Origin of the sequence: Anoxybacillus sp. FSL W8-0382, assembly GCF_038003845.1 — a bacterium.
Classification (GTDB): domain Bacteria; phylum Bacillota; class Bacilli; order Bacillales; family Anoxybacillaceae; genus Anoxybacillus; species Anoxybacillus flavithermus_G.
Genome location: NZ_JBBOPX010000002.1, coordinates 1 through 50707 on the forward strand (window position 1 = coordinate 1; position 50707 = coordinate 50707).

General features: G+C 41.9%; 49 protein-coding genes and 2 pseudogenes. 29 read left to right on the plus strand and 22 right to left on the minus strand.

Annotation, left to right across the window (positions count from 1 at the left end):
- Positions 1 to 220, minus strand: a pseudogene (locus NSS60_RS14670) (HNH endonuclease); the annotation flags it as partial.
- Positions 221 to 413: 193 nt separating this feature from the next.
- Between NSS60_RS14670 and NSS60_RS14675 the strand changes: the two are divergent.
- The 3 genes from NSS60_RS14675 to NSS60_RS14685 are packed head-to-tail and all read left to right on the plus strand — an operon-like array spanning position 414 to position 6056.
- A complete protein-coding gene (locus tag NSS60_RS14675; RefSeq protein WP_340720965.1) occupies positions 414 to 1910 on the plus strand; it encodes a type I restriction-modification system subunit M in 1497 nt (498 codons plus the stop codon).
- Positions 1903 to 3129: a restriction endonuclease subunit S gene (locus NSS60_RS14680; protein WP_340720966.1), complete on the plus strand. Its 1227-nt coding sequence runs from the start codon at positions 1903 to 1905 to the stop codon at positions 3127 to 3129. The genes NSS60_RS14675 and NSS60_RS14680 overlap by 8 nt, the downstream gene beginning before the upstream one ends.
- Positions 3126 to 6056: a type I restriction endonuclease subunit R gene (locus tag NSS60_RS14685; protein WP_340720967.1), complete on the plus strand. Its 2931-nt coding sequence runs from the start codon at positions 3126 to 3128 to the stop codon at positions 6054 to 6056. Before NSS60_RS14680 ends, NSS60_RS14685 begins: the two co-directional genes overlap by 4 nt.
- Positions 6057 to 6080: 24 nt before the next feature.
- Here NSS60_RS14685 and NSS60_RS14690 read toward each other — a convergent pair whose 3' ends face one another.
- Positions 6081 to 6809, minus strand: coding sequence for a M48 family metallopeptidase (locus NSS60_RS14690; RefSeq protein ID WP_340720968.1), 729 nt, complete (start codon positions 6807 to 6809; stop codon positions 6081 to 6083).
- A gap of 153 nt (positions 6810 to 6962) precedes the next feature.
- On the opposite strand from NSS60_RS14690, the pseudogene NSS60_RS14695 reads away from it, so the two are divergent.
- Positions 6963 to 7178 (plus strand): annotated as a pseudogene (locus NSS60_RS14695) (tyrosine-type recombinase/integrase); the annotation flags it as partial.
- Between the two features lie 1022 nt (positions 7179 to 8200).
- On the opposite strand, the gene NSS60_RS14700 reads toward NSS60_RS14695, so the two are convergent.
- From NSS60_RS14700 to NSS60_RS14710, 3 genes are all read right to left on the minus strand, one after another.
- Complete coding sequence (locus tag NSS60_RS14700) at positions 8201 to 8416, minus strand: DUF3006 domain-containing protein (protein ID WP_340720969.1); 216 nt, start codon at positions 8414 to 8416, stop codon at positions 8201 to 8203.
- Between the two features lie 10 nt (positions 8417 to 8426).
- A complete protein-coding gene (locus NSS60_RS14705) occupies positions 8427 to 9272 on the minus strand; it encodes a ComEC/Rec2 family competence protein (RefSeq protein WP_068896062.1) in 846 nt (281 codons plus the stop codon).
- Between the two features lie 1322 nt (positions 9273 to 10594).
- On the minus strand, positions 10595 to 11002 hold the full coding sequence (locus NSS60_RS14710; RefSeq protein ID WP_340720970.1) for a DUF6290 family protein: 408 nt from the start codon (positions 11000 to 11002) through the stop codon (positions 10595 to 10597).
- Positions 11003 to 11298: 296 nt separating this feature from the next.
- On the opposite strand from NSS60_RS14710, the gene NSS60_RS14715 reads away from it, so the two are divergent.
- Complete coding sequence (locus NSS60_RS14715; protein WP_340720988.1) at positions 11299 to 11601, plus strand: hypothetical protein; 303 nt, start codon at positions 11299 to 11301, stop codon at positions 11599 to 11601.
- Positions 11505 to 11828, plus strand: coding sequence for a competence protein ComK (locus NSS60_RS14720; protein ID WP_340720971.1), 324 nt, complete (start codon positions 11505 to 11507; stop codon positions 11826 to 11828). The genes NSS60_RS14715 and NSS60_RS14720 overlap by 97 nt, the downstream gene beginning before the upstream one ends.
- Before the next feature lie 234 nt (positions 11829 to 12062).
- On the opposite strand, the gene NSS60_RS14725 is transcribed toward NSS60_RS14720, so the two are convergent.
- The 7 genes from NSS60_RS14725 to mobQ are packed head-to-tail and all read right to left on the minus strand — an operon-like array spanning position 12063 to position 20714.
- Entirely contained in the window at positions 12063 to 12905 is an 843-nt protein-coding gene (locus NSS60_RS14725) for a hypothetical protein (RefSeq protein WP_233499958.1), read from the minus strand.
- On the minus strand, positions 12898 to 13254 hold the full coding sequence (locus NSS60_RS14730; RefSeq protein WP_340720972.1) for a hypothetical protein: 357 nt from the start codon (positions 13252 to 13254) through the stop codon (positions 12898 to 12900). The genes NSS60_RS14725 and NSS60_RS14730 overlap by 8 nt, the downstream gene beginning before the upstream one ends.
- A gap of 16 nt (positions 13255 to 13270) precedes the next feature.
- Entirely contained in the window at positions 13271 to 14263 is a 993-nt protein-coding gene (locus NSS60_RS14735) for an ArdC family protein (RefSeq protein ID WP_340720973.1), read from the minus strand.
- A complete protein-coding gene (locus tag NSS60_RS14740; protein ID WP_044736727.1) occupies positions 14260 to 14454 on the minus strand; it encodes a hypothetical protein in 195 nt (64 codons plus the stop codon). The genes NSS60_RS14735 and NSS60_RS14740 overlap by 4 nt, the downstream gene beginning before the upstream one ends.
- Positions 14455 to 14486: 32 nt before the next feature.
- Positions 14487 to 16607: a type IA DNA topoisomerase gene (locus tag NSS60_RS14745; RefSeq protein WP_340720974.1), complete on the minus strand. Its 2121-nt coding sequence runs from the start codon at positions 16605 to 16607 to the stop codon at positions 14487 to 14489.
- A 21-nt stretch (positions 16608 to 16628) separates the two neighbouring features.
- Entirely contained in the window at positions 16629 to 18764 is a 2136-nt protein-coding gene (locus tag NSS60_RS14750) for a VirD4-like conjugal transfer protein, CD1115 family (RefSeq protein ID WP_192950995.1), read from the minus strand.
- 18 nt (positions 18765 to 18782) lie between these two features.
- The gene (mobQ, locus tag NSS60_RS14755; RefSeq protein ID WP_340720975.1) at positions 18783 to 20714 is read right to left on the minus strand and encodes a MobQ family relaxase; all 1932 of its coding nucleotides are present in this window, start codon (positions 20712 to 20714) and stop codon (positions 18783 to 18785) included.
- Positions 20715 to 20940: 226 nt separating this feature from the next.
- On the opposite strand from mobQ, the gene NSS60_RS14760 reads away from it, so the two are divergent.
- From NSS60_RS14760 to NSS60_RS14780, 5 genes are all read left to right on the plus strand, one after another.
- Positions 20941 to 21192, plus strand: coding sequence for a hypothetical protein (locus NSS60_RS14760; protein WP_192950997.1), 252 nt, complete (start codon positions 20941 to 20943; stop codon positions 21190 to 21192).
- The gene (locus tag NSS60_RS14765; RefSeq protein ID WP_192950998.1) at positions 21167 to 21421 is read left to right on the plus strand and encodes a hypothetical protein; all 255 of its coding nucleotides are present in this window, start codon (positions 21167 to 21169) and stop codon (positions 21419 to 21421) included. Before NSS60_RS14760 ends, NSS60_RS14765 begins: the two co-directional genes overlap by 26 nt.
- 17 nt (positions 21422 to 21438) lie before the next feature.
- The gene (locus NSS60_RS14770; RefSeq protein WP_192952490.1) at positions 21439 to 22086 is read left to right on the plus strand and encodes a hypothetical protein; all 648 of its coding nucleotides are present in this window, start codon (positions 21439 to 21441) and stop codon (positions 22084 to 22086) included.
- A 457-nt stretch (positions 22087 to 22543) separates the two neighbouring features.
- The gene (locus tag NSS60_RS14775) at positions 22544 to 23695 is read left to right on the plus strand and encodes a ParM/StbA family protein (protein WP_049624667.1); all 1152 of its coding nucleotides are present in this window, start codon (positions 22544 to 22546) and stop codon (positions 23693 to 23695) included.
- A 15-nt stretch (positions 23696 to 23710) separates the two neighbouring features.
- On the plus strand, positions 23711 to 24085 hold the full coding sequence (locus NSS60_RS14780; RefSeq protein WP_230581387.1) for a hypothetical protein: 375 nt from the start codon (positions 23711 to 23713) through the stop codon (positions 24083 to 24085).
- 45 nt (positions 24086 to 24130) lie between these two features.
- Here NSS60_RS14780 and NSS60_RS14785 read toward each other — a convergent pair whose 3' ends face one another.
- The 5 genes from NSS60_RS14785 to NSS60_RS14805 form a co-directional block, all read right to left on the minus strand.
- On the minus strand, positions 24131 to 24538 hold the full coding sequence (locus NSS60_RS14785; protein WP_340720976.1) for a CopG family transcriptional regulator: 408 nt from the start codon (positions 24536 to 24538) through the stop codon (positions 24131 to 24133).
- A 106-nt stretch (positions 24539 to 24644) separates the two neighbouring features.
- Entirely contained in the window at positions 24645 to 25025 is a 381-nt protein-coding gene (locus tag NSS60_RS14790) for a hypothetical protein (protein ID WP_340720977.1), read from the minus strand.
- On the minus strand, positions 24995 to 25372 hold the full coding sequence (locus NSS60_RS14795; protein WP_340720978.1) for a hypothetical protein: 378 nt from the start codon (positions 25370 to 25372) through the stop codon (positions 24995 to 24997). The genes NSS60_RS14790 and NSS60_RS14795 overlap by 31 nt, the downstream gene beginning before the upstream one ends.
- Before the next feature lie 222 nt (positions 25373 to 25594).
- Complete coding sequence (locus NSS60_RS14800; protein ID WP_192951001.1) at positions 25595 to 26509, minus strand: helix-turn-helix domain-containing protein; 915 nt, start codon at positions 26507 to 26509, stop codon at positions 25595 to 25597.
- A 177-nt stretch (positions 26510 to 26686) separates the two neighbouring features.
- The gene (locus tag NSS60_RS14805) at positions 26687 to 27193 is read right to left on the minus strand and encodes a MerR family transcriptional regulator (RefSeq protein ID WP_241736745.1); all 507 of its coding nucleotides are present in this window, start codon (positions 27191 to 27193) and stop codon (positions 26687 to 26689) included.
- A 375-nt stretch (positions 27194 to 27568) separates the two neighbouring features.
- Between NSS60_RS14805 and NSS60_RS14810 the strand changes: the two genes are divergently transcribed.
- The 10 genes from NSS60_RS14810 (at position 27569) to NSS60_RS14855 (ending at position 36572) form a co-directional block, all read left to right on the plus strand.
- Entirely contained in the window at positions 27569 to 28195 is a 627-nt protein-coding gene (locus tag NSS60_RS14810) for a hypothetical protein (RefSeq protein WP_340720979.1), read from the plus strand.
- Between the two features lie 117 nt (positions 28196 to 28312).
- Positions 28313 to 28543: a hypothetical protein gene (locus NSS60_RS14815; protein WP_241736747.1), complete on the plus strand. Its 231-nt coding sequence runs from the start codon at positions 28313 to 28315 to the stop codon at positions 28541 to 28543.
- Positions 28544 to 28555: 12 nt separating this feature from the next.
- Positions 28556 to 29602: a hypothetical protein gene (locus tag NSS60_RS14820; RefSeq protein ID WP_192951002.1), complete on the plus strand. Its 1047-nt coding sequence runs from the start codon at positions 28556 to 28558 to the stop codon at positions 29600 to 29602.
- Between the two features lie 16 nt (positions 29603 to 29618).
- Positions 29619 to 31466: a VirB4 family type IV secretion system protein gene (locus tag NSS60_RS14825; protein WP_340720980.1), complete on the plus strand. Its 1848-nt coding sequence runs from the start codon at positions 29619 to 29621 to the stop codon at positions 31464 to 31466.
- A complete protein-coding gene (locus tag NSS60_RS14830; RefSeq protein ID WP_340720981.1) occupies positions 31463 to 32491 on the plus strand; it encodes a M23 family metallopeptidase in 1029 nt (342 codons plus the stop codon). The genes NSS60_RS14825 and NSS60_RS14830 overlap by 4 nt, the downstream gene beginning before the upstream one ends.
- The gene (locus NSS60_RS14835) at positions 32488 to 33036 is read left to right on the plus strand and encodes a hypothetical protein (protein ID WP_340720982.1); all 549 of its coding nucleotides are present in this window, start codon (positions 32488 to 32490) and stop codon (positions 33034 to 33036) included. The genes NSS60_RS14830 and NSS60_RS14835 overlap by 4 nt, the downstream gene beginning before the upstream one ends.
- Positions 33037 to 33056: 20 nt before the next feature.
- A complete protein-coding gene (locus tag NSS60_RS14840; RefSeq protein ID WP_192951006.1) occupies positions 33057 to 33323 on the plus strand; it encodes a hypothetical protein in 267 nt (88 codons plus the stop codon).
- Entirely contained in the window at positions 33316 to 34359 is a 1044-nt protein-coding gene (locus NSS60_RS14845; protein ID WP_340720983.1) for a conjugal transfer protein TrbL family protein, read from the plus strand. Before NSS60_RS14840 ends, NSS60_RS14845 begins: the two co-directional genes overlap by 8 nt.
- Before the next feature lie 14 nt (positions 34360 to 34373).
- Complete coding sequence (locus NSS60_RS14850; protein ID WP_241736748.1) at positions 34374 to 35048, plus strand: hypothetical protein; 675 nt, start codon at positions 34374 to 34376, stop codon at positions 35046 to 35048.
- A 15-nt stretch (positions 35049 to 35063) separates the two neighbouring features.
- Positions 35064 to 36572 carry a hypothetical protein gene (locus NSS60_RS14855; protein ID WP_192951009.1) on the plus strand — a complete coding sequence of 503 codons (1509 nt, stop codon included), beginning with the start codon at positions 35064 to 35066 and terminating at the stop codon, positions 36570 to 36572.
- Positions 36573 to 36593: 21 nt separating this feature from the next.
- Here the strand turns inward: NSS60_RS14855 and NSS60_RS14860 are convergent, their stop codons facing one another.
- From NSS60_RS14860 to NSS60_RS14870, 3 genes are all read right to left on the minus strand, one after another.
- Positions 36594 to 37097: a hypothetical protein gene (locus NSS60_RS14860; protein WP_241736749.1), complete on the minus strand. Its 504-nt coding sequence runs from the start codon at positions 37095 to 37097 to the stop codon at positions 36594 to 36596.
- Positions 37098 to 37847: 750 nt separating this feature from the next.
- Positions 37848 to 38339: a hypothetical protein gene (locus NSS60_RS14865; protein ID WP_012301104.1), complete on the minus strand. Its 492-nt coding sequence runs from the start codon at positions 38337 to 38339 to the stop codon at positions 37848 to 37850.
- A gap of 191 nt (positions 38340 to 38530) precedes the next feature.
- Positions 38531 to 38971 (minus strand): JAB domain-containing protein, encoded by a 441-nt coding sequence (locus NSS60_RS14870; RefSeq protein ID WP_080985678.1) that lies wholly within the window; start codon positions 38969 to 38971, stop codon positions 38531 to 38533.
- Positions 38972 to 39732: 761 nt separating this feature from the next.
- Here NSS60_RS14870 and NSS60_RS14875 point away from each other — a divergent pair.
- Positions 39733 to 41106: an IS1380 family transposase gene (locus NSS60_RS14875; protein ID WP_340720985.1), complete on the plus strand. Its 1374-nt coding sequence runs from the start codon at positions 39733 to 39735 to the stop codon at positions 41104 to 41106.
- Between the two features lie 416 nt (positions 41107 to 41522).
- Here the strand turns inward: NSS60_RS14875 and NSS60_RS14880 are convergent, their stop codons facing one another.
- Positions 41523 to 41903: a PBECR3 domain-containing polyvalent protein gene (locus NSS60_RS14880; protein WP_192950989.1), complete on the minus strand. Its 381-nt coding sequence runs from the start codon at positions 41901 to 41903 to the stop codon at positions 41523 to 41525.
- Positions 41904 to 41915: 12 nt separating this feature from the next.
- Complete coding sequence (locus NSS60_RS14885) at positions 41916 to 42827, minus strand: hypothetical protein (RefSeq protein ID WP_241736743.1); 912 nt, start codon at positions 42825 to 42827, stop codon at positions 41916 to 41918.
- A gap of 614 nt (positions 42828 to 43441) precedes the next feature.
- Here NSS60_RS14885 and NSS60_RS14890 point away from each other — a divergent pair.
- The 7 genes from NSS60_RS14890 to NSS60_RS14920 all read left to right on the plus strand — a co-directional run bounded on the left by NSS60_RS14890 (position 43442) and on the right by NSS60_RS14920 (position 50576).
- Positions 43442 to 44356, plus strand: a complete 915-nt coding sequence (locus tag NSS60_RS14890) for a tyrosine-type recombinase/integrase (protein ID WP_340720986.1) — start codon at positions 43442 to 43444, stop codon at positions 44354 to 44356.
- A 38-nt stretch (positions 44357 to 44394) separates the two neighbouring features.
- Positions 44395 to 44649 carry a hypothetical protein gene (locus tag NSS60_RS14895; protein ID WP_012301086.1) on the plus strand — a complete coding sequence of 85 codons (255 nt, stop codon included), beginning with the start codon at positions 44395 to 44397 and terminating at the stop codon, positions 44647 to 44649.
- A gap of 183 nt (positions 44650 to 44832) precedes the next feature.
- A complete protein-coding gene (locus tag NSS60_RS14900) occupies positions 44833 to 45369 on the plus strand; it encodes a hypothetical protein (RefSeq protein ID WP_068895934.1) in 537 nt (178 codons plus the stop codon).
- Between the two features lie 19 nt (positions 45370 to 45388).
- A complete protein-coding gene (locus tag NSS60_RS14905; RefSeq protein WP_340720860.1) occupies positions 45389 to 46138 on the plus strand; it encodes a hypothetical protein in 750 nt (249 codons plus the stop codon).
- Positions 46139 to 46194: 56 nt separating this feature from the next.
- A complete protein-coding gene (locus NSS60_RS14910; RefSeq protein WP_340720859.1) occupies positions 46195 to 47154 on the plus strand; it encodes an ImmA/IrrE family metallo-endopeptidase in 960 nt (319 codons plus the stop codon).
- 168 nt (positions 47155 to 47322) lie between these two features.
- A complete protein-coding gene (locus NSS60_RS14915; protein WP_340720987.1) occupies positions 47323 to 48696 on the plus strand; it encodes an IS1380 family transposase in 1374 nt (457 codons plus the stop codon).
- A gap of 530 nt (positions 48697 to 49226) precedes the next feature.
- Positions 49227 to 50576 (plus strand): ISLre2 family transposase, encoded by a 1350-nt coding sequence (locus tag NSS60_RS14920; protein WP_075039588.1) that lies wholly within the window; start codon positions 49227 to 49229, stop codon positions 50574 to 50576.
- Positions 50577 to 50707: the final 131 nt, after the last annotated feature.

A 50707-nucleotide genomic window follows, 5' to 3' on the forward strand; every position in this document is an offset into this window, starting at 1 on the left:
GGAAGTCTAATTTCTGATCTCCTACTCTCCCCATTCCAGTATAATGAAACACATCGCCTTCCCATCGATCTTCGTACAAAGCCTTTGTGTGGTCTGATATCAATACAAGGGAATTCGTTCTTTTCGAACGTCTCATTCCACCTTGAGGTGCACATTGGAAGATGGAAACAATCTCATCATTCCTTAATATTTGCCCTGGAACCAATTCATCGATTGTCATGGCTAATGGTATTCCTCCATTTGTTTTTATTCATCGATTGTATAATTATAATAATCTATTAACTTAAATTTCTAAAGAGTAAAAATCAAAATTTTATTCCAGTTGCACTAGAGTTTCCGAAAAGAAAAGACAAACTCTTGTATCATCTGTAAAATAAAATTAGACCATATTTACTACTCACAGGGGGTACATGATGGAATTGACAACACAAAAACTAACACTGCAACAACTTGAATCTCATTTATGGGAATCAGCGAATATATTGCGTGGCAGTATTGATTCTTCTGACTATAAAAACTATATTTTTGGAATGTTGTTTTTAAAACGATTAAATGATGTGTTTGTCGAAACAGCTGAGCGGATTGAAAGGGAAGAAGGAGAAGATTACGGCTGGTATGACCGCGATGAACACCAATTTTTCGTACCTGAAAAAGCACGTTGGAGTTATATTCAATCCCACTCCCAAGACGTGGGGGCGGTTATTAATAAAGCCTTTGAACTATTGGAAGATGAAAACCCTTCCCTACAAGGGGTATTAGCGAATATTGATTTTAACGATAAAGAAAAATTATCAGATAAAACGATTCTTCAATTAGTACAGCACTTCTCGCAAATTGACTTACGCAATGAAAACTTATCAGAACCTGATATCCTTGGTCGTGCTTACGAGTACCTAATTAAGCAGTTTGCTGACGATGCAGGAAAAAAAGGCGGCGAGTTTTATACGCCAAGCCAAGTCGTTAAATTAATTGTCAAACTGATTAAACCTGAAGAAGGCATGCGTGTATGTGACCCAACAGCAGGGTCTGGTGGGATGCTTATTCAATCCGTTGACTACATAAAAGAAAAAGGCGGTAATCCACGCAACATTACATTGCACGGACAAGAGAAAAACTTAAATACTTGGGCGATTTGTAAAATGAATTTGTTGCTTCACGGTTTGAGTGACCATGAAATTAAAAAAGGCGATACGATTCGCGAACCGAAACTATTAGACGAAAACGGCGAGCTTCTATTATATGATCGTGTCATTGCTAATCCTCCATTTAGCTTAAAAAACTGGGGACGTGAGGAAGCAGAAGCAGACGCATTTAACCGTTTCCGCTTTGGTTTACCGCCAAAAAACGCAGGTGATTTGGCGTTTGTTCAACATATGATCGCAACACTCAACCATCGAGGAATCGCTGGTGTCGTCATGCCGCATGGCGTTTTGTTCCGTGGAGGCGCTGAAGGGAACATTCGCCAAGGTATTCTTGAAGAAGATTTGTTAGAGGCAGTAATCGGTTTACCAGCTAACTTGTTCTATGGAACGGGTATTCCAGCATGTATCCTTATTCTAAATCGCAACAAAGCGCCAGAACGAAAAAAACATGTACTATTTATTGATGCATCGCGCGACTATCAAGAAGGAAAGAACCAAAATGTCCTTCGCGATCAGGACATTGACAAAATTGTATCTGCCTTTGAAAAATGGGAAGACCAGGATAAATATTGTCGCGTCGTCTCCCTTGAAGAAATCAAAGAAAACGACTATAACCTAAACATCGCCCGATACATCGACACTACTGAAGAAGAAGAACAAATCGACATCGCCGAAGCTCTCCGCCAACTCCGCCAATTAGAAAAAGAGCGCGAGGAAATCGAAAAAGTGATGTACGGGTATTTAAAGGAGTTGGGGTATGATGAGTGAGTGGAAAAAAATTAACATGAAAGGTAATATTGATATTCTAACTGGTTATGCTTTTAGTTCAAGTAATTTCAACGATGAAGAAGGTATACCACTTATCAGAATAAGAGATCTTGAAACGCATAATCCTAAAACATTATATAAAGGGAATTATGACGACAAATATATTATTAATAAGGGTGATATTCTAATTGGAATGGACGGCGAATTTAATACAGTTCGTTGGAAAGGTCCAAAATCTTTATTGAATCAAAGAGTTGCTAAAATTAAATCTCTAAATCCACATATTATTAATAATGAATTTATTTTTTATCGTCTTCAAATTGAACTAAAAAAAATAGAGAGTTTAACACCTGCTACCACCGTGAAACACTTATCAAAAAAAGATATAGAAAATTTGACATTAATTTTGCCTCCTGAACAAGAACAACGCAAAATCGCGGCCATTCTCTCCTCCGTCGATGAAGCAATTGAGAAAACCAAAGCGATCATCGAGCAAACGGAGAAAGTGAAAAAGGGGCTTATGCAACAGTTGCTCACAAAAGGAATTGGGCATACGAAGTTTAAAAAGACGGAGATTGGCGAGATTCCGGAAGAGTGGGAAGTTAAAACTTTAGGTGAGTTGCTAAAGTTAAAAGGGGGATTCGCATTCAAAAGTTCAGATTTTGTTGAAAAAGGAGATATTCCAGTTCTTCGCATTTCAAATATTAAGAATAATTATATCGATTTATCAGATGCAGTATATGTTACAAACGAGGTTGCAAATTCCTTAAATGAATATTTGTTAAGGGAAAACGATATTGTTATTGCTATGTCGGGTGCAACAACTGGAAAGATTGGTCGAATTGAGAAAAAAGACATTCCTGTTTTATTGAATCAACGTGTAGGTTTATTTAAGATTTATCAGGAAAGTACATTAAGTAATGATTTTCTATACTACTTTGCGCAGTCAAAACATTTTCAGAGTTCAGTTGGTTTAAATGCTATTGGCGGAGCACAGCCAAATATAAGTGGGAAGCAAATTGAATCCGTTAAAATAGGGTTGCCGTCTTTTGAAGAGCAGCAACAAATCAGTCTAATTCTTTCCAATATTGATAAGAAATTAGCAAATGAAGAACAAAGACTCATCCAATTCCAGGCGATTAAAAAAGGTCTTATGCAAGTCCTTTTAACAGGCAAAGTCCGAGTGAAGGTAGATGAGGACGAGGGGACGTCGTCGTGAGTTACGAGTGGGCAAAGGAACGGCCAGTTGAACATCGATTAATCAAGCAATTAGAAGGACTAGGATATACGTACATTCCAGGACATGAGCTCGATTCAGAGCGCATGTCCTATCGGGATGTCGTGTTGGAGAAACGGTTAAGACAGGCGATCCAGCGCCTGAATCCATGGATCGACGACATCAACCTGCATAAAGTCGTGCGTATGGTGACGCATATCAACGCCGCAAGCATCATGGAGGCTAACGAGAAGTTCTATGACATGGTCGTGAACTATGTGTCCATCCAGCAGGACCTTGGGAAAGGGAAGAAAAGTCAGACGGTCAAGCTGATTGACTTTGATAACCCTGACAACAACGAATTTTTAGTGGTGAACCAATTCAAAGTCAGTGGACCGATGACGACCATCATTCCGGATGTCGTCCTGTTTGTTAACGGTCTGCCTCTTGTCGTCATCGAATGCAAAAGCCCGACCAAGCCGCATCCAATCAACGAGGCGGTCCAGCAGCTACTTCGCTACCAACAAGAAGTGGAGCGTCTCTTCCATTACAACCATGTCGTTGTTGCGACATGCAACGAACAGGCAAAATTCGGATCGATCGGCGCAAGACTGCGACACTTTGGAGAATGGAAAGACCCATATCCGCTTAAACCAAGCGACATCGGCGACAGCCCGACGCGTCAGGACATCTTGGTCGCGGGCATGTTCCCGAAAAAGAATCTGCTGGACATGATCCAAAACTTTGTTGTCTACGAGGCAGAAGGCGGACGCACGATCAAAAAAGTGTGTCGCTACCAGCAATTCCGCGCCGCGAACAAAGCAGTTGAACGGATTTTAACAGGAAAGACGCCGAAGGAACGGGGCGGCGTCGTCTGGGCGACGCAAGGGTCCGGTAAAAGCTTGACGATGCTTTACCTTTCCGTCAAACTGCGGCGCCTCAAGGAACTACGCAACCCGTCCATCGTCATCGTGACAGACCGCACCGATTTGGACGAACAAATCACGAATACGTTCCGTCGTTGCGGATTCCCGAACCCGCGGCGCGCCGAAAGTGTCCGGGATCTGCGTGACTTGCTGCGGACGGCGACAGGCGCGACCATCATGACGACCATTCAAAAGTTCCAGGACCACGTCGACGACGGGGGTGACCTGCTCTTAAATGACGCGGACAACATCTTTGTCCTCGTTGACGAGTCACACCGCACCAATTACGGGGGACTGGCGATGAACATGCGGTCGTCGCTGCCGAACGCGGTATATATCGGGTTCACGGGGACGCCAATTGACAAAGAAGACCGCAGCACCGTCCAAACGTTCGGGACGTACATTGACACGTATACCATCCAGCAGGCTGTCGAGGACGGAGCGACAGTCCCGATCTATTACGAAAGCCGCCTGCCGGAGTTACGGGTCGAGGGCGAGTCGCTGGACGCGATTTTTGACCGCGTCTTTCAAGACTATTCGAAAGAGGACAGGGAACGGATCAAGAAGAAATACGCGACAGAGGAGGCTATTATCGGGGCACCGCAACGCATCCGCCGAATCTGTCTCGACATCATCGAACACTACGAGAAACATATCGCACCAAACGGTTTCAAAGCGCAAATTGTCGCGATCAACCGCGAGACCGCAGTTCTGTATAAAGAAATTCTCGATGAACTCAACGGTCCGGAGTCGGTCGTCATCATTTCCGCTAACAACAATGACAACGACCGATTGAAAAAATACCATCTAACCAAAGAGCAGCAAAAGCACTACATTGAGCGCTTTAAAAAGCCGCTGCATGAGGACAAGCTGGCGTTTATCATCGTGTGCGATATGCTGCTGACCGGGTTTGACGCGCCGATCGAGCAAGTAATGTACCTCGATAAGCCGCTAAAGGAACATAACTTGCTCCAGGCGATCGCAAGAACGAATCGGACCTACGACAAGAAGACATATGGCCTCATCGTCGACTATTACGGCGTGTCCGCGTTCCTTAAGCAAGCATTAGCCATTTTTAACCCGACGGACATCCAGGGAGCGATGACGTCGATCCAGTCAGAGATACCGCGACTGCAGTCGCGACATCGCGCCGCCATGCGCTTTTTTGACGGCGTCAATCGCGACGACATTGAAGCGTGCATGAAAATCCTAGAACCCGAAGACGTGAGACACGCCTTTGACCGAGCGTTTAAACGCTTCTCCGAAAGTATGGACATGATTATGCCGCATCCAGAGGCAAAACCGTATTACGAGGACCTGAAATTTTTAGGGAAAGTGCGCCAGTACGCGCGCAACCGCTTCCGAGACGAGCAGATGGACATCTCTGACTGCGGAGAAAAAGTGAAGCAGCTCATTTACGACCATATTTACACGACGGATATCAAGGCGCTTCACCGTCCTGTCAGCATCCTCGAAAAGAATTTCGACGCCCATGTGAAAAGTTTAACGACGGACGAGGCGAAAGCGTCGGAAATGGAGCACGCGATCCGTCACGAAATCAAAGTGAAAATCGAGCAAAATCCGGTCTATTACACATCGCTGAAGGAACGACTCGAACAGCTCATTCAGGCAAGAAAAGAGAAGCGAATCAATGACGCCCAGCTCGCATTTGAATTGGAAAAATTGATCGAGGAGATGCGTGGCCAGTCCAAAACTATTGAAGAAGAAGGGCTGACGCCGCAATCCTATCCGATTTTTCAATTGCTGCAAAAGGAATGGACCGATCAAGAAGAAGAGAAAGAACGGCTAAAAGAAATCACCCAGATCATTGTGGAACATATCGAAGGCCTCGTCGTCATCGACTGGGTTAACAAAGAAGACGTCAAACGCGAAATGCGTAAAAAAATCAAGCGCCAGCTCCGGACAAGCAAATGCCCGTCCGATAAAATCGAGGCGCTTGCTCAGCAAATCGTTGAACTGGCGGAAATCCATTACAAAAAATAAGGCACCCTTCATGGGTGCTTTTTTCTATATCGTTAGCGTCGGGCCGTTCACACGCAGCCATTCTTTCCGTTTCTCATAATCCGGCAAAATCGAACGTACCAGATTCCAGAAATTTTTCGAATGATCCGCGTAACGCAGATGGGCTAATTCATGCACAATCACATAATCAACAACGCGCATTGGGGCCAGAAAAAGACGCCAATTCAAATAAACCGCTCCCTGTGGTGTGCACGTTCCCCAGCGAAACTTCTGCTCTTTTACCGCAAGCTTCGCCGGCGTTACCCCTAGACGCTGTGCATAACGTTTCACCCGTTCTTCCGCTTTCATCTGCGCCCGCTGGATATACCAAGATTTTAATGCTTCACGAATCATAGGCACATGCTCTATATCATCGGCTGATGTTGGTGTTTCAATATAAAATTTCCCTTGATGAAATAACACTTTTACCTTATCGATATCTTGATTTTGTTTCACCTTAATTCGATAATACCGCCCTAAATACGGTAATTTCTCCCCACTAACAAATTCTAACGGAGCCGGTGGTCGCTTAATCTCATTCAAAGAGTTCCACTTATCTAAAATCCACGTTGCCTTCTTACGCAAAACTCGGTTTATTTCTTCCAGAACTAGATGATCGGGAGCTACCACTGTAACCCCCTCCATCCACTCTACAACAATAGAAATATCTTCTTTCCCTTTCACCTGCTGCAATGTGTACTCAATCGCTGTCGTTCCAAACTGAAAGGTAGGCATAAAACACGTCCCCCAAAATATCAAGTGATACCCCTATTATACAAACCAGTTATCCACTTTTTCACTGGATTTATCCCCCAAAATCCCACTACATAAATACCGATGCGTCCATGTGATCATTTACCTTCGTACATACGCGTGTCTATGTGTTGAAGAAGAATGATTGAAAGCTACATCCTGCCGAATAAAAAGCTCACGCCCCATATGTTCCGGCATACGTTTTGTAAGTGGATGTTAAAAGCGACGAACAACGATATCGAAAAGGTGCGCCGGCTAGCCGGTCATAGCCATATCGCTACCACATCGCGGTACTTAAAGGACAGCTACAGTGATTTGGCGGATGCGGTGGAGGTGTTGCCAAAGTTTTAATATTGTTGTATGTGGAAAAGGGAGAAAAAACAGCAATATATCAGGGTGACATTGTTGGTTTACTGGTTTGACCCCGGTTAACTCCGACGCCACCGAAAAAGCCGGAGGTCGATTTGTCCTGGCTGGCCGTGTCACCGCACACTCTGGGGGTCGTGTGGATGTCCTGTGTTGACTCTGGGATGTCCTCAGGAGGAGGCAGACGCCGCCACGAAGGATACCCATGGTGTCTCGTTCTCCCCCCATCCGGCGTTTCGTGACGTCAATGACATCACGCCCCTAATCCCGACGCTTACCGTCCGGCTCGTTTTGTGGGAACAAGACGGACAGTTGCGTCAAGGGGCGCTGGCATTATCCGATGATTCGGTGCCGTTGCCGCTCGATCGCGTCTCACTGAACCGAGACACATGTCGTCCGTCAAGGGCATCGATGAAGTCTTGTGTGAGCCGCTGTCCATACCGGAAGATTTGCTACTCGGCGGGGATGACAACCCGATTGACCGGCTGAACGCTGAAGAAGGCTTGGTATCCTTCGCCACACCGCTTGTAGCGCACTTCCACTTCCTCGCCCACACAGCCAAGGGGGCATTTCCGCGACATCCTATGTCTCCGACGCGTCCCTTGATTGAGTCTGCCCTGCATCATCCAATCCTACAAAGCCTCCCTTTCCCCAAAAACGTCTGTATGAGCGCATTAGGTCGGTTTTTAGCGGTGTTCTTCTTTTATCCAGTGATCCGGCTTTCAGCCATCGGACGAATGGATACCACGGGCAACAGACGCCCAGCAGTCGCCACGATAGCGGCCACTCGCTTCGTACCTTGATTGAGTCCACGATTGAGTCCACGAAGGTTGATCTTCTCCATCATTACAATGACGAGCCGCCAACCACCCATCATTAGTCGCCACACGCCTCTCACTGAAGGACAGAAGATGACTCTAACAGACAGGGGTTTCCCATGCCAGAGACAAAGAACGCCTCAGCGCTCCCTTGTTTTGGGAAAATCGTTTATATAAAAAAATGAGGTGTTACTCCTCAAACACCTCATTCATCAACTCTTCAATCTCTTTCCACCGCTTCTCTGTTTCTTTTTGATCCACTCGGAACTTTCCGTTCTCTTGTACAATCACATCGCCGGCGCGGGCGTTTTTGGGTAGCTTGCTTTTCTCAATATCGATCATTTTGCCATCCTCCGCCTCACAAACTGCCCATTTACCCTCGAAGCGATCAATGATATATTTCATTTAACCACCTCTAATAAATTGGTTTTACGTTGAAGGTAAGTGTTGTCCCGTTGGTTGTTGCGATAATCGTTCCTTGTTTGTCGGTACGGAATACCTTGACTTTATAAGATTTCAACCGATTTAAAACTTCCGGTGTCGGATGACCATAGGCGTTCTTGCCGACCGAGATTACCGCATACGTTGGTTTTGCAGCTTTTAAAAGCGTTGCGCTGGTCGATGTTTTCGCACCGTGATGACCTACTTTCAACACATCAGCGCGCAAATCCTTTTTCGCTTTAACCATATCCGCTTCTGCTCGAGTCTCGGCGTCGCCTGTAAACAGAAACGACTTTTTGCCGTAGGTTACTTTCAAAACAGCGCTCCAGTCATTTGTATCGCTAGTGCTGTACGATTTTACAGGTCCAACAAACTTCGCAGTCACACCTTTGATTGGCAGAACAACATCTGCTTTAGCAACTTTGATGGTAAGTTTCTTATTTTTCACAGCGACCAAGAAATCTTTATATGCTTGCGTTGTATTACCGACTTTTGGAGCATACACACTTTTCACAGGGAAAGCCTTGAGAACCTCATCAAGACCGCCAATATGGTCGGCGTCTGGATGAGTCGCGATCATGATTTCGATGTCCTTTACCTTCTGCTTTTTAAGATAGGCGACGACATCACTGCCATCTTTATTTCCTCCATCAATGAGAATGTCCTCTCCATTTGGCGCTTTAATGTAAATACTGTCACCTTGCCCAACATTGATGAAGTGTACATACATGTTTTTTGGGGCTGCGTCTGTTACAATTCCCGGTAGTATTGCTATCATAAATACAATTACAGCTACCATCAGCATCTTGATTTTCCTCATTGAAAACTCCCCCTTTTACTTTTCAAGAAGATTATACCATCAATTGAGCTAAGAGGGAGTATAGAAAACAAACAGGAGGCGAAAAAATGTTCGATATTATCGGTAAACTGAAATGTCCCGTGTGTTCAAAAATCGTACATCCCAAAGATAAGGTGTTTCTGGACATAATCAATACAGTCATTCATCAACGATGTTACTATCAATACTACACAACTCGTAAATTTCTTCCCTTCAAAGATCAAGGGACATTCCAAAAAATGCTGCTTAAATACCCATTTTTTCAGGATGGCGACACCTCCAAGGGTATGTAACATTTATCGTCTGACAGTTAATTCACAAGAGACATTATGTCCTTCCTCCGAGTACAATGATATGATGTCTACTGTCCTTCCTTAGGGGGATGTAGAGAAAATTGTGTCAAACAAATCTCCCTTTGGGAGAAGATTGCGGCGACACACTTTCTCTCATAGGGACATGCCAGACAATTCCGAGGCGTCTACTGTCCTTGCAGGGGACAGCAAGTTTCCACGTTGTCTTCGTGGTTCCTCTCTGCCGCGACCCTCTGCGTCCTCATGGGCTCCCTCAAACGAGTATCGGGGGACAGGAGACCCCACCCGCTGTCTCTCAACAAGACACCTGTCGCGCCTCGCTTTGTTGTTGCATAATGGAGAAGCACTCTCAAGGGAAAGTCGTCCTGTCTTGGCGTTGTCTGTTGTCCCTTGTTGCGACAATAAAGGGTGCGGTCTGGCCCGCCCTACAGAAGTTATGTAGGCAGAGGTGGACAGTACGGAGGACAGATGGATCTTCTTCTTTCACTGCTGTGCATTGTACCGCGACATCTATGTCTCTCCCTCGTCGTCTATAGAGTTGTAGTTCACGCTCGGCTTACTTATCCACTATTTCAACAAGTCTACGGTTTATAACTTTTCTTTCTTTTGATTTTGCATTCATAACATTGTGCTAATTAATCACACAATCTTTCCGCAAAATCTTTCTCTAATCCACCTTCAAAATACCGATCAGTCACTGTTTTTGTCATATAAGATGTGTCTTTCAAAACAAGCATAAAATCCCTCTTTTCCCTCCTTTTCAGCTGCTTTATCTCTTCATTTCATCTCTATCAAAGTACAACACCAAGATCCAAAACCCTCGGGACTCCCCCCACCAATCTAATGAGGTATTGGAACAAAACCAATTTGGTTTATTCTTTCTTTATGGTCGCGGGAGCAAGCAGGCTGACGCCCATAATATAAGGGCGACGAACCATTTCACGGGAACGTCAGTTCTTGACCAACCTCTTAAGATTGCAAAAAATAAGAGCGTTAGAAACGCTTCCACTTCAATTCCGATATGAGTTGCCGCACCGCCTCCGACTCCGACATGTTTTTTGTCTGACAGTATTTCTGGAGAAGTTCGTAAAGCTCGTCGTCCAAGCGCACGGTAATGCGATATGACTTGGACTTTTCTTCTTTTGGGCGTCCACGTTGGAGCTTTTTGCATTCGACGCGCAGATCATCATGGACGACAACATCGAGGTATCCGAACCGCTCATAAATGTTTTTATGTTTCTCTACGAATTCTTCCCACATTCGGGGAATTTCTTCAAGAAGCCGGAGGTACTCTTCCTGCAGCCTCTTTGTTTCCTCTGGGGACCGAGGGCGCCGCTTGCCGAATTCCTGAAGGACGAGAACCTGAAAATCGTGCCGCTCATAGCATCTTCCTTCCATCATCGCCATCACCTCTATTTTTTGTCCGACACTATTTGTGTTTATTATACCTCCAGACTTTCACTAATTCAACATTTTTCGTCTGACATAAAATTAAGATACCAGTGCCAATTTTGCCTTTCAAAGCACAAATTAATCGAATCGGCGTTTTTCAGAACAAAAATCGCTGTTTTCGAGCTGAAAGATAATGTTTTGTCATTTTGATTTTTTTGCCAAATAGGGGTATATTGTACTTAAAAATGTGATATTTTCGACAAATTTCACCCCGAGCGTTAAGGGGAAGAAGGGGATGAAAAAAGTTGGACTGGGAAGAGGTAAAGCGGTTCGCCTATGCCGGCCAGGCGTTTATCCCTGTCAACGTGGAAAACAAAGGGGATTCGGTCAAACTTTTTTTCAGGAGCGGGGAAACTAAGCTGCTTGACGTGCAATCGAGTCTGTTTTTGAAGCGGCTTCTGACCTTCTTTGGCACAAGCATTTCGATCAACCGCATCGGTATGGGGAGTTGGTGGGGAAAAAGCAGCTCGTTCCCATCGTATTGTCGTATGGCTTTACCATCATTCCGTTTAACGTTCGCGAGCCGGTCGGCCGACAAAGCCGTGTAGGGTGGTTTGTGTCAAGAGAGATTGAGCAGTTCCGGCAAAGATCTCCCCAGTGCACCACGATCCATCTTCTTTCCGGACATCAGATTCCTGTGTTTCATTCCCGCAAGTTCTGCATTGACCAACTCAAAAATGCAAAATGGATTGAGATGTGCTACGGGGAGATTCATGAACCGCATCGCAGGCAATGGATAAACGGCAGCGCAGTTTGTGAAACGGTGGTTATGTAGTGAAATGAATGATTTATCGCAATAAACCGGAAGGATCGGCGGCATTGGAGGCCGCTTTTTTCTTTCCTAACAAGCAAAAATTATAATGGGGTGAGGCAAAGGAAGGAGCGTACTTGGGAAGGAGGTAAAAAAAATAAAACGCATTTTTAGCCTGTTGCATTTTTTAATGCAACGGCCTAAAAATGCGCCAGGACAAGACTAAAGAATATTGCTTTTATAGCGAAAGAACCTCTCTTATCGTTCTAGTACGCTTGATCTTTCTCGGAATTTCTCTAACGATTGATATTTATCGGGATGGGGTTGTGGGTCAGGTTTTAATTGCAAGAACGGATTCTTCCATAAAGCATAAAATTTCACATCCTCCCGAATCCATTCTTTGGCTTTCTTCGGTTCTTTCCAATCTTCTCGAATTTCTTGCAACGATTTCTTTGTGGCAAAAGTGTGCGTGAAAGTGCCTTTATCTCCTTCTAACTGTACGGATAGAATATGTAAATGATTCCTCTTTTCCAACAATTGAATCGCCTTCACTCTAAATTCTTCGTTTCTCACAAACTCGTATTGATGATTCCCGCGATCATCTCGCATAAACTGCATTTTCTCGGCCAGTGTGACTTCTTTGAAAAAACCCATGAATTTTGCATAATAAGGATTTTCTTTCTCCATTTCAAGAACATGAATCGGGCGATTCTTGATCGTTTCGTGAATATCAATTAATTGTATCTTCGTTTCTAAGGGCAAGCTGCCAACTTTTAATATCATTTGTTCCTTTCGGATAAGGGGAAAACGATGAGCTTTAATCACCCCTTTTAAAGCAATATCAGCTCGATCGCTAATAATATTGGCAGGTACTCTTAATTCGTTTTCCTTTAATCGATAATAGGGCTGCTCTGTTTTTCCTCCTTTAGTGACAATGGCGTGGGCAGGAAGAGTGGCGTATCCGCCCCTGAAATTTCCGATCACAACAGCAAAACGGGTTTTCGTAGGGGCGGCGTGTGCTTCTTTATATTGAGGATTGGGATAGTCCCTCACTAACACAATATCTCCTGTACGAATGGACATCCAATCATTCTTATTCACGGATTCCCCACGCTTTCTTTATGGCGTCGGCTAATTTTTCTTCATCGTTTTCGTCCAACGCTTTTTCGATCTCTCTCACTGTTTCTTCTGGTACTCCTTCATCTACAGCTTCTTCTAAATACTCAACTAAGTAAAAAGCATACGAAGGATTCGGACGTCCTTCTTTCTCATGGATTTCCACCCTTGATTTTAAATAGTTCAAGGCCCCGTCAAGATACTTTTCTTCTTCCTCCGTAATTTCTAAGTCTTCGATCAGTTGCTCTCTTGTTTTATCAAAGGTCGTGTAACTCCATAAAAAATCATAATATTCGTCTGGGGTCATTTTGCAGAACGGTTTTGTCTTTTCCATATTCATCACCTCATTATTAACGTTGCAGCTGCATCTCTTTATCTTTTTCGTTTTTATTGTTTTTGTCTTGATCTTTAGATGACTCATGTATCTGACGCAATTCTTTGATTCGTTCTTTCATCAACTCGTCAATTTCTTGGATAATGCCCTGGGCGACATGCTGAATCTCTTTCATGGCCTGTTTCGCCAACTGAATGTCTTTAGCCCAGGTCGCAATATATCCAGCGCTGTATGGTTCTGTGTCCAATCCGTAATATTTGGAGACGATAAATGCAACAGCTTCAGCTTGTGCTTCTTTGTGTCCTCTAGGCAATTTTTGCATGTCACTGTCTTTATGATGCAATTGAGCGTGGGCGTATTCGTGAATGAGCGTTTTGAATTTCAATGAAGTATTTTCAACAGACGCATTAATACGAATAAGGTGCTTTGCTCGATCATAGTACCCCTTTGTATTCGGGTCGTCCAATACCTCTTCTTTCACCTCAATTCTGTTTTTATTCAAATGAGCCAGAAAATGCTTGTAAAGCGACTGAATGTGCTCGCTTTCTTTTAAATCTTCACGAATTAATTTTCGGATATCAAACAGCTCTTTTCCTTGGGTTTGGCTAATATCAAAGACGTTGACGAAGCGAAAGCCTTTTAGAATTTCTTTCTTTTCCATCACTGTCCGTCCCTTTTCATCACGGACAGGCTCGTTCGTTTCAGAGTCAATTTTGGGTTGCAACTTCTTCTCGAAGATCGGCGCAAAAATCTTAATGGCCTTTTCGCCTTTCTGAACTTGTCTTCCAAGTTCTTGCCATGCTTTATATCCCATAACCAACGTGGCATTGGGTTTCTGTGATACAATCATCATGACATTGTGAAGGCTGTACTTTGGAAACCTCGCAACCACCTCTAGGTATCGTTGAAACTCTCCATTCTTGAAAATGCGCTCAATGGCTCGATCAACTTCTTTTTGGATTTTGTTCAGCTTTTCTTTGTATTCATTCGATTGTTGGTAATAACTCATGATTCATCCCTCACTATGGCGTACAGTGGCTCATACAGTTTTTTCCCGTTCTCTTCATATTCCAGATACCCTACTATCTCATAACCAATGAGAAATTCTCCTGAAGGAATCTCAGAAATGGTCTTAAGACCCGGCGGCTTAGTGCGATAAATCGGCTTTTCGCTGCCCAGGATTTCATGGTACTCGTACATAATTGATCATCCTTTCTTCAAATGGTCTTGGTTTATTGGAATGTGAACTGGATTTCCCCTTTTTGGAGTGTCAAATAGGCGTCAAAGGTCTTTTTCCCTTTGAATCCCTTGATCTTATTGGTTTTTCCTTTTTCACAAAGCTGCTTAACGTGTGTCTTAGTGATGTTTTTTCCTAAAATGGACTTCGGAAATGTCTGCTTACACCCGTTGGCATACTCTGTACATCCGTAGAATGTCTTTCGATCGACAATGTATCCTTTTTGACAACGAGGGCATGGGGCGATCGTATTTTCCTTCTTGATCTCTTCAAGCGCCTGTTTGGCATCGATACGTTCAACATCCTGAGAAGCCTGTTGAATCAGCGCATAACATAGCTTTTTCGCCTGCTCAATAAACACCTCTTTTGATCGGTTGCCTTTCCCGATTTCTTGCAAAAACAGCTCCCATTTCGCTGTCATTTCTGGTTTGGATAGGATAGTTCCTTTGACTGCTTCGCAAAGGATTTCTCCTTTCTTCGTCACAAACACTTGGTTTTTCTTTACTTCGATTAGTCGCCGTTGAATCAAGGTATCAATAATGGCTGCTCTTGTGGCTTCGGTTCCTAACCCCTCAACCTGATTCAGCGCTTCTTTCATCTCCCGATCTTCTACGTACTTTCCGGCTGTTTTCATTAGTGTGATAAGCTGTCCTTGGGTATACGGCTTTGGTGGTTGAGTCATCCCCTGCTTAACGGAAATATCGGCTTTAGCCGATTCTCCTTCTTTAACTTCAGGTAAAATAGCTACTTGTTCCCCTTCACTTTCTTCGTCTTTTTCGTTTTGATACAGAGCCTTCCATCCCATCTCTTTCTCTGTTCGTCCTTTAGTGACAAATTCTTGTTTTCCAACAGAAGTAATGATGACGGTTTCGTCATAAACATAATCAGTCATGAACATAGCCAGGGCGCTTTTTAAGATTTCGTAATACACTTCTTTTTCGTCAGACGAAAAAGTTTCAAACGCCTTAGTGTCAGGGACTTTTTCTGTTGGAATAATGGCGTAGTGATCGCTCACTTTCTCTGGATTTACATAGCGTTTAGAAGGCTGAAGCGAACGAATAGGAACATGAATGCCTAGACACTGTTGATATTGGTCCACATACTTTTGTAAGTAGGTGTATTCTTCCTCGGTGATATATTGCGAATCGGTTCGAGGATACGATACATATCCTTTCTCGTATAAAGATTGCACAAGCTCCAATACTTTCGTTGGGCTGAACTTTTTGGTTCGGTTGAGCTTGCTTTGCAGCGTTGATAAACTGTGCAGTTTCGGAGCTGGTGTTCGTTTTTCGCTGATTCGTACGCTCTTAATCACTGCTTGGTACGTCTGTTGCTCTTTCGTGATGTCGGGACTGACAGCTTCGTACAATTCATCGGGAGACGAAAAACGCTTGTTCAGTTTCCCCCGGTATGTTCCGTTCTTGACTGTAAACTGTCCCTCTAATTCGTAAAACGGTTCCGGTCGAAATTGTTCAATTTCTTTTTGGCGATCGTAAATCAGTTTCAAAACAGGAGTCTGCACCCGTCCGACGCTAAATACATCCCGGATGCCCTTTTGCTGAAGAAGCAGCGTATAGAGCCGACTAGCATTCATTCCTACTAGCCAGTCGGCGATCTGTCTCGCCTGGGCTTCATGAAACAAATGGATGGTTTCTTTCCCGTCTTTCAGTTCAGCAAACCCTTTTCGAATGGCATTTTCGGTTAGAGATGATGTCCAAAAGCGCTTAATCCGTTTTTTCGAGCATCCGGCCATGAGGATAAGCAGACGAGCGATATTTTCTCCTTCCCTGGCTGGATCGGTCGCAATAATGATTTCATCAGCCTCTTTAAGCAGCTTCTTAACGGTTTGAAACTGTTTGGCTTTATCCTTCGACACTTTATACTCAAACTGCCCAGGAATAATCGGCAAAGTGGCCAAGTCCCATTTTTTCCATTCCGGACGGTATTCCTCTGGCTCTTTTAGCTCGACTAGATGGCCAATTGCCCAGGTCACTGTTGCCCCGTTTGGAAATTCTTTACACGACTGAATAGAAAGAAAACCGTTTCCTTTGGTATGTGGAAACGGTGATGCGAGTTTTCGTGCCTGGTCGGGTTTTTCTGCAAGAATGACGATCATGAAAGCATCCCCCTATCGATTTCAAATTGGCAGCTCGTCGGCGATTTTCTGATTGCTTTCTTCTTGCTCTCCTTCGCTGTCATCGCTGAATTCGCTGAATTCTTCAATGATCTCCATTAAGTCCTCCTCGGTGATCTCATCTTCCATTTCATCGAATGCGTCTAATTCTTCCTCAATTTCATCTAAAATCGATTGTAGTTCTTCTGCTTCTCCCACTTCTTCGGATTCGTTTTCTTCATCTTCGTTTTCATCCTCAACGTTGCCAAGTAATACCCTCAATTCCTCTTCGGTAATCTCTTCGTCCTCTTCGTCTTCGTCAATCTTATTGATCTCATCGATCATTTCGTTAAGCAATACCACATCCGACTCTTCTAACTCTTGCTTGACTTCTTGGATGTCTTGGGCAGCCGAATCTTCTTCATCCCATACCCATTCTCCATTCCACAACGGCGCAGTATATCCTAAACGGCTTCGGTATTTTTCATAGTTGCTCAATAAATCGCCGTAAATATCGAACTGCCACGCTTTTTCTAGCTTCATCGGGTAAGCCCCAGATACGAATAAATAACAAGTGTTTTTGTCCATGTTCATAAGTTCGCCCGGCGTAATCAATGAGCGCTTTACATATTGCTCTGAAATGCTTTTGCTGCCTTCCTTACGTCCATAGGAAGCACTTTTCTGTTTGTGCTTCACCGTAGTCTCTCCGGCGAGTTCACTAAAATATTTCGCTGTTTTCGTGTCTTTTGTTCGCAGAAACAACTGAGTATCGTGGTTATTGATGATCGAACGAGCCATTTCCGGACCATATCGTTTTTTGTCCTCTAGCTGTCCGATGTCCTGGATAATCGTCATCATGGCCATACCAAGTCCTCGACAGGTTGCCAATACTCGCGGATATTTGTTGATCGTGCCGATGTTGGCGAATTCGTCCAACAGAAAGATAGTGGGAATCGGTAACTTCGAGTGATTCTTGTCAGCAATGTCGTATAGAACAGCGATCAACTGTTCAAAGAACGTAGCAGTCAATTGAACAAACGGGTTTTCATCCATGCGAATCTTGATGTACAAAACGGATTTTTCTTTCTGCAAGTCATGAAATTTAAAATCGCTCTTAGCAGTCATTTTTGCGATCTTTTGCATCGCGAAAATGGAGATTTGTTGCGCCAAGGTCGCCATAATGCCAGCTCTAGTGTTTCCACTGCTCATGTTTGCAAGGGTGAACATATGATACGCTGGATGGTCTGGGGACATATTTTTAATGATTTCATCCAAATATTCTTCATCTTTTCCTGCTCTCGCCACCATTTCAACGACATGGCGCATATTGGCCTTGTCTTTGTATTTTTCCTTCACGTACAGGATGAATGCTGACAGAAAGGCGACAGCTGATTCACTCCAGAAATCGCGTTTTCCTTCGTCAACCGAGTTAGAAGCGATCGTATTCGCAATTGCCCTAGCATCCTCATCATCCTCGACGTAGTCTAATGGATTGTATCGATCGCAATTGACGAAATTGATAAAGTCCACCTGATAGACTTTGTATCCTTGGTCCCTTTTGATCTGATGGGTAGCTTCATATATTTCCCCTTTCGGGTCTGTCACAATAATAGTTTCTTCCGTATGGTTAATCATGTTAGGAAAGACGAATGATTGACCTTTCCCAGACCCCGACGAACCAATGACCAAGACATTTCGGTTATCGATCGTCGTGTTTCTCGGAATGATGAGAAGTTCCCGTTTTTTTGGCACTTTGCCAACGATAATCCCTTTTTCCATCTGAAAAGCGTCAACAGGGTCTGTCGTATACGAGTTGTTTTTCGAGAACATCTTGCCGTCGATGACTTCATCCGGCGTTCCCCACCGGGAAGTTCCATGCAAGCCAAAGTCGCTAGCATATTCTAACTTCGGAACAATAATGGATGACCGAAAAGTGTATAGCAGCGCTGCTAAAATCACAAACGGAGCCAATGAGAAAACCGTTTTTAAGTTCTCTTCCGTGTAAACAAACGTGATTAACTCTTTCGGTCTTAATAAAATTTCTTTTAAGTCGCCTCCGTTCCCGATCATATAAAACAATCCCATCAGAACATAGGCAGCTATAACGGTCAACACAACACTAGCGAATATTGGCTTCCAGGCATCTTTTTTAAAGTTCATCGTGATTTCCTCTCCCCCTTAGCGTTCAAATTCTTGACCACGATATCTTCTGCGTTGCCGTTTCTTCGTTGGGTCTTTCTCATATTTCTTGCGATCATTCGCTCGTTGTGCTTCTTCTATCGCTTCTAACAAGCCATCAGCCACATGTTGCCGGTATTGATACTCCATGATCTGCGCTTCTGTTTCAGGTTTTGGCATACGTTCGAGTTTTTGTTGTTCGCTAACGTGGATACGGCGTAAATCTGCTTCAAGGTCTTTGCTGCTTTCGCCGCGTTCCACCAACTCATGCAACCGCAACAAGGCTGCCGTGTTCGTGATCGATACATCTCTGCCGTAATGCTCGCTCAAAATGGCTTGCAAGACGGCTTTGTTTTCCTCAAGCTCCTTGCTCATCTTTTCTTTTCTCAACATGCATTGCTCGATCTTCCGGCTCGCTTCAAAGGCCTGCTCAAAGTCTCTTGCCTTCAACGCCTCCATGCGCTCTCTCGATTGCTTTTGAATCGTGCGATTCAAAACAAAGAGGCTTTGATACATGTTTCGGGTTTGCTCCGCGAAGGTCGGCATCCGATGAATCTCTTGCTCTTTCTTCGCCGCATAAGCAGGAATTTCACTCTCCGGCAACACACCCCCTGTGTCCTTAAAGTATTGAACGGCATGATGTTTTTCTTCAATCCGGAAGTCAGCTCCGGCATGAGGATACAAGACTCGGAACTCTTCTTCTGTTAGCCGCTTTTGCACTTCCAGTGCTAATTCGGCTTTCTTCAGAACAGCTTCGTATTTGGTTAACTCGTTTTCAAAGGATTTCTCCATCTCTTTAAGTTGAGCGATTTTTTCTCTTAGTTGCTCATTAAATTTTCCTGGATGGAAGCCGTACTGAATCACTTGTTTTGGTTCTTGCTGATACACATGATACGCCTTATCGATGACATTCTTAAGCGCTCGCAGCTTCAGCTGCTGGCTGTCGATTTTTTTCTTCCAATTGCCTTCAGCGAGATCATGATATACACGTCTTGCTACAGCAAAATCAACATACGATTTTGCTCGCTTGGCAACCAAAAGTAACGATGCTTTTTCTACATCGTTTAAAGAGGCATTTTTACGAATGGATTCGATCGTTTCGTTCAATGATTTTTCTTCTTGATATTCAGAAATGGATACAACTTTTTCTTTTTGTTTTAGCGCTTTTAGTTCTTGGTTGATGCGTTGAATTTCTTGATTCAATTTACCGTAATACGTAACCGGCTCATACGGTTTTCCTTGCTTTTCAGCTTCTCTTTTCATTCGTTGTTCATATTGATAGGCCTCACGAGAAAGACGAATTTGAGGTACTTTATCAATCCCTTGTTTCTCATAACTTTCATGCGAAACTCGGTCATTGATTCCTTTTTCTTTGAATTTTTCGTTGATCCGATCGGCGAAATTTTTTCTCCATTTCAGAAGCGTTTCTTTATCATTCCAGTTTGTTAAATGAACGGATTTTCCGTTCACTTTTTTACGTTTCTGTCCCCACGTTCCATCCTCGTTAAACGGGCGCATCGTTAACATGATGTGAGCGTGTGGATTATGTTTTTTATCACGGTGAATGGCGATGTCTGCTACCATTCCTTCATCTGCAAAATTCTCTTTACAAAAGTCCAAAAGTAATTGCGTTTGCTCTTCATTGGTTAATTGTGTTGGAAGAGCGACGATGATTTCTCTAGCTAATTGAGCGTTATGTTGTTTTTCAACTTTCTCCACTTCGTTCCATAAACGTTCGCGATTGTAGACCCACTCTGGAGCATGTTTTGGCGCAAGAATATAAGTTTCCGGAGGAATGTCACGATGGCCGTATTTTTTCGTTAATCCATCCCGTTCTGAATACAATGCTTCTCCACTTCGATAGGCAGCACAAGCAACGGCTGAACGATCTGCTTTATTGATGATTTGTGTACGGAATAGAAAGTATGCCATCGTCATTCCTCCTTTCTTAATTTTTTTAGCCCCTGCGGGTCATTTGTCGAAGACAAACTTTTTATCGAGCGAAGCGAGTTCCCATTTACCCCTGAAAGGGGTATAAATGGGCACTCGTTTCATTCGTGACTTTATTATACCATAATTTTCTTATTTTGATAGACATAAAATTACTCATCATGTAAAATATTCTTAAGAAATATTCAAAGAAGAAAGGGTGAATGAAATGGCAAGAAAAGACCCTTTGTCCAGAGCACAAGAGATTGAGGAACAGATCAAAAAATTGCAGGAGAAGCAGCGAAAATACATCGAGCAAGCTCAAAGAGAAATCGGTCAGTATCTAATGGAAACGTGGGATATTGAAGATATCGAGCAGGCGAAATTGTTGATTGACAAATTCAAAGAAGAAGCAAAAAAATATTTCGGTAGTGGTCAAAACACGGAGGAATCCAATGGAAAAGAAACGTCCGATCAGTGATATGCAAAAACGAATTGAACAACTGGAAGAAAGAAAACGACAAATATTAAGATTGGCAAAAGAACGTGAACGTAAAAAAAGAGCGCATCGGTTAATACAAACCGGCGCACTGGCGGAAAAATACTTCGAATTGGAACACTTGACAATCCCAGAACGAGAAGAATTGTTTAAGATTTTCGCGAACTACATCAACGAAAAAAAGCCGGATAAATTTAAGAAAAAAGAATAAGGAGGCCACGGTTAAATATGGACTCCCGAGATCACATCAACCAAAGTTTGTATGAGATACTTGAAGAGATTTTGGAAAAGGCTAAACGGTCACGAAAGTTAAATCCTCCCTCTCCTGAAAAAAGCGAATTGGAAGAAACTAAATCAAACGAAAAATCACTTAAAACTCTACTGAAGGCAAAAGAAAACCTGAACGATCTTAAACAGAAGCTGATGGAAAACCCGAAAAAGAATAAAAAAGAATTGGAACGCCTCCAACGCATAGAATCGAAACTAGAAGTGAGCATTCGAAAAGCAGAACGAAGGGAAATTGCAAGAGCTTTAACTGCGTTAAAAAAAGACCCAAAACGAACCGTTTTTCGTTTAGTGGAAGCTAAAGACAGGTTAATGATTTTGAAAACAAAACTACAGGAAAATCCTCGGCGATACAAAGCCGAATTGCAGCGAATGGAGAAACTAGAACAACGGCTGAATCAAAAAATCGAAAACGCTCGATCAAAAACCCTAAGAAGAGCCATCATGTATATTGAAAAAAATCCTAAACGATACAAGGAAGAGCTTCAGCGCTTCAACGAATTGGAATCAAGACTAAAACAAGAGTTAGAAGAAAAACGAACGCAAGAAAAAGCTAAAACTAAAGAAAAGGATTTAGAGTTAATCCGATGATCTTTTTCTTTTATACACCAATCTGAGAAGCCGTTTTTTAGGTATTTTATTTTTGGTTCTGTTAAATTTTAATGTTGATTTTTAAACCACAGAAAAAGACCGAAATCAATCGGTCTTTTTGTATGTTCACCTCTCTGATCCTCTTTCTATTGCTTTCCATTCATTCCGATAATCCTACCTATTTTATAAACAGATGAATGAATAAAACATTCAATTTGAATGAATATAGAATGATAATACCCCTAATAAATGAATAATGAATTTAAAATAAATTAAATATGAATGAAAAATAATAGTGAATCTTATATAAATTAAATTTGCATTTAAAATACATTTAAAAATATTTATTTTTTAAATTCATTTTGATTGATTATATAACATTAATGCTTTATAATGTATATAAGAATTAATTATAAATTTAATTTGAATGTAAAATGAATTATTAGGGGGAGTTTAAATGAAATTAGTGGTGGCTAATGATATTGGGAATTCGGAAACAAAAATGATCGTGAACGATACGCTCATAAAACAACCATCGGTGGTCAAACGTCTGTTATCCAAGCCAAATGTGATGGAAACAAATGTGGAAAAAAACATTGCTAATTTGTTGGATGAATTGATTGTTCATGTAACAAGTAACGCTATGAAACGAAGTGGCCTATACTTCATCGGAAAACGCGCCAATATGACGGCCGATAAAGTAGAAAATATGAATATCAAATTAGGGAATAAATCAAAACACGATATTCCAGTCTTAATGACGCTATCGATGCTTGCTGCTCGATCAGTTCAATTAGCATATCAAGAAAATCAAGAGCTTCCTCCATCAATTTCAGTAGATGTCTCAATGACAACAGCAATCCCTGCGTCAGAATATAGTGCCGATCAAGCCAGATACCTTGAAGGACGTTTCACTAGCAACGATCATGTGGTGATTGTATATGTCGGAGAAACTCCTGTGACCGTCACACTCCATTTTCAGACTGTGAAAGTCACTCAAGAAGGCATTCCAGCTCTATATGCCTTATTGGAAAGTGAAAATGAAATTCTGAAGAATTATAACGAGCACTATAAAAAACAAGCTGTGCCAAAAGATTTCGCTAACAAACGAATTCTCCACGTGGATATTGGCGATGGAACAACGGAATATATCTATACTGTTGGAATGAATCCTGTGACAGATGTTTGTTCAGGGGAAAAACGAGGAGTGGGTCATGCCACGGAAGAAGCTACTCAATTGCTGAAAGAGGAAGTTGGCGGCTTTTTGAACCTAAACCGCCAGCAGTTTATGGACATTTTTAGAGATCCATCCCATCATCTTCACGATTTAGCCGTTCGCTTCATGCAAGAAGCACGGTATTCGCAGGCTCAACGTATTCTAGAAGACATTCAAGAAAAATACAGCGACATCGCCGGAAACGTGGATGTAATTGCCGTGTATGGTGGAGGCAGCATCCAGTTCAAAGAAGAGCTATATGAGGAGCTATTGGACTTTGCAAATACCGTACACTGTGAAGTCCTTTGGATTCCAGAAAAATATGCCGTGGACATGAATGTAAACGGGTTGCATGTCATTAACGAAAAAATTCTATTTAAGCAACACGCTTGATCGAGGTGAGTGATCGTGGCAAAACGAAAAATCGTCACTTGGAGGGTGGCTGACACCCCCCAAAGTGACTTGATTAATGAATGGCTGGACAAGCAACAAAATATTCAAGTCTCTCTTACTAACATTGTTTTACACATGATTAACCGTTTCGGAATCAAAGACATCATGGATTACGATATACAAAGAATACTATATCAAGAGTTTTCTTCCGGTACATCCAAAGAGAACAGAACAGTCTCAAACCAAAATGAAGAAGCAGACAATGAAGAGGCAGAGAAAGTAGCCGCGAAATCCTTAAACAATCCAGACCCGAAAAAAGACCGAGATAAAGAAAACCAAGATGATGATAATGATCTCTATAAAAACGTGGATATAAACAATCTTTTCTAAACAGGCTGACCAAGGTTTTGACCTTTAGGTCAGCCTGTTTTATATTCACCATATTTTCCATTTCAGAGTTTGGATTAACTCCCGAATCGCTGCTGATTCGGTAATATTTTTTGTCTGACAATATTGTTTCAACAACTGATAACTCTCATCGTCCAACCGGACGGTTACACGATGCGATAGCGTATTTTCCTCTTTAGGGCGTCCCTGTTTTAGCTTTTTCCGTTCATACGTTAAATCATCATATACCACGACATCTAAATATCCAAAGCGATTATAAATGTTTTGATTTTTCCGCACGAATTCTTCCCACATTTGAGGAATCTCACGAATCAGGCGCGAATATTCTTTTTGTAGCTCCCATTTTTCCTTTTCTGTAGACGTTCGGCGTTGGGCAAACTGGGATAAGATCAATACCTGAAAATCATGTTGTTCATAGCATCGTCCTTCTCTCATAGAAATCACCTTTTTTGTCTGACGTAAATTTATTTCTATATTATCACAAAAAAATAGAATGCGGGACATCACCTACTACGACATATAAAACGAGGACTACGCTCTTTTATTTAACACCTAAATTAATCTTGATCCCTCCACTATATTTCAGTTGGGACGCTGTCTTTGGTTTCGGTCGTTGTTCTTCCTTCGGCTTCGCTGGCTTCAACGACTGCATAAATTGCGTGAACGATTGCGCTTGTATCACCCGAAACGGGTAGCTGTCGTCAATAGCGTACCGTTGTCCCGATATAATTAGCACGATCGGAAAAATGGGCGGACGGTCGGTCGGCTGCCACGGTTCCTGCGCGATTAATCCACTCCGGTAAATCTCCTCGTATCGCTTTAGCTTTTGCGTCATGACTTTTTGCGAATAGAACGTATTTTGCACCTCGATGAAAAACGGAGTCCGGCCAGTTATACCGTGCTTTCGGAATATGCAAAACATGTCTGGCTCAACATTTCCCTTACTTCCATACTTCGGCTCGACTTGAAGACGTCAAGTGTTCCGTGACGAAGAATGTCTTTATATACGCCCAATATCGCGAGGTAATGGCCGATTTTGGCGGAGTCTTCGCTTAACGCCGTTTCTCTGCTTAAGTACAAATAAGGCGCCCCGAATTTCGTTGACCGGCGAATATGCCCGTCGGTAACAAGGCGTTTTAATACGGTGTTTGCGCTGTTAATCGGGCGTTTTAAATGACTGAAATGCAACTCCGCAATCGAATCACGGTCCATGACTCGGAATCTATTAATATCGGCGATAATCGCTTTGTCGCGTTGTGATAACCGCATTTTACAGACCTCCTAAAATTTCATCTTCCGTCAGCTCTACCGGACGAGAGCCGCCAGCGTTTTTCGGTTTATCAACGATATACGAAGGTAGTTGCACGAGTACGTAAGCAAACGACCGTCATAATCGGCGTATATCGCGTTTTAGGAGGCGTGGAATTATTTAATATTCCCCCGACTTAAAGACGTCTCTACGCGCCTGTTAGACGCCTTAAAACGAGTGTGTCACACCTCAATGCCCTTAATTCGTGCGACAGCCTGCAATAACGGCGCAAACATGTTTTCGCTGTCAAACGCTGGCTTGCGCTGGCTTGTCGGCTGGCTGGCGCTGGCACTCGTCGGCTCTTTCGTAAAGTCGTACCAAATCAATCCGACCGGTTTGTAGTCGGCTTGTTTGCGTTGTTGGGCGCGGGCTTTTTCGGCTTTGGCCTTCGCTTTTGCACGTTGCATTAGGTCGTCGAGTGTTTTTTCGATATATGCCGACAAGTATGTAATTCCGATTGGGCTTCGTTTTTGCGCTTCGTTTACTTTAATCGCAACATAACGAACAATTTTTTCGGCTGTATGTAGCGTCTTATTAATTATATTTTCGTCTTGTTTATCGGTTTTAGAATATGAGTTTTCTTGGTCGGACACTTCGGCCGGTTGCTTGTCGGACACTTGTGCGACAACTTCAACGTCCTCAATCGGCTGAATGACGATCGCGTTCGCTGTTTGGCGCATGTCGGACGGGCGCTTCATTTCGTATTGGCGAATAAATCCGTTTTTTTCGAGCCATTGACAAACGCGAGTCACCGTTTTGTCGCTAATGCCGAGGTCGGCGGCGATTTTGCGTTTGCCTTTCCACGACACGCCGGTAAATTTACATGAATGGCGCTTTAAATATTCAAGGATAGCGAGCGCGTTTTGTTTACCTTTATAGTCCGAGCGCTTGATTCGTTTTTTGTAGCGATAAACTGTTTTGTTGAGTTCTTCGACCGATTTAAAAGATTGCAAGTTTGCGAGTGTTTCTTCGCTAAAAATGATTTCGATTGCTTTTTTGGCCATTTTCTCTCGTTTCCTCCCTTTTGTTGTCGGAAACGAAAAAGGACACGCGTTCGCCGTTAAACAAGGCAAACACATGTCCCGAAAATGTGCCAAAATTAACCCCTTGCGTTACTAGCGCATAACCTGTACAATATAGACATAAGCATAGTAACGAAGGGATTCTCGACAGGTGTTTGCCCTGGTGCGTCAGGGCGAACGGTGTAAGGGTGTTGCCGCACCACTTACACACGTTGAGAATCCTTTTTCATTTCCGTCCTTATTTAGTTGTCTCTATTGTACTACTAATCTTCGAGTCGCGACAAGGTCTATTTTCCAAAAATTCTCGACAGCCATCCCTGTCTCCTTGTCCTCTGTTGTTTTGTCCTCCGTTGTCGCTGCTGTCTCCAACGTGACCTTCTCTTGTTTTTGTGTTCCTTTCATTAACGCTTCATATTGATGCTCAATGCGACCTATATCGCTTTCATCTATATTTTTCAACTCATTTTCTGGTGGTGTAGCGACTTCTGATTCGATACGAATCGGGTCAGATGCGTCATTTTTTTGTTCATTGACAAGCATTGATGCGATTCGATCTACTGGCATCCCTGTATCATTGGACATTTCTTTCATACGTTCAAATATTTGAATATCCTTATCGGTAAAGATACGAAATCCTTGATCGTTCTTTATGAATGTATAACCTGCCTTTTCGAGCGCTTGAGCATATTTGCGAACGGTTGGAGTCGCTATACCAACGATATTCGCTATATCTTTTGTGGAATATTCCTTCATTCGCATTCGTCTTCGCCTCCTCATACGATATACATTCGATACAATCCATATGGAATCCTTTATAACAAAGGGTCTAGCTTGTCGCCGTAGTGTGTCATAGCGCGAGGTACATCTGACTCCCGGGCGATGTCCTCCGTTTTCTGGACACCACTAACGACTTTGTTCGCCGCGCTTTCAAGCGTCATTCTCTCGTCTTTAGCGCGACAATGTCTGTCCCCGTGTCTTCGAGCATAGCGCTCCATTTCCACCAGGTTGGCGCAGCGATCTCCCAATTATCTTGGACAGGTAAATATTGTATATTGTTTTTAAAACTGGTATACTTAGATTAACTTTAGGTTTAAAGTTAATCAAAAATCAAGGTGAAGGGTTGGGTATATTGGTATGAGATTGACGATCTCCATTAATCGTGAAATCAATGAGCTAATCGGGAAGATTGCCGAACAAATGGGAACAAGCAAGAGGAACGTTATCGCGTTTGCCTTGGCAGAAATTCTGCAAAAAGGATATAGTTTCGAGCAACTGGAAGCGTTGAGAGAAAAGATCAATCTCGATTCCCAGACGACGATTTTTTTGACGGAGGAAATGGCGCAAAAAATTGAACAAATCGATCGTTTTGGTTTATCAAAAAGAACTTTTTTTGGGCTGTTAGTTTCTGATTATTTTAAAAAGAACGAAAAAGATTTCCCCTTAGCCGGAGATATAGAAGCCAAAAACAACGATTTAAGTCGTGACTATATCAACACCAATATGGACGAGGAGCTAAAAAAAAAAATAACTGATTTTTGCAAATCTAACTCTATTGCAATGAGTTTCTTGTTTTCGTATTATCTCTTGGCTAAGAATGTGCAGATACGCCCGTTCCAAATAAAGAAACGAGAATATCTTCATCTAAATATGAATACACGCACAAAAAAGGTGCTAGATAAAAAAAGTAATGACATCAACGTAACTAGGCAATTTTATCTACATTTAATCGCTTTGCAAATCTGTGAGGATTTCAATTTGTGAAATTTAAAAAAATAGCGAAAAAAATTCGCTATTTTTTATTTACATTTTTCTTCGATTATGATATAATTTACATATAATCAAAAAAAGAAAAATAATCCATATTTGGAAAGGAGAGGGATGATTGTGTTTGACCAACTCCGAGGGCTATTGAATTCTTTGTTTAGAGACATTACGTCTACATTTATCACTTTGTTCGCCATTGGGATTCTTATTTGTGGCCTATTGGCGGCATTTGGTGGAGAAGAAAATCAAGCAAAGTTCAAACGGGGGTTGTTTTTGTGCATCTCTGGGTTGATTGTGTTTTTGCTTGCTCGCCCGATCGTGTACTACTTCCAAAGCAACCTCTAATCGGAGGGGTGAATGAATTTGGCATATGAAACACAGTCGATCGCTGAACGAAGGGAACAGTTGCGGGAAGAGGGGAAGATAGAGCTACCTCTAAACGTTGATACCCGAAAGTATTTACTCTCTTTCATTCGGTATCGAGACGTGCTGATCTCCCTTCCTTTATTGATTGCTGGCATTGTGGCTCTGTATATCATCCATCGAACGGGAATCGGCATTAATTCGCAAAACGTGATTGTCTGCTTTGCGCCCTGGGCAACGTTCTTACTGTTGCTGACGATTCAACATCCCGATCGGAAGAACATTTCGTTTTTCGAACACCGGATTGTTTGGCGCATCAAGTACAACAACCGTCAAAAATTGTTCGTATATACAAAGGGTGATCTGATGGGAAAGAAGAAGGAAAAAGATGTTCGTGAACAGCTTGGCATTTCTAACATTTATTCCGACTGCTACGAAACAACGGACAAACGATTAGTCAAAGTGATCAAAGTGTCGAGCATTAATCTTTCGTTGCTAAATAACAAAGAGAAACGCATGATTTTTCAAGCCTACGAAACGTTCCTCAACGACCTTCCAAAAAATCTAACGATCCAAATCAGCCAGATCGCGCAACCAGTCAATTTGAAAAACTACTTCCTGTTCATCCAAGAGCAGACATTCCGAGAACAAGATATAGCGAAAAAATTGTTGGCGAAAGGATATCTTGATTTTATCGATGATATTCAAAAGTCTAAAAACATGGTATCTCGAAACCGATATGTCATTATTTCCAAACCATTCACGGTGCAGAACAGAGACAGTGTCTTGGAGGAACTTGATCGACAGGCAAAAATCCTTGTTTCTCAAATCGAGAATATGCTCGGCGGTCGCTTTCAGCTGAAAGCAGAAATCTTAAACAACGAAGAGTTATTCCATCTCATCTACACCTGCGTTGACTACGAAAATGCACAAGTCAATGCGGAAATCAAAACAAGTACATTCCCAATCACGCTGGGAAAAGAGACATATATCGAGATGAAAAAGAGATGGGAGAAAGAAGTAACGGAGAAAATCATTTAAGCCAGGGGGAAGGACGATGAGACTTACACTTCCTTTTTTTCGAAAAAAGAAAGAAGAGAGTTTGGAGGAATCGTATCACAACGCTAATGAACATATTTTGAATTTGCTTTCTCCTGACAGTATCGAAGAAAAAGAGAGTTATGTCCGTTCGGGTACGAACTATACCCGAACGCTTGTGGTTGTAGAGTATTCGTCCATTATTGTGCAGGAATATGTTCAACGTCTAAATGATCTGAGTGATAACATTAGCGTCATTCAGTACATAACGGAGTACGATTCTTCAGAAGTGCGGAGACATTTATCGGAAAGCATTAAGCAAAACAGTCAAAAACTATATTCCAAATACGTCAATGATGCAGGAAAAGCCGAAGCACAAGCGCAGATCGACAGTGCTAGAATGTTGCTCCATCAGCTAAGTTTCAAGAACGAAAAAATGTTCATGTTTCAAATGCTGATTCACATTGTTGCAAACGACCTGAAAGAGCTGGATGCGCTGACTCAACAAGTGAAAGCCATCGTCGGGCCATTTGCCAAAACATTAACCCCGACAACCAGAATGAAAGATGCGTTTGATAGCTTCTTGCCAATCGGCAAAAACAAAGTATATGACTTGACATATCGCCCGATGAACGCGGAAGCCGTTTCTTATTTCTTTCCGTTTCATGAAAATGAGATTTTTGATGAAAAAGGCATTATTAAAGGTCGCAACATGACGACCGGCAACGTGGTAATCGTGGACGACGATTTGTTGTTAAACCGCCATGAATTTGTCATTGGAATTTCCGGTTCTGGGAAATCCACTTACATTTTTCAAGATATGATGCGGAAGTACATGTTAGGACGCAGAATCATCGTGATCGACCCGAAAGGAGAATTCGGGGAGGTATTTCGTACACTTGGCGGTGAGTGGGTGAAAATCAGCCTAAAAGGCGGGAACATCATCAATCCGTTTGATATTCCGAAAAATCAACATGAAGAAGGAAATCCACTAATTGCTAAAATCAGTACCTTGTTGACGATGTTTCGCCTCATGTATCCGCAGATGACGGATTTACAGGAAGATGTCTTGTCGAAGTTATTAATTGAGTTGTACGGCAAGTTTGGCATCACGGAAGAAACAGACGTGAACGCATTAGCAGTAACGGACTTTCCGATCATGGAAGACTTCTATCATTTTCTTGAAGAAATCAAGGAAACAAACCCTGAAGAGTATGAGCACGTAAGGGACTTCCATACCACGTTGCACGCTTATGCGAAAGGCATGTTTGCCAAAGTGTTTAATGGGCATACCAACGTGGATGTGTCGAATCCACTTGTCGCTTATGATATTTTTGACCTCCAAAACCGGGAAAAAGCACAACGAGTAGTATACTTCAACCTATTATCTCATATCAACTATGACATCTTGAACGGTGACCGTCATCCAACACAAGTGTATATTGACGAGGCGCATATCATCGCTGACCCAAAAGTGCCTCTGGCGATGGAATACGTGTATTTCATGATGAAAGTCTTACGATCGTTTAACTGCGGAGTGACACCGGCTACCCAGTCGATTAAAGACTTTCTGTCCGCGAAAGACGATAAACGAAACTATGGGGAAGCTGTCATTTCACAAGCTATTCAACGTTTATATCTCCCGATGCAAGAAGTAGAAATCAACTTCTTGGAGAAAGAACTTGGACATCAATTTTCTGAAGAGGAACGAACGACATTAACGGTCGTTGAGGGGCGAAAAGACGAACAAGCAGGTAAGGGCATCTATTTTGTCGGCTCGAAAAAAATCAAATTGGAAGTGCAGCTAACGGATGTTGAAAAACAACTATGGTTTGAACGGAAGAAATTAAGCGAGTTGGTCTTATGAGAGATGTTGTTTACTGGTTTCTTCTTCGCAAACCACTTGTATGGATGGGGATAGGCATACTAAGTGTGGTTGTACTGATCGGCGCTGTCAGTAATGCGATTTTCGGGGAAGAAGAGAGCTTCTCCAATATCTCAGGCGGAGTAGCAATGTGTACGAAGGGAAAAGTGGATGAAGCAAGAATTGAAGAAGTGCTATCTAACGCCGGAGTTTTTGCTGGAAAAAAAGATGTGTTCATGAGTGCAGCTGAAAAATACGGTATTGATCCCGTGCTACTCATCGCCATTGCGTTGCATGAAACAGGATACGGAACATCCAATGCGGTCAAAACCAAAAACAATCCTGGTGGCATTATGGACCCGAACACTGGAAAGTTAAAAGTATTTGATAGCCTGGAAGACGGCATCGATTTTATGGCAGGAAACCTGTATCGGGTCTATATATCTCAAGGATTAGTAACGATTCAACAGATCGGGGCAAAGTACGCTCCAATTGGAGCGAATAATGACCCCTCGAACTTAAACGCGAATTGGGTGCCAGTAGTCACCAATATCGCAAATGAACTAGGCGGCCTCTCGATGAATTGCGAAGTTATGGGGACAGGAGAATTCGCGCTGCCTACCGGTTCGATGAGCATCACGTCTAATTTTGGGTATCGGAGTGATCCGTTCGGAGGTGAAACGGAATTTCATAAGGGAACAGACTTCGCTTGTTCGCGAGGTGATGCAATTTATGCAGCTGACGGGGGGCAAATTGTAGTGTCCGTGAAGTCCGGATATGGTGGCGGATACGGTCATCATGTCATTATCGATCACGGCGATAAATTCACCTTGTACGGCCACATGGAACATGTGGATGTAGACGTAGGAGACACGGTGCAGAAAGGACAGAAGATCGGTACTTGCGGAACAACCGGTTCCTCAACGGGATACCACTTGCATTTTGAGGTTCAGCTAGGCGGCATCTATGGTGAAAGAGTAGACCCAATGACGTACTTCCAGCCAGCAAAGAAGGAGGAAGATGAATGAGAATCACCGTTACTAACCTTGTGCTAGTCGCTCTTCTATTGATTGCAGGAAGCTTTAGCTTCCTCTTGTATACGGACCTTCAGGAAGCCAAAGCAACAATTGAAAAGTATCAAGACATTGAAAAGCTTAATCAACGATCAGAAGATTTTATTCGAGCATTGATCTATGGCAAACATAAAAAGTATCTGACTGGAGAGCAGTTGGAGAAATATGAAACTGGTGAAAAGGAATATGGTACACCAACTGAAAAAAACATGGCAGAAGTCAATGAAATGAAGATTCAGCAACTATTCACGAAAAAAATTAAGAATAAGGATAACGAAGCTGAATCGTATGCCATCGTACAGGTCCGATATGAAACAGGTGACCCTAATCAATACGGGGATGACTATATTCATACATTAACGGTCAACTCTCATTGGGTGAAAGACGCCGGGGAATGGAAAGTCGATCATTTAGAAATGTCTTTACTGAAGGACAGCCGGGATGAAATGTTGCGGAAACAAGCTGAAGAAGCGCTACGGAAAGCCGGTCAAGCCAGTTAAAGAAAAGGGGGAGAGGGAAAGTGAAACTAACGCCGGAACGGCGTAGACAGATATATCAGATTACAAAAAAAATACTCGCTGTCTACGATCGTTTTTTCTCTTTTGTACTTAAGCTGTATGAAAAGCCGGTGGAGCGAAAGAAAAGAGAGTTTTTCCTCACGTATCGCACAGAAATGACGGAGGAAGAAATTCGGGAGTATCAATATCGATTGACGGTAGGGTGGACGGTTATCTTATTTATCTTCATTTTGCTTTTGCTAGAGATCGGGGGGAGAATCTTTGGCTAAATTTGTTCGAGTCCTGGTCGTTGCGCTTCTGTTGTCCTTGGTGATCTTTCCAACGGCAAGTTTGGCGAAAACAGGAGATTTTTATGAAAAAAACAAAATGTTCTTTGAAGAACCGGAAAACTCAGATGACGAGAATGAATCTATGAGCGCTTATATCGAGATTCTGAAAAACTACGATCAAAACAGTCAAACGATTGAGTGCGGAAAATTTCAGGTTACTTGCCATATCTATAAATTCATCTTTGAAACGGGAGTTTCAGCGATGGAATTCATTAAGGAAATCATGAAAAAGACGATTATTTCCCCTACAGACATCATTCAGAATCCGTTGTATGAAAGATACCAAGATGGACTGTTCGCATTATCAAAAACGGTATTGGCGATCTTCATTGTATTTAACATGACAAAAATTATGAGCCTTCGCATGGCGGATGCGGATGACGGCCCGATTGTCATGAACGAAAAGCTCGTAAGCATCTTTGTGATCTGTGTGTTCCTGTTCTTGTATGAATCCATCGTTCATTGGATTTTGAACTTTCAAGAAAAACTTATGACCGAAATTATCGATACAATTCAAACTCAGGATATGGTAGCAAATATGATCTCCAATATATTGCTTTCTCCTGGGGTATTTGCTTTCATCGCTGTTTTAGTCATCGGAATCATTCTGGTGGTTCTAGCGCTACAGTTTTTCTATCGAATCGCTCTCGTTGCGATTTTGTATATTGTCGGTCCAATCGCCATCGTTACAAAAATTAATGATACTTTTAACTTCTTTGATTTCTGGTTCAAACAATTCATCAGCGCGTTTCTCACGCTAGCGTTACAATTGATCGCTACGGCCATTGGACTGCAACGCTTTTTTGAGAGACCGCAGTATTTCGGCGATACGACCAATCTATTTATCGGAACAGCCTTTTTCATTCTCGCTGTGACGTTGCCATCCCTTTTAGGTCAATGGGGATTGAGCACCGGTTCAGCACGTTCTGTAATGTCAGGAGCGAAAACCATCGCCAGGGTAGCGATGAGACGATAAGGAGGATGATAGACATGAAAAAATGGATGATAATCGGCACAGCTGTTTCATTGATGTTCCTGTTTGGATGTCAGAACGATCAAAAAGAAGTACAAAGTACGAAGGTAGAGGAAAAAACAAAGGCGAAAGAAGACAATTCGAAAGAAAAAGCAAAAAGCGTCTTTACTCGAAAAGATCGTCAGATCGCAAAGGAAAAAGCTGAAAAATTTGTTGTTCTTCTCACTGAGTTTCACGGGCGTTCTATTTTTAGCGATGAAGATAACAATAAAGTTCATAAAGAGTTGAGCCAAAAAGCTCGTAAACAAAAATTAATCCACTCAGAATCTGCTTTTGCAAACCCGCAATATACATCATTTGTTGAACGTACGAAAGAAGACAGCAAATTAATTCTTCGTCGAGATCGTTTTCAGTTAGGCGATGAATTTGAAGAAATTTACTATAAATACATTGATGTTCATGAGTTAAGATTACCAATTAAATATACTGTTAAGTCTGATACGTCTTCGGAAGATGTTGAGTTAGAGTCGTTTATTCGCTTCGTTAAAACAACAGACGGAGAAATTTATATTTTGGACGCGCCAATGTTGAACAGCGTAGACTTGGAGAAAAAAGATGAGGACGCTTATTACGATGAATACAATCGGAAAGAAATCCAGCAAGAAGTAAAAGAAGAACTGAACATCCAATAAAGAGAGGTGATACTTATGCAATTTCCTCTGAACAAATATGGCGAAGTTGAGGTACAAAATAATGAGCTTCGGTATTTTATCCCTATCGCCTATACGGAAGCCAGTGATTTAGGAGAATTAGAGGAATCTTACAGAAAAAAAGGAAAAGAATTAATGGATTCCCCTTACTATCTCTTTGCGAGCAACCTCGAAGTAGTACGAAATCGCTTCTGTTTCACGTTCCAGTTAGAGGAAATGAAAGCTTTTCATTATATTCGGCAGTTCCCGTTTGAGGAACAGTTATACTATCTTCGTTCGCTGGTGGAAATGGCGAAAAATATTGAACAGACGCCGATTTTATGGGATAAAAATAGCCTTCTTGTGGACTTGACGGATGGGAAAATCAAAACGTTCATCTTTGGATTTGACAAACATCCGATTCATGTATCGCAAGATGCAGTGGACGGACTAAAAGAAACGATTATCCTGGCATTAACCACCCTTCATCGTGTGTTGGGAAAACCAAGACGGATTAATTTCATCGATCAACGGGAGATCGTCATCCGTTTTGCGGAAAACATTTTGCACGGAAAATCCGTTAGTGAAATCGGGAGAGTTGTAGAAGATACGATTTTGGAAATTGAACGTCAGTTAGAACAGGAGAAAAAAGAGCAGCCGAAACCAAGCGTCTTTGTGGCCTTTAAGGAAAAATGGAACACGAAAAAAGAAACGGCTGCTACTGTTGAACAGCCAGTCTGGCGTTTCTCCAAGAAAAAATCGAATCTTTCGGCACCATATGAAAAGAAAAAGTCGATTTGGGATAATAAATACGTGTATCTTTCTGCTTCGGCACTCGCTTTGGTCATTCTCATTGGAAACTCAACAGGGGCATTTGATTTTTCCAAGCCTGAAGAAGCAAAAGCTAAACAAGAACAGACAGAAATCATTCCATCTAACAAGCTCATCGGTATTTACCGGCAGGCAATTACGGGAGACAAACAAAAAGCGTTAGATCAATTGGAGCGATTGGGATTTGATAATCTGAGCAAGAAAGACCAAAAAGTGATGTTGAGTCTATATGAAGAGACAGGACAGCCCGAAAAAGCCATTAAGCTGAAGCCGGAATATGCAGAAAAAGTCGTGAACGACTTAGTTAGTAATCAAAAGTACGATGATCTACGAACGCTGCAAAGTAAAGTTGATAATCCAGTTGTTAATTATGAGGTTGCTTACCTAGATAAGAAATGGGAAGATGTAGTTCAATTAAAAGACAAAGTGAAAATGACCGAGAGACGGGAAAACCAATTATTAAGCGCATATCTTCATTTGGGGAGAATGGATGAAGCTAAAAAATTGGCTGCGGAATCTCCTGAATTGAGCCAGAAAGTCCAGGATTTCGAGATGAAGAAAAAACAAGTCGAGGATTTGAAAATGCAGGTGCAACAGGTGCAAAAAAATGAAAAAGACGTGAAAAAACGTGATGAACAAGTGAAAAAATTGAATGAACAGATCAAGCAGCTGGAAGCAGCGATCAACAACATCTAAAAAAGAAGTGGAGAGGGGCGATCATTTCACCTTCTCCACTTCTTTTTTGGGAGGCTGGATGTTCATGTCTTTCACGGGTTGCTGCATCCTTTCCACCATGTTTTGAATGAATTCTTTATTGATTTTTTTAGGGATGAATCCGATTCGTTCGCGAAGGATGTTTTCGATGACAAAGCATTTTCTCGTCCAGTACTCATACTCCTTATACGTGTATTGTTCTGCATCGGAAAATTCCTTCGCTCCTTGCTTCATCGCCTGAATGAAAATGTACCGGTTGTTATACGTATCTGATCGTTCTTTTCGAGCTAATTTAAGAAGGTAAAGCAATTCGACAGTGGAGAGTTTCATCAGTTCAGGAGTGGGTTTTTTAGCGTCTTCGATCGTCGGGTGCTGTTGAGGAAGGAGATTTTTTCTTTTCCCGTTCTCCTGAACTTCGTTTCGATCAAGCTTCATTTTGCAAAAGCCGCAATAATAACGATGTTGGTGATTTTGTACCCCACTTCCACAGTACGGGCAAGTTTTCATACTGACTCCCTCTCTATATTGTTGTAACTTACTACAATTATTATAACATCTATTGTTGTAAGTTACAACATCTTTTTTGTTTTCCAAATGAACATATTTTTAATTAATCAATATTTAAACAGGGAGAGTTCTTGCAAAAAAAGAGGAGAGAACCTCCTCATCAGAAGTTGAATCTGATGATTTCGACGATGAAGTAGATTACTAGTATTGCTATGATGCTTCCGTAGATGACTTTATTGAATGGTTGAAGTGTTTTCGGGATGAACTGGGACATCCAAAAGAGGAAAATGGCTGCTGCGATTAGGATAAAAGTGAGGACAACGACTTCTTTCATCTGCTATACCTCCTTCCTTTGTTTGAGAAGGAGGGAATTTTTGTGCGAAGGTGGGTAGAAGGGTGCGGAACGAAGTGGAGCATACGAAGTATCAAGCGATTCGTTGACGACTTGGCTTCCCCAAGCCGTCCGAAGAGCGCAGACCCTTTACGCACCTCACAAACAAAAATTATAATGGGGTGAGGCAAAGGAAGGATCATACTTGGGAAGGAGGCAATAAAATAAGACTCTGTTAGTGTTTGTTGTTGGTTAATACCTTAAAAAAACGGCTTCTCAGATTGGCGTATAACGCGTCTTCAATTGCAAAGTAATGGTTTTATATTCGGAAGAGAAAAAGCGTCTCTATAGGGCATTTATGGCTTTTTAAAACGTATCCCCTTTTGTTCAATCAAAATTTTGCTATATTTTTTCCCTGATCATTTCTTCTGTTGCTCCAATAAATGCTTGGCAAAGCTTTCAACGGTATATTTTGACCAGTATGGCGTTCCGGCTACTACTAAGTCTTCCTTTGGGAACTTTCCTCTTTTGCGATAGACAGCAATCTTGTTTTGGGGGAAATGAATTCCTTTATCCTCTAGATAGCGCGCAAAATCACTTTGGGTGTAGTAGTCTTGGGAGTCTCTAATGATCGAGAAGTTAGGGTTTTTAATCAAATACGTTTCGTTTCTGAAAAACTCCACGATTAGTTGCAACGCAAATTCCAGCCATTCATCTTCAAGGTGCTGATATAGTAATTGGAGCGAGAATGCTTCCTCATTCGGTTTTTCAAAGAATCGAGCCAATTGCAAAAATGTCTTTTCTAACTCACTTAATGTTGAGGAAGTTTTCAATACTTCTTTATTGGATTCATCCAGTAAAGGTTTTAATTGAGGAAATTGATTGATGATCTTTTGTGTAGTATTTTTCATTTAATCCACCTCTTTGTTGTAAGTTACTACAATAATAGCATAAAATGTTGTATATCACAACATTTCTCCTAAAATAAATGGCTGTTTTATTGCAACGCTTTAAAACAGCCCATTTTTGAAAAGCTCGATGCTATTCAAAAATGGAGAAAGGGGAAGAAAGAAAAAGAAGAAGGAAGGAGGAAAACCTTCCTTCAGGAAAAGAATCCTCTTTCTTTGAGGGAAGTGTATTCTGCTTTGTAGTTGATGACTAGGTGATCGAGAACTTCAATCCCTAGTATCCTTCCGGCTTCTGCTAGCCGTTTTGTCATTTCAACATCCTCTCTCGATGGAGTGACGTCACCACTTGGATGCTGATGTGCGACGATGATGCTAGCTGAGTTATTGAGGATTGCTGCCTTAAAGACTTCTCTTGGGTGAACGATGGATGAGTTGAGTGAACCGATATGGCAGCGATGAACGGCAACGACTTCGTTTTTGGTATTGAGGCACATGACTAAGAACACTTCTCTGTCGTCGTCGCCGATGAAGTGTGCTGCCACTTTTGCTGCATCCTCCGGACAACGGATTTTGTGTCGCTCTTCCACCTCCTGAACGATTTGTTTGATGCGTTGGATTTCGTAGATTTTTTCCATGGTTGAACACTCCTTTCTTTGTTTGCCGGTGGGGGAATTTTTGCGCGAAGGTGGGTAGAAGGGTGCGGAACGAAGTGGAGCATACGAAGTATCAAGCGATTCGTTGACGGCTTGTGGGAAGCCCAATGACTTAGCAAGCCTTAAAAGCGATGCTTTTTAGGCTTGGTTAGCCGACTTGGCTTCCCCAAGCCGTCCGAAGAGCGCAGACCCTTTACGCGCCTAACAAGCAAAAATTATAATGGGGAGAGGCAAAGGAAGGAGCGTACTTGGGAAGGAGGTAAAAAATAAAACGCATTTTTAGCCTGTTGCATTTTTTAAATGCAACGGCCTAAAAATGCGCCAAGACAAACTTTTTCAATCTTGGAATGCAACATAATCAAGATTATAGGAATTCCTAAGTTTTCAGTAACGTACACTGCATCTCAGCAAGCCTTAAAAGCTATGTTTTTTAGGGTTGGTTAGCCGACTTGGCTTCCCCAAGCCGTCCGAAGAGCGCAGACCCTTTACGCGCCTAGCAAGCAAAAATTACAATGGGGCGAGGTAAAGGGAGGAGTTTACTTGGGAAGGAGATAATAAATAAAACGCATTTTTGGCCTGTTGCATTTTTTAAATGCAACGGCCTAAAAATGCGCCAAGACAAACTTTTTCAATTTTTATTTTTAATCCTGAATCCGTGACAAAACATCTTTACAATGGTCGCAAACCGTTGATACGATAAGGGAAAACGACGTTGACGACTCTTCATCAAGTAGGTGAATGTGATGAAAGATTTCCCGATTCGGTTTGTATTGACAGATGAAGCGATTACTCCAAGTGCTGGGCTTGCTCTCGTGGGCTACTTACTCCATCGAACGAAACTGGATAAACGGGTAAACGCACTTCGGCTTCCAACGGTTCGTCGAGATGTGCACATTTCCCATAGCGATGTCATTCGCTCGATGATTGGCTTGCTTGCCACAGGAAAAACGGATTTCGATCATATCGAAGCGTATCGTCAGGACGATATCTTTTCGGCATCGATGGGGATTCAGCACGTGCCTTCCTCCCCAACGTTGCGACAGCGTCTCGATCAGCTCGCTTGTCTTCCGATGACCGAAGCAATCATTTGGGAGGAATCGATGCGTCTGTTGGTTCGACAACACGCTACCTTGTCCCCTTGTTGGACCAAAGGGAAAACGACATGGCTTCCCCTTGATATAGATGCTTCCCCATTTGACAACTCCGATACGAAGAAAGAAGGAGTGAGTCGAACGTATAAAGGATTTGACGGTTTTACGCCGTTGTTTGCGTACGCAGGGAAGGAAGGGTATATCGTTCATGCCGAGCTGCGTCCAGGGAAACAACATGTACAAGACAACATGCCTTCGTTTTTAACTACCGCTATCCGTCGAGCTCGTCCGCTGACCTCGTCTCGTCTGCTTGTCCGCATGGATGCAGGAAACGATGCGGAAGCGAATGTGCACGTATGTCTAAAGGAAGACGTGGACTTTGTCATCAAGCGAAACTTACGCCGAGAATCGAAAGCGCTTTGGTTCCAGATCGCTTCGCAAAAGGGCAGACGCGTCGATGATGGACAAACAGAAGGAGTACAAACGTATGAGTTATGCCTTCCACAGACCGCAGCAATCGATGGACACACGTATACGTACGTTCAAGTCACCCAAGTGACGGAACGAACGATGGAACGAAATGGACAGCTGATGCTCGTTCCTGATTACGAAGTCGAAAGCTACTGGGTGCGCCTCGAAGGATACGAGCATGTTCGAATGAGTGATGTGCTCGCATTGTATCACGATCATGCGACATGCGAACAGTTTCATAGCGAACTGAAAAGCGACTTAGATTTAGAGCGACTTCCATCAGGGAAGATGAAAACGAATGCGCTCGTGTTAGTCATGGGAGCATTCGTGTACAACCTTCTTCGCCTGATTGGACAAGATCTATTAAGCGATCCGAGACATCCATTACATCATAAAGTGAAACGCCGCCGCATCAAGACGATCATTCAGACGGTGATCACGATGGCAGGTCGACTCGTCCGCCGATCACGACAGATCTGGATGAAACTGACGCGAAGGAGTGGCTATAGCGAACCCCTTCTGAACATTTACATAAAATGGAGAGAAGGAGCATAACGAACGATTGTTCGCAATTCTGTACTCATCCTAACCCTCTGTCCTTTTTTGTTTTTTCTTTGGTTTATATACCTAAAAAAGATATTTATTTCATTTCTGAGAGTGAAGATGACATCTGTTTTAAACATAAAAAGGGAATGGTGGATCACACATCCATAAAACCAGCAAAAAAGTCAAAGTCGATGTCAATCCATCACGGATTCAGGATATAAAAATATTTCCAGATCTGTGACAGTTGAAAAACCAAAGAAGCTTATGTATAATAAAAGCGAATAAAGTTGCGTATAATTAATTCAGGCAAAGCTTTCAGAGGATGGAACAGGCAGCCATCGCCCTTGCTGGAGATGCGGGAGTGCCACCCCGCCTAAAGCTTTGCCGATCGGATGGAGCCATAGCGTAATATATGCTATGGCTTTTTATTCTTTTTCATATTCGATTAATGCTCCTTTTTTTCTATACTTTTCCACTTTTTCATCGGACATTATGAAAAGAGAACGTGCATAGAAAACACCGCGATTACTAGCCCTGACCGCCACCAAAACATGGTCCTTTTTATCTTCATCATAGAATACTTTTATGTATTCAATTGATGGTTTTTTCGGATGTTTTGCTATATAGTCAGGAGCAGATAATATGTTCTTTAACTGATTAAAATACTTTTCAAAATCATCAGGATGTTCACTTTTCATATGCTCGATATTCGTTTCACCCAGCATAATGGGTGTATTTTCTTTTATACTTAAACCTAATTTTTTGATTACTTGCTGATTTATTACACCAACTTGTTCCGGTTTCATAAGTAATTCCCCCTATTCTTCATGACCATCACTGCTTAACTCTTCATCTGAAAGTTCTTCGTCTTGAAGTAAATCCGATATCTCCCCGTACTCCACTTCTGGGTGCTCACTTAATTGCCAATCTTCGGCATAAGCCAATTTTTCTAGTAGGTCTAGAATAGCATCTGTATTAGAATCTTTAAATCTAATAGAATGCGGTAATGCTAGCCCTGTTACATGTTCATTATTAAACAGGAAAGGACTTTTGAATATTGCAGCATCTCCCACTTCTAACGTATTGATGCCTAAATGGCCCGAATTTCTTAAAAAATACTGGTGACCGGTTAATATACCATCCTCTCGTTTTGTGATAATGAATAGCAGCTGTTCATTTTTGGACTTAACGGGTTTTTCGCTTTTGTTTTTCCCCCATTGGAAAATGTGAAATACCTTTATGATATCTCCATAAAGGAACTTACGTTGCTGGATTACTTTTATAAGCGAATCCAATACCTGTTGATTATCTTCTTTTATTTTTTTAGGCAATTTTTGTTTTACTAAAGTATTGGAGTATGGAATGAGATATGTAGTATGAGATTTTTTACCTTTCTGTTCGCGGTAAATAAGATTTTTTTCAACCAGAACCTTAATCCAGTTATCAATTGTGCGTGTTTGTGTGCCAAAAAAATCGGCAATTTTTTGAATACTATGCCAACTGTGACCATAGCTGTTGTTAGCGGCAAAGCAAAAATATAAGTACAAACGTAAAGGACCAGCTTCTAGGTCAGCAAGATGTTTTTCCTTAAAGGAACTATATAAAGCAATAAAAGATGAATTATTTTCGCTATTTGTTTTCCGCCAGGAACTGTAATACTCTTTTAAAGCCAAGTCTGTATCATCTTCAGCGGTGATAGACGGTATGATGTTAAATCGTTTCTTTGCCATAATTTTCATCCCTTCGATTATTTTTGTGATTTAAAGTTACCACGAAATTATATGTAGAATCAAATGCGTTTAGTTTCTTTGTTTTAAGAAAAACGATGTTTTAAAACGCTAATTTTATTGCGAAATATTTCGTCTAAACTATAAGATAAACTATAACTGATAACAATACGTATATTCAGTCAGCATAGTACACGAATAGCTGGAACGAAAAAAATATCGTGATAAGGCATTTTTTTATTTTTTTTATGAGCAAATTACTGTGGTTGGAATAAAGGTCTGTGAAAGAAGAAATTAAAATTCACTTAACCTGAAAGCGATGTTTAAATGGTTAAAAATTCAATAAAGAACACTAAATAAGGTTACTCACTCTAAAAAAAGGTGAGTTTATTTTTCAACATAACATAAAATATGTTGCATTCAACGATATTCGACAAAACAAGACGAGGTGTTTCTTCGTCTTATATGTGTGATTAAACTGGTCGTATAATTCACATTATATGTCTAACAATCTCGTCTTTTTTATGATATACTCGTCATATAATGTTATTTTTCGAAGTAATTATTTGCTCTTCGAATCATTTTAAACTCGTCGTATAAGTGAAGGGGTGAAAAAGATGTTGAATGAGTATGTTACATACCTTCAGGAAAAAGGCGCTTCCCCAAACACGATCATCTCTTATACCAATGACTTGAATATCTTTTTCAACGATTTACATATCCGTCCGGGTGATTATGTCACGCCGGCCGACATTCGCAAATGGATCCAGCAAATGTTGAATCCGGTGGAAGGGAAACCGTTGGCCATCTCCACGATCAATCGCCGGCTCAATTCGCTGCGAAGCTTTTATGCGTGGGCGGTCGAACATCATAAGATCGAACAGAACCCAATGAAAGACATCCAGGATTTAAAATCAGCCGATGAAGAGAACGAAAAAATTATGTGGCTCACAGAAGAAGAATTTGAGGACTTATTGCATCGGATGCGGAAAAAACCGGTGCAAAGCCGAGGGGTCGATCCCGAGGAGAAATATCGGCGGGACCGCGCGGTGGTGTACTTGCTTACCTATGCAGGATTGCGGGTGGAAGAGTTATCAAATTTAAAACTAACGGACTTAGATTTAGAAATGAAACGAATTCGGATTGTAGGAAAAGGGATGAAGGTGCGGACAGTGCCGATCTCGAATATTTTACTGGCGGAACTGGAGGATTGGCTGGAGTTTCGCGCGGAAATGGCGAAAAAGAAACCGCATGTGGCCGCATCGCCATATGTCTTTTACAGCCAGCGCTCACCAAAGTTTTCAGTACGTGGCATCCAGCGAATGATTGAAAGCTACAGCCTTCCGAACAAAAAGCTTACGCCCCATATGTTCCGGCATACGTTTTGTAAGTGGATGTTAAAGGCGACGAACAACGATATCGAGAAAGTGCGGAGGCTTGCTGGTCACAGCAATATCGCCACGACATCACGATACTTAAAAGACAGCTATAGTGATTTGGCTGATGCAGTCGAGGCGCTGCCGAAGTTCTAACCTAAGCAAATTTGTTTCAGAAGGGAGAAAACCAATCGATGATGGATTCATTGCAAATCATTGACGGGTATTTTAGCAATAAGGAGTTTTATATGCGCAGCGTGGCTGGATTTCCGTTAGAAGGTCGCTTCAAGGCCGCCGGCTTGCGTTCCTTGGCACGATTGATCGATGAAAACGAGCCTTTTTCTTTCACGCTAGGTCCCAACACCGTGCTCCACGTTCCTGTGGAGCTCAATCGGCAGCTGAAAAAAGAGCTATTCATGATTGCGGAGAAGCTTGATGAAAAGGAATAAACAGCGAAAAACGGTGTTTCATTTAGGGAATCTGGTGAATGACCCAAACTCGTCATTTACTGAATCATAAGCCGACGCCTCAATAGATTTTTCTCCTTTCTGTGAAGGAGATAGGGGAGAAGTCGATGAAATAATGTAATAATTATAAAGAAATTAACTTGTTAGATAGAGAGGGGAGTAAGATTGGCAAAGCAAACAAAAATTTGTGCATGTGGACATACAGCACCTATAGATTTTGATCAAGAACAAATAGAATTAACAGGTAAAGTAAGTGATCTGAATATGCTTGATCCTATAAGCTATAAAGCAGAAGCAACAGAGTTGTATAAGGGTATAGAGCTGTACTACTATTACGAAGAAGATACTTTAAAATTTATAGATGACGGGAGCGCACCTAAAGCAAAATTCAAGAACTTATGTGAATCATGTTTGTTGGAAACTTTACAAACTGATGAACCACATTATGGCGATGGTGTATATTTGACCCAACACAAGCAATTGTTTGATAATGCTACCCATGAAGAGGTGAAAAAAAGTCACGGAATTTCTTATAGAAAACACCGCGCTACATATGTTTGTCTTGATGAAAGTGTATTTCGAAAAATATATAAAACCGGAGGGGTTGTGCGTTCTTGCAAGCATACAGTACAAACAATAGGTGATAAAAAAATGGTAAGTGTAGATGATGGGGTTTTGTTTCAGCTTTACTTAGACTGGTAAGAAAGGAGGGGAGAAAATAATGATAACAGGAAAAGGAATTATTGATGATTTCTTTAATAAAAAGAATCCTATTGATAAAAAGAAGATATTATCCAATATATGTAAATATACATATATATATTATGGAATAATCCCATTTGCAAGCTGGTTTGCAAAAGATGAAAGAGGAGTATCTTATGAGGATTTGTTGTGGGAACTTTTCCGATCAGCAAATGCAGAAGAAACTTCAATTGGGGCTTTTTTATTATTGGCAGAAATAAAAGAAAAATATCCTCCTGTACCAATTGGATTCGCTCAACGGGCATTGACTATCTGGTGTCAACGAGATTTTAAGGACGATAAAGTACTGGCTTATGTATTTAATCGTTTCCCTCAAAATCGTAAAGAATGGATAAAAATATTAACTGATTATGGACGATTCAAAGGTGATATACAATTAAAATGGGGAGATTCATCTTTAGAAACTATCTTACATCTTTGTTTGACCATGATAAAAGGAGTACAGACATGTAAAATAGAGCAGATAGATTACTTTCTCAAACCTGAACTGGATCGATCTTTGAACCTTCTTACCAAACAGATAATCGGTTTAGTGAACAATAGCGAGGAAATTAGTAATCATTTTATCAATGAATTGCTGTCAGCAATTCCAAACAGTAATTTGAAATTAACTACACGTATGTTAGCTTTTCAACTATTGACAATGAAAAAAATAAAAGAACGAGTTGAACCATCACACATTGCCAGAGTTTTTTTAGTTCTTCTGTAGATGCTCCGTCTCCCCTTGGAGCTTTATTATATAATACAGCAAAAGAAATAAGTGATTTGGCAGAGGATATTCCAATTCCTTTAAAGTTGGTAGCACGATCAAACCGTTATATGAATGAAGACTACAGCCAAATCAAGCCTGAGGCATGGAAGGAAATTCTTCATGCCTTTCATACTGAAATAAAAAGTAATCACAGTATAAAGAAACTTCAATATCCAGAAGGATTTACAAATGATATGATTGTCAGATCACTGTTAAGAGAAACAAAAGTACAATCACCTATTGATCCGTTTGAATTATGCGATCAATTAAATATATTGGTTAAGACAGTAGAATTACCTCATAACATAGAAGCATTTACTATCAAAAGTGAATCGGCTGATAAGGGAATGATTGTACTGAATTGTAATTTTCGAGAAACAAATAGGCAAAAGTTTACGTTAGCACATGAGATCGGTCATCTTCTAAAACACTCCTTTCCAAATGGAACTAATGTTTTAGTGGATGAACGTGTAGAAGAGTTGCTTTCTAATCAATATACACCGTGGAATCAATATGTTAATCTGCAATGGGAAAGGGATGCAAACGATTTTGCGCATCGTTTGTTATTACCTACGGGATCGATTGAAGAAAAGCAGTTAAAAAGGATTCAATCCGATTTTGTAAGTAATATATCGTTTTTTTCAAAAAAATGGGAAATTTCTATGAGTGTCTTATCATCGAGACTAATTTCTGTTACAGATATAGAGATGATACTTATTATCTCAGAAAATGGGGATATTGTATTTTGTCAAGTTTCACCTTCCTGGGAAGGAGAAACAGTGTCATTAAAGAATTGTACTGTCCCTGATAATTCTCTTACGTATGATTTCATCTACTGTGAAAAATTTAGTTATACATCGCGGCCAGGTCAAACGAATTTAAATATTTGGTGTAAGGAAGCAGATGATATCTTTCTAAAAGAAGAAGTATTTGCCACTGGTTATGGAAAAGTGTATACATTTTTGTATAAGTAAAGTTTAAATAAAGTGTAACATTAAAAGAAGAAATGAGAGCTAACGTCAATTCTTGCTGCTCTCATTTCTTTCCTGAATCCGTGACAAAACATCTTTACAATGGATGCAAACCGTTGATACGATAAGGGAAAACGACGTTGACGATTCTTCATCAAGTAGGTGAATGTGATGAAAGATTTCCCGATTCGGTTTGTATTGACAGATGAAGCGATTACTCCAAGTGCTGGGCTTGCTCTCGTGGGCTACTTACTCCATCGAACGAAACTGGATAAACGGGTAAACGCACTTCGGCTTCCAACGGTTCGTCGAGAAGTGCACATTTCCCATAGCGACGTCATTCGCTCGATGATCGGCTTGCTTGCCACAGGAAAAACGGATTTTGATCATATCGAAGCGTATCGTCAGGACGATATCTTTTCGACATCAATGGGCATTCGGCACGTACCTTCCTCCCCAACGTTGCGACAGCGTCTCGATCAGCTCGCTTGTCTTCCGATGACCGAAACCATCATTTGGGAGGAATCGATGCGTCTGTTGGTTCGACAACACGCTACCTTGTCTCCTTGTTGGACCAAAGGGAAAACGACATGGCTTCCCCTTGATATAGATGCTTCCCCATTTGACAACTCCGATACGAAGAAAGAAGGAGTGAGTCGAACGTATAAAGGATTTGACGGTTTTACGCCGTTGTTTGCGTACGCAGGGAAGGAAGGGTATATCGTTCATGCCGAGCTGCGTCCAGGGAAACAACATGTACAAGACAACATGCCTTCGTTTTTAACTACCGCCATCCGTCGAGCTCGTCCGCTGACCTCGTCTCGTCTGCTTGTCCGCATGGATGCAGGAAACGATGCGGAAGCGAATGTGCACGTATGTCTAAAGGAAGACGTGGACTTTGTCATCAAGCGAAACTTACGCCGAGAATCGAAAGCGCTTTGGTTCCAGATCGCTTCGCAAAAGGGCAGACGCGTCGATGATGGACAAACAGAAGGAGTACAAACGTATGAGTTATGCCTTCCACAGACCGCAGCAATCGATGGACACACGTATACGTACGTTCAAGTCACCCAAGTGACGGAACGAACGATGGAACGAAATGGACAGCTGATGCTCGTTCCTGATTACGAAGTCGAAAGCTACTGGGTGCGCCTCGAAGGATACGAGCATGTTCGAATGAGTGATGTGCTCGCATTGTATCATGATCATGCGACATGCGAACAGTTTCATAGCGAACTGAAAAGCGACTTAGATTTAGAGCGACTTCCATCAGGGAAGATGAAAACGAATGCGCTCGTGTTAGTCATGGGAGCATTCGTGTACAACCTTCTTCGCCTGATTGGACAAGATCTATTAAGCGATCCGAGACATCCATTACATCATAAAGTGAAACGCCGCCGCATCAAGACGATCATTCAGACGGTGATCACGATGGCAGGTCGACTCGTCCGCCGATCACGACAGATCTGGATGAAACTGACGCGAAGGAGTGGGTACAGTATACTCCTACTGAATGTGTATCAAAAATGGAAAGAGGCAAGATAACAAACAGATGTTCGTGTACTCATATCCATCACTCCCCCCTGTACTTTTTTTGTCTCTTTTTTGGTTTGTATCTCCATAAAAGAGGATTTATCTCGTTTTCAAACATGAAAGTGGTGCAGGGAATCATCAAAAAAAGGGATGTATGGATCATATATCCATAGAACTAACACCAAAATCAAAGTTGATTTCCAACCATCACGGATTCAGGCTTAGGTTATTTTCTATATCTAATTGTTGATCTTGGTACGGTTGATCAGCTAGCTCAACTTGTCCCATGAACACATATTCATTTTCTCGGAATACTTCAAAAAGATAGAGGTCTACTCCATTGGTAGTTGATTCTGCCAATGTTTTGTTTTGTTGGAAGTCTAGTATGAGTAAAATGTTTGTGGGAGAAAAAAAGACAGGTTCCTGATTTGGTATAATAAGGAACCTGTCAGATATGTAAGCAAAATAGATGAAAAACGGGCTCTCCTCCTGGTAAGGTAGTAAGTGCGAAAAAAATACAACCAAAGAAAGGAGTGGAGCCCATGCAGGATTATATCACAAACGGCTTGACATTAAAAGAGATCGAACAGTCTTTATTTAGACATATGCAAAAACAATATGGTCATCTCCTTCAACAGGTGTTGGAGGAGATCGACCGCACATTGGCAGAACAGCGGGACAAGAAACGATATGCGCTCAAAGATAAGCGGACGATCCGACTCCAAACGCTATTTGGAGAGGTGGAAGTGAAGCGAAACTACTACTTTGACCGTGAAAAAAAGGTGTATACGTCTTTACTCGATGTCTTTCTCCAGTTCGATGGGGCGCATGGAGTGAGTCCGCTATTAGAGGAGACAGCGATTCATCTCGCCGTGACGGGTTCTTCGTATCGACAGGCTGCGCAGTCGCTTGAAAAGCTGGTGGGGTATGCATGTATGAGTCACGAAACGATTCGCCAGTCCATCATCGAGGCAGAGGTGGAAGGGCACCGTGCGATGGAGAAAAAAGGGCGCGTGTTTTTTATCGAAGCAGACGGGTTGTACGTGAAACGTCAACGAAGCCGCATCAAAGGAAAAGAAGAAAAGATCATCACGATTCACCAAGGATGGGAGAAAAACGGGAAACGCGTATCCTTAGTGAATCGACGGTATATGGTTCATCAAACGAATGAACCGATTTGGGAAGCTGTAGAGAATTTTCTGATGAAGGAATACAGCTATGATCCGTTTGAGGATTGGGTGGTCATCAATGGAGATGGAGCCCCATGGATTACAGCGTGTCGAGAATATTTCGGGGACAGGGGGTACTTTCAGCTTGATCGGTTCCATGTGGCAAGAGAGATTCGTCAATTGTTCCGAGGTCATGCGAGATATCGGGTGATTCGAAAGAAGTTAGCATCATGGGATGAAGAAGGTGTGTTACGAGAACTCACAAGTGCCATCGGTACGTTAGAACATGAGGAGAAGGAAAAGCAACTCGAGGCGCTTGTTCGTCGAATCGAGGAGATACCAGGATGTTTACGTGACTATCGCGTATGGTTGAAGGAAAAAGGGATTGACACGACAAACATGAGGGCGATGGGGAGTGCGGAAGGAACGATGCATGTGTTTGCGAAACGAAGTAAAAACGGTCGAAGTTGGAGGGATGCAGGGATTGAAGCGATGTTGCGAGCGATCGTCGCGATAAAAGATACGTTACTCATTCGGACACGCGATGGAGTGATGTATGGCGTGGAAGAACGAGAAGAAACGAAACGAGAAACGATCGTGAAAAAGGCACTGAAGCGCGTGCAAACGCAAATGACAGAAGTGGTACGAGATAACATCCCATACCTTCGCCAATCTTCAGGGACACCGATTTACGAGGCATTGCAAGCATTGAAAGGTTTTTAAAACGAGAGAAAACGCACATACCTACAGGATGAGAGTAAGTAAAAGCGCTTACATATAACGATTTTATAAAACCATATATAACCAAAAAAATCGGTCGAGAAAAAAATCTCCCACAAAGTCTTGACTCAAAC

Bases quoted from the DNA above. Each gene is read 5' to 3' on its own strand.
- NSS60_RS14675 (WP_340720965.1), top strand. From the start codon at position 414: ATGGAATTGACAACACAAAAACTAACACTGCAACAACTTGAATCTCAT.
- NSS60_RS14680 (WP_340720966.1), top strand. From the start codon at position 1,903: ATGAGTGAGTGGAAAAAAATTAACATGAAAGGTAATATTGATATTCTA.
- NSS60_RS14690 (WP_340720968.1), bottom strand. From the start codon at position 6,809: ATGCCTACCTTTCAGTTTGGAACGACAGCGATTGAGTACACATTGCAG.
- NSS60_RS14700 (WP_340720969.1), bottom strand. From the start codon at position 8,416: ATGAAATATATCATTGATCGCTTCGAGGGTAAATGGGCAGTTTGTGAG.
- NSS60_RS14705 (WP_068896062.1), bottom strand. From the start codon at position 9,272: ATGAGGAAAATCAAGATGCTGATGGTAGCTGTAATTGTATTTATGATA.
- NSS60_RS14710 (WP_340720970.1), bottom strand. From the start codon at position 11,002: ATGATGGAAGGAAGATGCTATGAGCGGCACGATTTTCAGGTTCTCGTC.
- NSS60_RS14730 (WP_340720972.1), bottom strand. From the start codon at position 13,254: ATGGAAAAGACAAAACCGTTCTGCAAAATGACCCCAGACGAATATTAT.
- NSS60_RS14735 (WP_340720973.1), bottom strand. From the start codon at position 14,263: ATGAGTTATTACCAACAATCGAATGAATACAAAGAAAAGCTGAACAAA.
- NSS60_RS14740 (WP_044736727.1), bottom strand. From the start codon at position 14,454: ATGTACGAGTACCATGAAATCCTGGGCAGCGAAAAGCCGATTTATCGC.
- NSS60_RS14745 (WP_340720974.1), bottom strand. From the start codon at position 16,607: ATGATCGTCATTCTTGCAGAAAAACCCGACCAGGCACGAAAACTCGCA.
- NSS60_RS14750 (WP_192950995.1), bottom strand. From the start codon at position 18,764: ATGAACTTTAAAAAAGATGCCTGGAAGCCAATATTCGCTAGTGTTGTG.
- mobQ (WP_340720975.1), bottom strand. From the start codon at position 20,714: ATGGCATACTTTCTATTCCGTACACAAATCATCAATAAAGCAGATCGT.
- NSS60_RS14760 (WP_192950997.1), top strand. From the start codon at position 20,941: ATGGCAAGAAAAGACCCTTTGTCCAGAGCACAAGAGATTGAGGAACAG.
- NSS60_RS14765 (WP_192950998.1), top strand. From the start codon at position 21,167: ATGGAAAAGAAACGTCCGATCAGTGATATGCAAAAACGAATTGAACAA.
- NSS60_RS14770 (WP_192952490.1), top strand. From the start codon at position 21,439: ATGGACTCCCGAGATCACATCAACCAAAGTTTGTATGAGATACTTGAA.
- NSS60_RS14775 (WP_049624667.1), top strand. From the start codon at position 22,544: ATGAAATTAGTGGTGGCTAATGATATTGGGAATTCGGAAACAAAAATG.
- NSS60_RS14785 (WP_340720976.1), bottom strand. From the start codon at position 24,538: ATGAGAGAAGGACGATGCTATGAACAACATGATTTTCAGGTATTGATC.
- NSS60_RS14790 (WP_340720977.1), bottom strand. From the start codon at position 25,025: ATGTTTTGCATATTCCGAAAGCACGGTATAACTGGCCGGACTCCGTTT.
- NSS60_RS14795 (WP_340720978.1), bottom strand. From the start codon at position 25,372: ATGCGGTTATCACAACGCGACAAAGCGATTATCGCCGATATTAATAGA.
- NSS60_RS14805 (WP_241736745.1), bottom strand. From the start codon at position 27,193: ATGCGAATGAAGGAATATTCCACAAAAGATATAGCGAATATCGTTGGT.
- NSS60_RS14810 (WP_340720979.1), top strand. From the start codon at position 27,569: ATGAGATTGACGATCTCCATTAATCGTGAAATCAATGAGCTAATCGGG.
- NSS60_RS14815 (WP_241736747.1), top strand. From the start codon at position 28,313: ATGATTGTGTTTGACCAACTCCGAGGGCTATTGAATTCTTTGTTTAGA.
- NSS60_RS14820 (WP_192951002.1), top strand. From the start codon at position 28,556: ATGAATTTGGCATATGAAACACAGTCGATCGCTGAACGAAGGGAACAG.
- NSS60_RS14825 (WP_340720980.1), top strand. From the start codon at position 29,619: ATGAGACTTACACTTCCTTTTTTTCGAAAAAAGAAAGAAGAGAGTTTG.
- NSS60_RS14830 (WP_340720981.1), top strand. From the start codon at position 31,463: ATGAGAGATGTTGTTTACTGGTTTCTTCTTCGCAAACCACTTGTATGG.
- NSS60_RS14835 (WP_340720982.1), top strand. From the start codon at position 32,488: ATGAGAATCACCGTTACTAACCTTGTGCTAGTCGCTCTTCTATTGATT.
- NSS60_RS14850 (WP_241736748.1), top strand. From the start codon at position 34,374: ATGAAAAAATGGATGATAATCGGCACAGCTGTTTCATTGATGTTCCTG.
- NSS60_RS14855 (WP_192951009.1), top strand. From the start codon at position 35,064: ATGCAATTTCCTCTGAACAAATATGGCGAAGTTGAGGTACAAAATAAT.
- NSS60_RS14860 (WP_241736749.1), bottom strand. From the start codon at position 37,097: ATGAAAACTTGCCCGTACTGTGGAAGTGGGGTACAAAATCACCAACAT.
- NSS60_RS14865 (WP_012301104.1), bottom strand. From the start codon at position 38,339: ATGAAAAATACTACACAAAAGATCATCAATCAATTTCCTCAATTAAAA.
- NSS60_RS14870 (WP_080985678.1), bottom strand. From the start codon at position 38,971: ATGGAAAAAATCTACGAAATCCAACGCATCAAACAAATCGTTCAGGAG.
- NSS60_RS14875 (WP_340720985.1), top strand. From the start codon at position 39,733: ATGAAAGATTTCCCGATTCGGTTTGTATTGACAGATGAAGCGATTACT.
- NSS60_RS14880 (WP_192950989.1), bottom strand. From the start codon at position 41,903: ATGAAACCGGAACAAGTTGGTGTAATAAATCAGCAAGTAATCAAAAAA.
- NSS60_RS14885 (WP_241736743.1), bottom strand. From the start codon at position 42,827: ATGGCAAAGAAACGATTTAACATCATACCGTCTATCACCGCTGAAGAT.
- NSS60_RS14890 (WP_340720986.1), top strand. From the start codon at position 43,442: ATGTTGAATGAGTATGTTACATACCTTCAGGAAAAAGGCGCTTCCCCA.
- NSS60_RS14895 (WP_012301086.1), top strand. From the start codon at position 44,395: ATGATGGATTCATTGCAAATCATTGACGGGTATTTTAGCAATAAGGAG.
- NSS60_RS14905 (WP_340720860.1), top strand. From the start codon at position 45,389: ATGATAACAGGAAAAGGAATTATTGATGATTTCTTTAATAAAAAGAAT.
- NSS60_RS14915 (WP_340720987.1), top strand. From the start codon at position 47,323: ATGAAAGATTTCCCGATTCGGTTTGTATTGACAGATGAAGCGATTACT.
- NSS60_RS14920 (WP_075039588.1), top strand. From the start codon at position 49,227: ATGCAGGATTATATCACAAACGGCTTGACATTAAAAGAGATCGAACAG.